The sequence below is a fragment of the Variovorax sp. DAIF25 genome (genome assembly GCF_050711835.1).
GTDB lineage: Bacteria > Pseudomonadota > Gammaproteobacteria > Burkholderiales > Burkholderiaceae_C > Variovorax.
Window position 1 is genome coordinate 6,795,327 of sequence record NZ_CP136636.1, and the last position, 56,923, is coordinate 6,852,249.

Consider the following 56,923-nt stretch of genomic DNA (forward strand, 5'->3'; position numbering starts at 1 on the left):
TGCCGGTGCCCGAGGCGCGCGTGGCCAGCACCGCGTGGTTGAAGTCGCCGATGTAGCGCTTGCGCACGACCAGGCTCGGCAGGTACTTGAGTGCGTCCTCGCTGTCGGTGGCGTTCACCGTCTCGACGATCTGCGCGTGCGTCGTGCCTTCGATGGTGGTCGGGATCTGCGCCGGCAGCGAGGTCGGCCGGCCGCTGGTGACGGTAATGGCGCCGAGCGCGCGCTCGGAGCCGGGGGCCGCGTCAGCCGCCGGCGCCGGCGCGGTTTGCGCCCAGGCGGGCGCGCCGAGCGAGGCGCTCAGCGGGAATGCCATGGCGATCGCCACGGCGCGGGAATGCTTGTTCACAGGGAGGCTGCTCCACGAAACGCTGGCCAAAAAGGACCGGAGACGCCCGTCGAACGGGCGCATCCAGCCATGGACTCGAGGGTTTCAGGAGCGCGAAGGCGGTCCGCGCGCGGGCAGCGGCGCCGCGGTGGCCGCGGCCAGGCGCGCGGCGGGAATCGGCTGGAGCACGCGCCCCAGCGGCAGGGGAAGGTCGAGGGCGGCGACCGGCGGCGCCGGCGGCGGCGCGCCGGTCAGCACGCACAGCGGGCAGTCCATGTGCGAGACGCCCATTTCCTGCACGCCGTCCTCGGTATGGACCACCGCCTTGACGGCGCCGGCGCTCGAGCAGACCAGCTCGATCGCCTGCGGATGCACCAGCGGCGAAGCGATCGCCGCGCCCAGCGAGAGCGCGAACCACAGCAGCACCCAGCGGCCGGCGAGGCCGAGGAAGCGGGTGTGGCGGCGCATCAGGTGCATGGCGGGCGCGATTATCGGCGCGTTTTGGACGCGGCGGGCTTGGAGGACGCCTTCGCGGCCGGCTTGGCCGTCGACTTGGCCGGTGCCTTGGCCGCCGGTTTGGCGCCCTTCGGCGCCGCCTTGCCGCCCTTGGCCGGCGCCGCCGCACGCGCGCCCCCCTTGCCCCGGACCGGCGCGGCCTTGGCCGAGCGGCCGCCGCGCGTGGCACGCGCCGAGCGTACGGGCGGTGCCGCCGCAGCTTCGGCCTCGGGTTCCTCGGCCGTTGCGGGCAGCGTGCCGCGCTCGCCCGGCAGCACCTCGGACACCGTGAAGCCCTGCGCCGCCAGCAAGGTCGGCAGGCCCTGCGCGCCGATCATGTGCAGCGCGCCCACGGCCGCGAACACCCGCTGCCCGCCCTCGTGCATGCGCGTGATGCCGGCCGCCAGGATCGGGTTGCGGTCGTCGAGCAGCCGCTTCATCAGCCGTTGCTCGGCCGGCGTGCGCATGCAGTCGCACCATTCGGGGAAGCGCGAGAGCCGCGCGAGGTCGCCGCGCGCCCAGGCGTCGGCCAGTTCCTTGAGCTGGGTGCGCAGCTGGCCCGACTCGAGCTCGTCGAGCGCCGAATCGATCTGCGCCGCCTCCTCCTCCTCGGAGCCGCCGGTCAGCATCTCGAGCTGGGCCGCCGGGTTCTCGAGCGCGAACACCGGCTTGTTGGCGTTGCGCGCCCACACGGCCAGCATCTCGTCGATGCCGAAGTCGGGATAGAGGCCGTCGGCCCGCCCGGCCAGGCCGGTCAGCGCCGTCACCTGCAGGATCGGCTGCAGCGCCGCGTTGGCGCCCGGCGTCACGCAGGCGATCTCGTTCTGCCGCGCCAGCCGCTGCGCTCGCTCGCCGCTGAGCAGCCGCGCGACCAGCGCCGGGTCGGCCGGCTGGGTCAGCGGCTTCATCGCGGCGGGATCGCGCACGTCGATCTCGAGCGCCAGCGCGTCGCTCTGGCCGAGCGCGCGCTGCACGGTCGGGCCGGGGCGCAGCCAGGGCGCGCGCCCGAGGTGGATGGTGCCGTACAGCCACGAGGTGCGGCCGTCCTTCTCGATGCGCCACAGCAGGCCGCGGTCGGCGCCGCTGCGCTGGTCGCTCGAACTGCGCGAACGCTCGAGGCTGCCGATGGCCGAGGGCGGGCAGGCCGCCTGCGCCGCCACGCCGGCCAGCGCGCAGCAGGCGCCGACCAGGGCCGGCAACGCGCCGCGCGCCCAGGAGAAGGGGAAACGGAAGGAAGAGAGGAAAGATGAGGAGACCAGGCGCATGCGCCGTGCCGACCGATCGGACGGCTTGTCGATTTCGCGCCTCGGTGCAACCAGTGCCCGGAGTATCCGCAAGGCTCGCTCCATGAAGAAAGAAAGTCCGGCATTACAACAGCACCGCTGCCCATAATCCGGAACATGCAGAGCATCTTCCATCTCGCCTTCCACGTGCGCGACCTCGACACCGCACGCCGCTTCTATGGCGAGGCCCTCGGCTGCACCGAAGGCCGCAGCACCGACACCTGGGTCGATTTCGACTTTTTCGGCCACCAGATCTCGCTGCACCTGGGCGAACCCTTCGCCACCACGCGCACCGGCCGCGTCGGCGATGCGATGGTGCCGATGCCGCACTTCGGCATCGTGCTGGCGCTGCCCGACTGGCAGGCACTGGCCGCGCGGCTCGAGGCCGCCGGCACCGACTTCGTGCTCAAGCCCCAGGTCCGCTTCGAAGGCCAGCCGGGCGAGCAGTGGACCATGTTCTTCTGCGACCCCTTCGGCAACCCGATCGAGGCCAAGGGCTTCCGCTCGCTCGACGCGCTTTACGACAAGTGACCCACGCTCCGGTCCGGCCGGTCGATGTTCCGCGGCTCGCGGCGCGGCTGGCCCTGGCCGCGACGCTGGCCCTGCCGCTGCTGTTGGGCGCCACCGCCGCGCGCGCGGCGCAGGACTGCGAGCTCAACGGCCAGCCGATCAACCCCGCCAACGGCGGCGAGACCGCGCGCAAGACCGGCGTGCTGCGCTGCAAGGACCGCGGCAGCGGCCAGCTGCTGCGCGAGGAGCAGATCCAGAACGGCGTCTTCATGGGCCTGGTGCGCGTCTACGAGAACGGACGGCTCGCGAAGGAGCACACGCTCAACGCCAAGGGCAACATGCACGGCTTGGCGCGCGAGTTCGCGCCCGGCGGCCAGGTGCTGCGCGAGGCCACCTACGACGACGGCCAGGAGCGCGGCCTGGTGCGCAGCTTCTATCCGGGCGGCAAGCTGCGCCGCGCCAGCTTCTATCCCGACCAGGGCGGCGACCGGGCCTCGGCCGAGTTCACCGAGCGCGGCCAGCTCTCGGCGCTGCGCTGCGGCAACGCGCCGATGCTGGCGCCCGCGGCCGACGACGCGCGGCTGTGCGGCTTCGGCGGCGCGCCCTCGCAGGTCGAGCTGTTCGACGCGCGCGGCATCCTGCGCTCGCGCCAGTCCTACCTGGCCGGCAAGCGCGTGCGCACGCAGGATTTCTACGACAACGGCAAGCCCTCGCAGCTCGACGAGATCAACGGCAACCAGCGCACCGAGCGCCAGTTCTCGTCCGAGGGCGTGAAGCGCCGCGAGACCGTCTCGCTGCTGGGGGCGGCGCGCTCGGCGATCCGCCTGCGCGACCAGGAGTTCTCGGAGCGCGGCACGCTGGTGCGCGACCAGCGCTGGAACAGCGCCGGCGAGCCGATCGGCGACGACAGCTACTACCTCAACGGCCAGCCGCACACCAAGTCGGTCTACAGCGGCGCGGGCAATGCACGCACGGTGCTGGTCACCGAGTTCCACGACAACGGCCAGCGCGCCGCGCTGGGCCGCTACCTCGTGGGCGGGCGCGGCGCGCGGCAGCTGCCGCAGGGCACGCACCAGCGCTTCGACGAGAAGGGCACGCTGGTCGCCGAATCGAGCTTCGACGCGCGCGGCCGCGTCACGCGCGAGCGCAGCTGGGACGAGAACGGCGAGCTGGTGCGCGACGACGAGGTGTTCGAGGACGGCTCGCGCAGGGCCTACGCGCGCTGAGAGCCGCCCTCCGGGGCGCTCAGTCGAGCTTGATGCCTGCCTGCTTGATGATCGGGCCCCAGCGATTCGACTCCGCGCGCGACAGCGCCGCGAACTGCGCGGGCGTGCCGGGCATGGCTTCCATGCCGAAGTCCTCGAAGCGCTTCTGCACCTGCGGATTGCCGAAGGCGCGGTTGAGGTCGCCGTTGAGCTTGTTCACCACCGCCGCGGGCAGGCCGGCCGGGCCGAGCACGCCCTGGAACGCGAACACCTCGGAATTCGCCACGCCCACCTCGGCCAGCGTCGGCACGTCGGGCAGCAGCTTGCTGCGCGCGCCCGAGCCGATGGCCAGCACGCGCACCTTGTTGGCCTTCATGATCGACAGGCCCGAGGCCAGGTCGAGGAACATGCACGGCACCTGGCCGCCCATCACGTCGGCCATGGCCGGCGCCGCGCCGCGGTAGGGGATGTGGGTGATGAAGCTGCCGGTGCGCACCTTGAACATCTCCATCGCCAGGTGGTGCGGCGAGCCGTTGCCCGGCGAGGCGTAGTTGACCTTGCCCGGGTTGGCCTTCACGTAGGCCAGGAACTCCTTGAAGGTCTTGGCCGGGAAGTCCGGGTGCACCACCAGCGCCAGCGGGAACTTGCCGATCGCGCCGATGTAGCTGAAGTCCTTCTCGGGGTTGAAGGGCAGCTTGCCGAACAGGTGCTCGTTGAAGGCCAGCACCGCGTTGTCGGCCGACAGCACGGTGTAGCCGTCGGGCTTGCTCTTGGCGACCATGTCGGCGCCGATGTTGGTCGAGGCGCCGGGGCGGTTGTCGATCACGATCTGCTGGCCCAGCGTCTGGCGCATGGCCTCGGCCAGCGCGCGCGCGATCACGTCGGTGCCGCCGCCCGCGGGATAGGGCACCACCCAGCGGATCAGTTGCGAGGGATAGTCCTGCGCGCGGGCGAAGGGCGCGGCGGCCACGGCGGCGCCCGAGGCGAGCGTGGCAAGGAGGGTACGGCGGTCCATGAGGGTCATCTCCAGGTTGTCATTCGGTTGCGGACAGCGATGGTACGGGCAGCGCATGCAGCGCGTCGGCCAGCGCGGCGCGGCAGCGCGCCTCGTCGCCGACCTGCTCGAACAGCAGCAGCGCGAGCCGCGCGAGGAACAGCGATTCGCGCTCGGCGCCGGCCTCGCTGATGGCGTTCGCGCAGTCGGCGTAGAGGCGGTCGCGGGCCTCGGGGGCCAGGGTGGGACGTGCGGTGGTCATGCGGCGAGGGTCTCCAGTTGCACGGCGGCGGCCGCGCGTTCGAGCGCGCGCGGCAACGCGCCCGCGCTCAGGCGGCGCCAGCGCGCGGCCACGTGGCCGTCGGGGCGCAGCAGGTAGACCGCGCCCTCGCGCGCGCCGAGGGCCTCGAACACCCGCGCGTCGGCATGGGCATCGGCGGGACCGTCGGCCGCGATCGTGCACAGCGCGAACGGCAGGGGTCCCTGTTGCGCCCGTGCGATGTCGTCGGCCGGCAGTTCGACGGCGGCGCCGTGCGCGGGCCGTAGCACCAGCAGCGTGAAGCGCGCGCCGATCCGGTCGGTGAGATGGCCCTGCGCGAGCTGCTGCTCGGGCATCGCCTCGCCGGGCAGCGGGCCCGCGGGCAGCGCGTCGCCGTCCGCGCTCGACAGCGGCGAATCATCGTAGCGCACCGCCTGCGTCTGGCGCGGATTGATCAGTTGCGCGATGCCGCGGTGCGCGCCCGACAGCGACAACGCCGCCTCGCGCAGCAGGTCGAAGCCGCGCGAGGGCGGCGACATGAACTCGGTGCTGCGCATCGCGTTCTCGGCATTGACGTGGAACGCGGCGATGCGCTCGGCCGAGTAGCTGTCGAGCAGCGCGGCATCCGACAGGCCGCGCGCCACGAAGGCCAGCTTCCAGGCCAGGTTGTCGGCATCGTCGAAGCCCGAGTTGAGGCCGCGCACGCCGAAGATCGGCATCGCATGCGCCGCGTTGCCCGCGAACAGCACGCGGCCGTGGCGGTAGCTCGCGAGCGTCATCGCGCCGGCGCGGTAGACCGAGGTCCAGACCGTCTTCCACGGCAGGTGGCCCTCGCCGATGGCGTCGAGGTGGCGCTGCACGAACTCGGCCACGGCCGGCGGCTGCAGCGCCTCCTCGGTGCTCTGGCCGGCGCGCAGCTGGTAGTCGATGCGCCAGATGTCGTCGGGCTGCCGGTGCATCAGCACGGTCGAGCCCGGGTTCCACGGCGGGTCGAACCAGGCGCGGCGCTCGGTCGGGTGGCCGCTCTTGAGCTCGATGTCGATGATCACGTAGCGGCCTTCGTAGCCCGTGCCCTCGAGCGCCAAGCCCAGCGCCTTGCGCACGAAGCTCTGGCCGCCGTCGCAGGCCGCGAGCCACTGGCCGCGCAGCTGGTACTCGCCCTGCGCGTTGCGTGCCTCGAGCAGCACGCCCGCGTCGTCCTGCGAAAGGCCGGTGAGCTCGGTGCCCCAGCGGATGTCGATCAGCCCCGGCGCCGCGGCGTTGCGACGCTCGATCTCCTCGAGCAGATAGTGCTCGGCGTAGTACTGCTCGAGGTTGATCATCGGCGGCAGCTTCTGCCGCGCATCGTGCGGCATCTCGAAGCGGAACACCTCCTCGGTCTTGTAGAAGCTGCGCCCGCCGGTCCACGGCAGGCCCTTGGCCAGGAAGGCCGGCAGCGCGCCCAGGCGCGCCATGATCTCCAGGCTGCGGCGCGAGATGCAGGCCGCGCGGCTGCCGACGCAGACCGTGTCGTCGGCCTCGAGGATCACGCTGCGCACGCCATGGTTGGCGAGCCCCAGCGCGAGCGCCATGCCGACCGGGCCACCGCCCGCGATCACCACCGGATGGCTGCCGCCCGCCACGGCCTCGAAGCCGTCGGCCGCAAGCGCCGGCAGGCGCACCGGGTAGCGCGTGTAGTCGAAGGCGCCGACCGAGGGCGGCAGGCCGGCCGCTGCCGGCGGCAGCGGTCCGCCGGCGGCGTCGCCAGGGCGCGCGGCCGGCGCAACAGGCACGGGGTTCGAGAGAGCAACGGGGCGGTTCATGCCCGGGATTGTCCCGACGCGCCCGGCGCCGCATTGTCATAACTTCGTACGAAGTGTTTACCCGAATCCCCCGCCCTCTCCCCGCCCCATGAAACGCTGGCGCCTTCCCGCCGCGCCCGAGGCCACGCTGTCGGCCAGCGTGGTCGGCGACGTGCTCGCCGGCGTCGGCACGCCGCACCTCGCGGCCAGCTACCTCGCCGCGATGCAGCGCGTGATGCCCGTCACCTTCTGCACCGTGTTCGCGGTCGGCGCCAGCGGGCGCATCGAGACCGTGTCGGCCGCCAGCAGCTACGGCAGCACGGCCGAGCGCACGGCCGAGCGCTACGTCGCGCAGCGCTTCGACCTGCTCGATCCCAACATGGCCTGGCTGGCCGCGCGCAAGCTGCCGCGGCGCGCGCAGCTGTGGCTGGGCCACCAGCTCGGCGACGAGGTGGCCGATCCGGCCTACCGCGCCGCCTGCTATGGCGACGTCGGCATCCGCGAGCGCGCCTCGGTGCTGTTGCTGCTGCCCACGGGCCAGCGCGTGGCCGTGAGCTTCTACCGCAGCCTGGCGCAGCCCGAATTCGGCGCCGCCGACTTCGCCGTCATCGAACGCCACGCCACCTTGCTGGCCGATGCCACCACCGCCCACGGCCGCAGCGCCGTGGCCGCGCGCGAGGCCACGGCACCGGCGCTGGCTTCGCGGCTGCTCACGCTGAGCCTGCGCGAGCGCGAGGTCATCGGCCACCTGATGGCCGGGCGCACCGCGAAGGAGGCGGCGCGCGAGATCGGCGTCGAGCTCACGACCGTGCGCACCCACCAGTACCGGGCGTTCCGGCGGCTGGGGATACGGTCGCAGAGGGAATTGCTGCGCGGCTGGCCCGCGGCGCAGTGAGCGGGGCTCAGTCCTCGGAGGCCTGCGCCTCGGCCGCGTCGTCGGGCACCGCCACCGGCGCGGGCTTCGCGGCCTCGTCCGCCGCCGCCTTCGCGCGCCCGCCCGGCGCCACGATCTCCTGGTCGATCGCGCCGAACATCGAGCGGCCGTCGAGCCCCTTCATCTCGATGCGGATGGTGTCGCCGTAGCGCATGAACTCGGTCGAGGGCGCGCCGTCCTGGATGGTCTCGATGCAGCGCTTCTCGGCGATGCACGAATAGCCGCGCGGCCATTCCATGCGGCCGTTCTTTTCCACGCCCTTGTTGCTCACGGTGCCGCTGCCGACGATGCTGCCGGCGCGCACGTTGCGCGTCTTGGCGACGTGGGCGATGAGCTGGCCGAAGTGGAAGGTCATCTCGGGACCGGCCTCGCACAGGCCGACCTTGCGGCCGTTCCAGTTGCTCTGCAGCGCGAGGTGCACGCGGCCGCCGGCCCAGGCCTCGCCGAGCTCGTCGAGGGTCACGGCCACGGGGCTGAAGGCGGTGGCGGGCTTGCTCTGGAAGAAGCCGAAGCCCTTGGCGAGCTCGGCCGGGATCAGGTTGCGCAGGCTGACGTCGTTGGCCAGCATCACGAGGCGGATGCCGTCGAGCGCCTGCTCGGGCGTGGCGCCCATCTTCACGTCGCCGGTGACGACCGCGATCTCGGCCTCGAAATCGATGCCCATGGCCTCGCTGGGCACGACCACGTCGTCGGTCGGGCCGATGAAGTCGTCGCTGCCGCCCTGGTACATCAGCGGGTCCTGGTAGAAGCTCTCGGGCACCTCGGCATTGCGCGCCTTGCGCACCAGCTCGACGTGGTTGAGGTAGGCCGAGCCGTCGGCCCACTGGTAGGCGCGCGGCAGCGGCGCCATGCACTGGGCGGGATCGAAGGGAAAGGCGTGGCGCGCGCGGCCGGCGTTGAGCGCGGCGTACAGGTCCTGCAGCTGCGGCGCCATGAAACCCCAGTCGTCGAGCACCTGCTGCAGGCGATGGGCGATGCCGGTGGCGTAGTGGGCGAGCGTGAGGTCGCGCGACACGACGACGAGCTGGCCGTCGCGGGAGCCGTCCTTGAGGGTGGCGAGTTTCATGGTGCGGTGCTGGGAAAAAGGCGACGGGGCGCCGCGCCGGGCCGCGCGCCGCTCCCCTAAACTGGTTGGACGGGCGGCAGTGTACCGAGGTGGCTTCGATGAACCTCGGCGGCGACGCCCACTCCACCTTCCATGTCGACGACCGTCGCCCCGCCGTCCTCCGCCCTGGCGCCCTCCCCGGCGCCCTGGCGGCCTTCGTGGCGGGCGCTGGCGCTGCTGGTCCTGCTGGTGGCGCTCGCGCACATGGCGCTGCTGGGCCTCGCGCCGGCCGGGCTCGGGGCCGAGCCGGTGTCGCCGATCACCAAGTTCAGCACGCGCACGATCGTGATCGCGCCGCCGGTGGCCGAAACGCCCGCGGCGGCGCCACCACCGGCCGCGACGGCCCCGCCCGCGGCGACCAAGCCGCTGCGGCCGCGCGCGGTGCATGCGCCGCGGCCCAAGCCCGATCCGGTCCCCGCGGCGGCCGCGCCCTCGCCCGACCCCGCGCCCGAGGCCACGGCGCCCAAGGATCCCGAATCGCCCGATCTGGTGGCGCAGGCTGCTCCCGATTCAGGAGCGGCACCCACGCCCGAACCGCCCGCCAGCGCGGCCGCCGCCCCATCGGCCACGCCGGCCAGCGCCCCCGCCGCCGGCACCGGCGAAGCGACCACCACGATGGCCGGCACTCAGTCGCTGCGGATTCCGGGCTCGGTCACGCTGGATTTCGAGGCCACGGGCCAGATCGGTGCCTCGCCGCAGCGCGGCGTGTTCGGCGAGCTGGTGTGGCTGCACGACGGCACCCGCTACGACGGCCGGCTCACGCTCAAGGCCGTCTTCTTCACCTTGCTGAATTGGCGCAGCACCGGCCAGATCGGCCTGTCGGGCCTGGAGCCCGAGCGCTATTCCGAGAGCCGCAAGGCCGAGGTGGCCTCGCATTTCGCGCGCGACCGCGGCGAGGTGGTGTTCAGCAACAACGCGCCGCCCGTGCCGCTCCAGCCCGGCGCCCAGGACCGCATGAGCGTCATGATGCAGCTCGGCGGCCTGCTGGCGGCCAGCCCCGAGCGCTACCCGGCCGGCACCCGGATCGCGATCCAGACCGTGGGCGCGCGCGACGCCGATGTCTGGGTGTTCGTGGTCGGCGACGAGGAGAAGCTGAGCCTGCCGGCCGGCGAGTACCTGGCACGCAAGCTCACGCGCGATCCGCGCAAGCCTTTCGACCGCAAAGTCGAACTCTGGCTGGCCCCGGCCTACGGCTACCTGCCGGTGCGGATCCGCCAGACCGAGCCGAACGGCGACTTCGCCGACGCCCAATTGCGCAAACCCCTACCCGCCGCACCGGCCGGTTGATGCGAAAAACCACGCATCCAAACGTTTTAATGGCAACACGACAACCCATCTTGAAACTGGCGCGTTGATTGCTATGTAACCCTCATGAACGCCCTCGACATCCTCACAGGCCCCGCCATGAACATGCTTTACGACTCGGATTCCTTCGTCGTCGTGCACGTGCAGCCGAACGAAGGCGAAGTTCCGGCCGAACCCAACGTGCCGGTGCTCGAGCGCCACGGTTTCGAGATCGTCGACAAGCGCTCCGGCAAGGAGCTCTACCTCGACGGTTCCTGGGCCGAGCTGTTCCGCCAGCAGATCGCGGCCTGGCAGCTCAACACCCCGACCCAGGAAGAGGTCGAGGACACGCTCGAGGGCTACGCCGAGCTGGCGCAGACGCCGCTGCTGGTGCACTGAGCCGAGCCCGAGCCCCGTGCTACAAGAAACGAAGCGCCCCGCGGGGCGCTTTTTCTTTGGGGCGCGACGAACGGCCGCCGCCGGGCCGCCCCAAGGCGGCCGCGCCTCCCCCTCGGGGGGGTGGAGTTACAGGAGCGAAGCGAGTGAAAAGCCGGGGGCTAACGATAGATCCAGCGGAACATCGGCCCGACCAGCAGCAGCACCGCCACCAGCCGGCAGACCTGGAACGCCGTCACCACCGGCACGCCGAGCTGCAGCACCTTGGCCGTGATCGACATCTCGGCGATGCCGCCCGGCGAGGTGCCGAGGATCATGGTCGCCGGATGCAGCCCGGTGGCCCAGGCCAGCAGCCAGGCCACGCCGGCGCACACCACGAGCATGGCCAGCGTGCCGAGCGTCACCGAGCCGAGCCAGCGCGGCGCGGTGTGCAGGAACTCGCGGCTGAAGCGCACGCCCAGGCTGACGGCGATCACCAGCTGCGCGGCATTCGACATCCAGCCCGGCACCGCCGACAGCGACAGCCCGGCGACCGTGAAGCCCATCGCGACCAGCAACGCGCCCATGAACCAGGGGTTGGTGCGGCCCAGCGCGCGCATCGCCAAACCGCCCGCGCCGGTGGCCACGGCCAGCAGCGCGAGGCCGCCGGGGTTCACCTCGCGCGCGCTCGGCGGGCTGATCTCCAGGCCGTGCAGCCCGCTCCACTGCATCGCGAACGGGATCGTCACCGTCACGATCAGCACGCGCAGGCTGTGGGCCGCGGCCACCAGGTCGGTGCGCGCGCCCTGGGCCTCGGCCAGCAAGGTCATCTCCGAGGCGCCGCCGATCGCGCCCGCGAAGTAAGTCGTGGCTCTCATGGAACGCTCCGGCACTTGAGGCATGCGCTGTGCATGCAGGCCGTAGAGCCAGCGTCCGAAGCCCCAGCCCAGCAGCAGCGCCCAGGCGATCGCGAGCACGATCGCCCACCAGACGCTGGCCACCAGCGCGACCACGTGCGGCGTGAAGTACAGGCCCAGCGCGGTGCCGATGGTCCACTGCCCGGCATTGCGCAGCGGCACGTGGCTGGCCATGGGCGCGCCCGCGATCGAGGCCAGCGACACCGCCAGCAGCGGGCCGATCATCCAGGGCAGCGGGGTGTGGAGCGCGAGGCAGATCTGGGCCGCCACGAAGGCGAGCAGCAGCGTGGCCAGCACGCGGACCGGGAAGGAAAGGGACACGCGGAACGGACGGACAGGCGGTAGGGGCAAAGGACGGCAGCGCGCGCGGCGCCGTTGCGTAGTATGGCGCGATGTCTTTCGCGCACCGGCCCGTCTCCTCCCTCCTGCTTGCTCTTCTCGGCAGCACCCTCATCGCCGGCTGCGCGGGCTGGCCCGGCGGCGCCGAGGCGCCCGACGCCCCCATCGCACGCCGCGTCGAGGCCCTGCTGCCCACCGACGCCCTGCTGCTCGGCGAGCAGCACGACGCCCCCGAGCACCATGCGATCGAGCGCGAGACGGTCGAGGCGCTGGCCGCGCGCGGCCGGCTCGCCGCGCTGGCGCTCGAGATGGCCGAGGAAGGCAACGGCACCGCCCACCTGCCGGCCGCGGCCACCGAAGCCCAGGTGCGCACCGCGCTGAGCTGGAACGACAAGGCCTGGCCCTGGGCCGACTACGGTCCGGCCGTGATGGCCGCGGTGCGCGCCGGCGTGCCGGTGGTCGGCGCCAACCTGCCGCGCGCGCGCATGAAGGACGCGATGGCCGACGTCTCGCTCGACGTGCAGCTCAACGGCGAGGCCTACACCGCGCAGCAGGACGCCGTGCGCGAGGGCCACTGCAAGCTGCTGCCCGAATCGCAGATCGTGCCCATGACCCGGATCCAGGTCGGCCGCGACCGCGCCATGGCGCAGGCCATCGTCAAGGCGCGCCAGCCGGGCCGCACCGTGCTGCTGATCGCGGGCGCGGGCCACGTCGACCGCCAGCTCGGCGTGGCGCAGCACCTGCCGAACGAGGTCTCGTTCAAGGCCGTGCGCCTGCTCGCCGCGCCCGCCGGTGCCGACGCGGCATCGGCCGGCTACGACCGCACCTGGCGCACGCCGCCGCTGCCCGAGAAGGACTACTGCGCGGAACTCCGCAAGTCGATGGGCCCGGCGAAGAAGTCCTGAGCGACCCGGACGTGCGAAGGCCGCGGCAGGACAGGCGTCCGGCCGCGGCCTTCGTCTTTCTTCATGCGGCGGGCCCGCCGGCCCGCGCCCGCCTCAGCGCGACAGGATCGACGAGGTCGCCGAGTTGCCGGTGGCCGAGGCCGTGACCTGGTTGCCCGTGGTGCGCAAGGTGCTGCTGCCCACCGGTCCCACCACGCCGACGCCGAAGTTCACCGTCGTCACCGTGGCCGACACCGCGCCGCTGTTGACCTGGTAGTTGCCGACCGCCGCGCTCGCCGTGCCGGTGTTCAGCGCGGTCTGCGTCACGCGGTTGGTCGCGCTGTTGCCGAAGGCCTGCGCGCTCAGCGTGTTGCCGTAGACACCGACGCTGCCGTTGAGCGTGCCCGGGCCGGTCGCGTTGAGCGCCACCTGGTAGCTGGTGTTCGTGCTGGACGCGTTCACCGGCCCGCTGTTGGTCTGGCTGTTGAGCACGCCCACGCTGGCGCCGAGGTTGAGCGCCAGCGGCGAGGCCACGAAGCCCACGCTGCCGCTCGGGGCCGCGCCGCCGTAGCTGCCGCCCGCGCTCGAGTCGACCAGGTTGGTGGCCGCGTTGCCGCGCGCCAGCGCCGAGGTGGTGTTGCCGTTGAGGGCCACGCTGCCCGCGTTGAGCGGATCGGTGCCCGCGATCGTCACGCCCGCGGCCGTGACGGCCGACGAGGTCACCACCGCGCTGCTGGTCTGCGCGTTCGACACGCCCACGCTCGCGCCCTGCGTCGCGTCGCCCGCCACCGTGGCGGTGTTGATCGCGCGGTTCGCCGAGGCCTCGGCCAGCGTGCTGTTGTTCGAGATCGTCACCGCGCCGTTGAACAGCCCCGCCGTGTTCGGCACCAGCCGGTCGTCGTTGTAGATCGCGGTGCTGGCGCTGCTGGTGACCGAGGTCGATGCGGCCTGGCGGTTCGCCACCAGGTGGTCGCCCGTGGCCGCCTGCCCGCCCGCCGCCGTTTCCGACAGCGTCACGGCACCCGTGGTCGCCGCCGGCTGCAGGTTGGCGGCCTTCACGTCGAGCGTGTTGGTCGCGTCGTTCATCACGCCCAGCGCCGTGTTGGTGTTGCCCGAGATCCGCACCGACGAGCCCGAGGATGCCGCCGGCGCGAACAGCTCGGAGTTCGAGCTGGCCGCGACCGCCGCCTGGCCGACCTGCGTCGACTGGACCACCGCGCGCGCATCGACGTTGGCGCCCGAGAGCGTCATGCCGTTGACCGTGGTGTTCGAGGCGGCGCGCGCGCTCTGCCGGTTGTCGGACACGCTCAGCGTCGCGCCCTGCACCGCGGCGGTACCGGTGGTGTCGATGCCGATGCTGCCGGTGGCGATCGCGCCCACCGGGCCGGCGCCCACCTGCACGTTGACCAGCGCATGGTCGGCGCTCGCGAGCACCGCCGAGCCCGCGGCCGCGGTCCCCGCGGAGCCCGCCAGGCCGGTGGCGATGGCGCCACCCTTCACCTCGATGCTGTTGGTCGAGGCATTGCCGGTGGCGGCCGCGCCGGTGGTGTTGCCCTCGAGCGTGGCGCTGCTGTCGATCAGCGCGGTGGTGCCGTTCAGGGTCAGCCGGGTCGTGTTGTTGGCGACCCCGCCCACGGCGGCGCTGCTGGCCTGCGAGTTCAGCAGGCCGGTGGTGGCGCCCTGCGACGCACCGCCCGTGAGCGACACCGCATTGCCCGCGCGGTTGCCCGCGGCCTCGGCCAGCGTCTGGTTGCCCGACATCGCGACCGCGCTGTCGACCACGCCCGGGCCGCCCGGCACGGCGCGGTCGTCGTTGTAGATCGCGCTGTCGGCGGTCGCGCTGGCCGAGGTGGCGGCCGACTGGCGGTTCATCAGCGCATGGATGGCGGCCGTGCCCCCGTCGCCCGGCCCCGCGGCCTGCAGCACCAGGGTGGGCAGGATCGCGCTCGCCGTGGTGTCGGCCGCGACGGCGATGCGGCTGGTCGCGTCGTTGACCACGGCCAGCGCGCTGTTGGCGTTGCCCGAGATCGTCACCGACGCGCTCGACACCGAGGCCGGCGCGAAGGCCTGCACGAAGGAACGCGCCTCCACCGCCGCCAGGCTGGCCTGGCCCGACTGCAGCGCCGAGGTGGCCGAGACGCTGCCGGCCGCCAGCGCGATGTCGTTGCTGGCGCTGTTGGCCACCGCCTTCGCGCTCTGGGCGTTGTTCGACACGCTGAGCGTGCTGCCGTTGACCCCCGTGCCAGGCGCGGTGTCGATGCCGAAGGCACCAGCCGCCTTGGACGAGATCGTCGCGGTGCTCAGCATCAGCTGCGCGTTCGACAGCGCATGGTCGCCGAGCGCGCCGGTCAGCACCGCGGCGTTGGCCGCCGCGGCCACCGGCAGCACGCCGCCCGTGTCGATGGTGTTGCCCTTCACGTCGATGCCGTTGACGGCGGTGTTGCCGGTGGCGGCGCCGCGCACCGCGTTGCCGTCCACCGAGAGCTGCGAGTCGACGATGCCCTTGCCGCTGACCGCGAGCTGCACCCCGGCCTGGTCGGTCAGCGCGCCGCCCTCGAGTCCGAGCTCGGAGGTGGTCTTGGCGGTGGTGACCTGCAGGTTCTGCACCGCCGTGGTGGTGGCGATGCCGGCCGCACCGAGCCGCACGCCGTTGACCGCGCTGTTGCTGGTCGCGGCGGCCGCGGTGGTGTTGTTGTCGGCATCGATCTTCGAATTGCCGACGCCGAAGGCGATCTGCGTCAGCACCTCGGGCCCGCCGCTGCGCGTGGCCGCCACCGTGCCCTGGCCCGACTGCGCGTTCTGCACGCTGAACGAGGCATCGGTGGTCGCGACCCCGCCGGTGACGGTGGCGCCCGAGAGCACGAGGCCCGCCGTGTCGATCGAGGTGGCCGTCACGTCCACCGTGTTGCCGGTGGCGCGGCTGCCGTAGGCCAGGGCCTGGGTGGTGTTGCCGCTGCTCGAGACCGAGGCGTCCTGCAGGCCGCCGCCGACCACCGTGCGCACCACGTTGCCGCCGACCGTGTTGGCCTCGACCTTGGTGTTGGCACCGGCCACCGACTGCACGTTGGTCACGTTGGCCACCGAGGCGAAGTCGCTCGAAGCGATCTGGTTGGCCGCGAGCTTCAGGCCGTTGGCCGCGTCGTTGCCGTAGCTCGCGGCGACGAAGGCGTTGCGGTCGTTGCCGAGGCTGGCCGACGCCACGTCGCCGCTCACCGAGGCCGCGAACGAATTCACGCCGCTGGCCGTGGTGCCCACCGTCGACTGGATCGACTGGCTGCCGAGGATGGCGTAGGAGGCATTGACCGCCGGCTGCGTGGCCAGGCTGTTGTCGAAGGGCAGGTTGTTGCCGAGGTTGGCCGTGATGGTCGAGGCGACGTCCGTGGACGGGTTCACCGTGACGTTGCCGGCCTGCACGCCCAGCGTGCTGGTGGCCGAGTTGCCGTAGGCGATCGCGCGCTGCAGGTTGTCGCTGACCGCGGCCGAGCCGCCCGAGAGATTGCCGAACACGGCGACGCGGGCCTCGGGCACGCTGAGCACCGCGCCGACCGAGGAGGTGGCATCGTTCATCTGCACGCTGGCAATGCCGGCGCCGGTGCCGACCGCATTGCCCTTGATCGACAGGTCGCTGGTGGCGCCGCTGCCGACCGCCACCGCCTCCTGGCGATTGCCGGTGAGCGACAGCGCGCTGTCGGCCACCGTGGCCGGTCCGTTCGCGACCAGCCAGACCTTGGAGCCGCCGTTGATCGCCGTGACCAGGCTGCCGTTGTAGTTGCCCTGCAGGTTGGTCAGCGTGACGGCGCCGGTGGCCGACACGCGGCCGTCGGCGCTGGTGCCGCCACCGAGCGCCACCGCATCGCTGCCGAGCGCGACGGTGTTGGCGTCGAGTGCCAGGCCCTGGTTGATCTGGTTGCCGCGCGCCGCGACCGCCGCGCTGTTGTTCGCCACGGTCACGGTGCTGGCATTCGTCTGGCCGGTGGCATCGCCGGTCTGCACCGCGATGACGGTGCCGTTGGCGACGGCCGACACCGTCGACTCGGTGTTGGCCTGCTGGTTCGAGATGCCCGCCGTGGCCGTGAAGCTGGCCGCGGTGGTGCCGGGCAGGATCGCGCTCGAGGCGATGTTGCCGGTGGCCGCGGCGCTCACGCTGTTGTCCTTGAGCGTGACGCTGCCGCCGTCGATGGACTGCACGCCCGCGAGCACCTGGCCGTTGATGGTCTGTGCCAGCACGCTGGAGCGCAGGTTGCCCTGGCTGTTGAGCACGGCCAGGTCGGCATCGAGGGTGGTGGTGACGGCGGTGCCGCCATGCACGCTGGCGTTGACCGGCGTGAGGGGCGGGGTCGCGGCGACCACCGACACGCCGTTCATCACGATGCGGTTGCCCGCGCTGCCGGCGGTGGCCGAGAGCGCCTCGTTGCCGGTGGCGGCGCTGGAGATGGTGTTGCCCTGCACCGAGAGCGAGCCGCGCAGTTCGTTGACCTGGCCCGCCGGCGCGCCGGTGACCAGCGCCTGCACGGTCGAGTTGGTGTTGTCGGCCGCATGCGTGACCGCCGCGAGGATGCCGTTGCCGTTGGCCTGCAGGTTCGACACCACCGCCGAGCCCGCGAAGCTCGGCGCCGCGCCGGACTGGATCTCGGCCGCGCTGCTCGCGCTGTTGCCCCGCAGCGTGGCCGACAGCGTGTTGCGGTCGAGCGTGGCGCCCGCGACCACGATGTTGCCCGGCAGCGTCGAGGTCAGCGCCAGGTCGATCCTGTTGTTGGCCAGGCCCGCGCCCGAGGCCGGGCCGGTGCCCAGCTGCAGCGAGGTCACGACGATGTTGCCCTGCGCGTCGAACAGCGGCGTGCCGCCCGGGTAGGTCAGCGCCGCGCCGCCGGTGATGCCGACGGCGCCGGCCATCGCGCCGCCGGTCACCAGCGAGCTGCCCTTGTTGATCACGGTCGAGGCCGAGATCGTGTTGTCGGTGGCGGCCGCGCTGCCGCTCGTGAAGTTGTTGAGCTCGACCGCGAGCCTGCTGTTGGCGACGCCGGCGGCGATCGATCCGCTGTTGGTGGCCACGCCCAGCGAGGCCGCGTTGTCGACCGGCGTGGAGGCCGGGCTGCCCGAGGCGGGCTGGATCGCGTTCGCGAAGTCGTTGCCGGCGGCGCTGGCGCCGATCAGGTTGCCGGTGGTGCTGGCCGCGATCGGGTTCGGATTGGCCGGCGTGCCGCTGACCGTGGTGCCGCCGACGGCGCCCGTGATCCCCGCCGTCACGCCGTTGGTGTTGGAGGGCTGCGAGTTCGCCGTCGACGCCCCCGACACCGAGCCGTTGAGCGTGTTGCTCACGGTGGTGTCGGCCGCCTGCGCGGCGCCGGCGGCGAGCAGCGCGACCGCGACCGCGGAACCGATGCGGCTGAGACTGGTGGCGGGCCTGCGGGCGCCCCGATTGCGGATCTTGCGAGCTTTCATGGCGTGACTCCTGGTGTGAAGACGTTGTGGACGAAAGGGACGGACGAACGCAGGGGAACCGGGCCGCCCTCGCAGGCGCGCACGGTTCGCGGGAACGGGGGTGTCAGCTGCCGCGGCCGGGAGCGGCGGCGGGATCGGGGCTGGCGGCGGCCGCGGGGCCGCTCGCGCTGACGGTCTCGGCCGCCTGGGGCACGGCGGCGGTGTCGGCGGCGCCGGCCGGGGCGACCGCGCTGTCGCCCGTCGGTGCCGGCGCGGGCGCGACGGAGGCGCTGGGCGTGGGCGCGATCGTGGCGGCGCCCTGCGGCGCGGCGGGCGCCGGCCCGTTGCCCACCACTGGCGCGCCGATGCGCAGCTTCGCGATCTCCTGCAGCCCGGGGCCGTCGCGGTGGATCGAGGTGTCGGCCGCGTCGGGCCGCCACAGCACCGTGATCGCGCCCGGCGGAATGCCGCGGTTGGCCAGCGCCGAGGTCACGGCGGCGATGCGCTGGTCGATCAGCTCGTCGCGCTTGCGCGCATCCCAGTTCTCGGTGTCGCGCGCCACCAGCACGATGTCGGTGGCGCCCTTCTTCGCGGCGCCCGCGACCTGGTCGATCTGCGCCAGCGCGCTGCCGCCGAGCGTGGTGGCGCCGAAGTCGAAGGCCACCTGCAGCGCCGCGCCGGTCAGCCGCGCGCCGCCCGTGCCCGCGGCATTGACGGCCACGCCCGGGCTCGCCTGCACCACCGGCGGCGCCGCACCGCCGGCCGCGCCGGCCTCGGCCGGGTTCTGCACCTTGCGCAGCTGCTCGGCCGGCACCAGCGGGATCTGCTCGCCGCCGCCGGGGCGCAGGGTCATGCAGGGCCGGTGGTCGACCTGCGTGACCGCGGCCATCAGCCGCACCACGCCCTCCTCGAGCGCGGCGCGCACGCCCATCTGCACCGGCTCCTGGCCCTTGGCGCCGATGTCGACGTCGTAGAGCCGGCTGCCGAAGAAGCGGAACACGTTGAGCCCGACCTCGTAGCCGTTGAACTGCTTGGTGAGGCTCACCGTGCGCACCACCATCAGCGAGCGCGTGTCGACGATGCGCAGGTCCACGCCGACCGACTGGGTGAAGGTGCGCGCCTTCACGCCGACCTGGTTCACCGCCACCTCGGCACCGCCCGAGTTGATGTTGTAGTTGAGCTCGGTGATGCCGCCGACGATGAAGTAGTCGGACTTGTTGATCGTGCCGCCGAAGTACGGCAGCCACGGCACCACCTGCGCGCCGCCGCCCGGCCCGCCGCCGAGCTGGTGCGTGCGGCCGTCGCCGAGCTGGCGCCGGTCGGCGTAGGCCAGCTCGCGCTCGGCGATCACCGGGTCGAAGCGCTCGGCGATGCGCACCGCGCCGCCGAGCTTGCCGAGCGCCGAATAGACCATCAGCGCGCCGCCCTGCGTGATCGCGTTGCCCTCGTTGATGCTGTACTTGCCGGTGTAGTCCTTCACGTCGCCCACGCCGATCACCACCTCGGGCCGGCGCGTGGCCGCGATGTGGTCGGCGAAGCAGGCCAGCACCGGCTCCATCGGCGTGACGTTGTCGCGCACCGAGGGGCCGAGCACCACCGGCGCCTCGTTGGGTGCGAAGCGCTGCTGCGGCGCCGAGGTGCAGCCGGCCAGCACCAGCGCGCCGGCCAGCGGCGCCGCGAGAAAGACCGCCCGGCGGGCGTGGGGCGAGATGCTGTGCATGGCGCCCCCGTTCAGTTGAGCACGCCGAAGGCGCAGGCGGCGCTGCCGTTCACCCCCGCCGTCTGCGCGCCGGTGTTGCCCTGGGCCGAGTTCAGCGCCTGCCAGGCTGCGCCCTGCACCTGCGTGCTGGTGCCGCCGACGACCGCCGAGCCCACCGTGCCCGCGTTGGCCTGGTTGGTGCCCACCACCGCGGCGCCGAGCGTGCCGACCGCGCTGTTGCTGTCGTTGCCCGTGGCGCCCGAGCGCGCACCGGCATTCGCGGGCGAGTTGGCGACCGTGCTGTTGTTGCCGTCGTTGCCGGTCGAGGTCGCCGAGACGTTGCAGTTGTACTGGCGCCCGACCGTGGTGTTGTAGACCGGCGCCGCGTAGTAGCCGCTCTTCTGCTTGCGGATCATGTCCTGCACCGCGGCCTGGTTGACCTTGTCGGTGCTGGTCTGGAACTGCCAGGCGGCGTTCTCGCCGACGTTGTTGGCCTGCGCGCGCGGCGCCGCCACCAGGAGCAGCGCCACCACCAGGGCCACGTGCACCGTGGCGGCCCAGGGCGCACCACGGCGACGATCGGAGCACCGGGATACGGCGGCACGGGATGCACGAGGCATGGCAGCTCCTTTCAGGAGGAAGAGCACTTAAACGAAAAGTGCTACTTCTTTGTAAAGAGGATGCTATGGATCGGGCAGGTGGGCTGGCTATTCCGGAAACCAGTAGTACCTATGAGTACAAACCAGCGGTGATTACTGGATGGCCGGACAGTGCGGCCGCCCCGATCCTGTGCGCAGCACAAGGGGCCGACCGGGGCTCGCGCCCCCGTGGCGGGGGCGCGTCCGCGGCCCGTTGCGGGCCGCGGTGGGGCCTGCGATCAGGCGTGCGCCTTGATCGCGTCCGCCAGCGTGTTCACCAGCGTGTCGATGTGCGACTTCTCGACGATGTACGGCGGCGCGATCACCAGCACGTCGCCCGCGGGGCGCACCAGGGCGCCCTTGTGGAAGCAGTCGAGGAAGATGTCGTAGGCCCGCTTGCCGGGCGCGCCCGCGATCGGCGCCAGTTCGACCGCCGCGGCCAGGCCGAGGCTGCGGATGCCGATCACGTTGGGCAGGCCCTTGAAGGTGCTGTGGAAGGCGTCGCCCAGCAGCTTGCCCATCTCGCCGGCGCGCGGGAACAGGCTTTCCTTCTCGAACAGTTCGAGCGTGGCGATCGCCGCCGCGCAGGCCACCGGGTGGCCCGAGTAGGTGTAGCCGTGGAAGAACTCGACCACGTGCTCGGGCGCGTCGGTCTTCATCATCGCGTCGTAGAGCTTGTCGCGGCAGATCACGCCGCCCAGCGGGATCACGCCGTTGGTCACGCACTTGGCGAAGTTCAGCATGTCGGGCACCACGCCGAAGTAGTCCGACGCGAAGTTGGTGCCCATGCGGCCGAAGCCGGTGATGACCTCGTCGAAGATCAGCAGGATGCCGTGCTTGTCGCAGATCTCGCGCAGGCGCTTAAGGTAGCCCTGCGGCGGCAGGTACCAGCCGGCCGAACCGGCCACCGGCTCGACGATGATCGCGGCCACGTTGCTCGGGTCGTGCAGCGGCAGGATGCGGGTCTCGAGCTCGACCAGCGGGTCCTCGGCCCACACCGGTTCCTGGTTGTGGATGTAGGCGTTGTTGACCGGGTCGTGGATGAAGCGCATGTGGTCCACGCGCGGCAGGAAGGCCGAGCCGAACACCTTGCGGTTGCCCGGGATGCCGCCCACCGACATGCCGCCGAAGCCCACGCCGTGGTAGCCGCGCTCGCGGCCGATGAAGACGTTGCGGTGGCCCTCGCCGCGCGCGCGGTGGTAGGCCAGCGCCACCTTCATCGAGGTGTCGGCGGCCTCGCTGCCGGAATTGCAGAACAGCACCTTGTTGAGGTCGCCGGGGGCCAGCGCGGCGATCATCTCGGCCGCGCGGAAGGCCTTGTCGTTGCTGATCTGGAAGGCGGTGGCGTAGTCGAGCGTGTCGAGCTGCTGCTTGATCGCCTCGTTGATCGGCTTGCGGTTGTGGCCCGCGCCCACGCACCACAGCGACGAGATGCCGTCGATCACCTTGCGGCCGTCGTGGGTGGTGAACTCCATCCCGTCGGCCGCCACGAAGACCCGCGGGTCCTTCTTGAAATGGCGGTTCGGGGTGAAGGGCAACCACTGGTTGTCCATGTTGAAGTCCTGGTAGGCCATGCGCGTGCTCCTGTGTGTCTCGTCGGAATGTGGAAGGTCCCGCCGCCGAACGGCCGGCACCCCGGGAAAAGGGACGCGGCGGACGGGGAGAACGGCATTCTGGCACCCCTGCGACAATCACGCCCCTGACCATGACCACCACCCCTGCCTACATCCTCACCCTCTCCTGCCCCGACCGTACGGGCATCGTGCATGCCGTCTCGGGCTTCCTGCTGGAGCGCGGCGGCAACATCGAAGAGGCCGCCCAGTACAACGACCACGACACGGGCCTGTTCTTCATGCGCGTGCGCTTCGCCTGCGCCGAGCACGGCGAGGCCGCGCTGCGCGAGCAGCTCGCCGCCTTCGCCCAGGGCTTCGGCATGACCTTGCAATTGCAGGCCGCCGCCCAGCCGATGAAGACGGTGATCCTGGTCAGCAAGGAAGGCCACTGCCTCAACGACCTGCTGTTCCGCTGGAAGAGCGGCCTGCTGGCCATCGACGTGCGCGCGATCGTCTCGAACCACCGCGACTTCTACCAGCTGGCGGCGAGCTACAACGTGCCCTTCCACCACATCCCGGTGACGGCCGCGACCAAGGCGCAGGCCGAGGCGAAGCAGCTCGAGATCATCGAGGCCGAGGGCGCCGAGCTCGTGGTGCTGGCGCGCTACATGCAGATCCTCAGCAACGGCCTGTGCCAGAGCCTGGCCGGCCGCGCGATCAACATCCACCACTCGTTCCTGCCGAGCTTCAAGGGCGCCAAGCCCTACTACCAGGCGCACGACCGCGGCGTGAAGCTGATCGGCGCCACCGCCCACTACGTGACGGCCGACCTCGACGAGGGCCCGATCATCGAGCAGGACGTGGCGCGCGCCGACCACACCGACACCGTCGAGGACCTCACGGCCCGCGGCCGCGACACCGAGAGCCAGGTGCTGGCGCGCGCGGTGAAGTGGCACAGCGAGCACCGCGTGCTGCTCAACGGGCACCGCACCGTCGTGTTCCGCTGAGCGAGCGCTCGCACAGCCTCTCGAAAAAAAGCCCCCGGCGCGGCCAGTGCAGGCCATGCCGGGGGCTTTTTTCATTCAGGCCGCGCGCGTCAGTTGCGGTTCGGGTTGTTCGGGCGGCGGTCGTAGCGGTTGGGCACGCCGTCGCCGTCGCGGTCCCAGCGGCCGGCGCTGTAGGCCCAGCGGCCACCTTCCTGGCGCCATTCGGGCGCGCGGTAGGCATAGCCCGGGCGGGCCCGCACCCAGACGCCGTTGGTCCAGACATGGCGGCCGCCGCGCCACTCGTAGTGGCCCGGTGCCCAGACATAGCCGCGGCGCGGCGGCGGCACCCGCTCGTAGCGCGGCGGCGGAGGCGGCACCTGGATCATGACCACCGGCTGCGCCTGGGCGGCCGTCGGCAGCGTGAGCGCGCCCACCGAGAACAGCGAGGTGGCGGCGACGGAAAAAGCGATGGCTGCGAGTCTTTTCATGGCAAGGCTCCATGAGTTGTTGGAGGAGCCTTCATGCTGCCGGTGCCTTGTGAAGCGCCTGTAAGCGCCGCGCGAAATCTTGTGTAGAGCTGTGTCGCCGCGCCCGGCGCGCCGCCTGCAGGCGGTGGCCGACGCGCGTAGGCCTATTCCCGCAATTCCTGCAGATCGACCGCGCCGGCCATCGCCGCGAGGCCCGCGGCATTGGGATGCAGGTGGTCGCCGCTGTCGTAGGCCGGCAGCAGTGCCAGCGGCTGCGCCGGGTTGCGCACCGCGGCGTCGAAATCGACCACCGCGTCCACGTCCTGCCGGCCGCGGATCCAGCGGTTGACCGCACCACGCAGCGCCTCGGTGTGCTCGTTCCAGTACGACGAGCCGCCGAACGGCGGGATCGTGCCCAGCAGCACCTTCAGGCCCTTCTCGCGCGCCTGCCGCACCAGCTGCTGCAGCCCGGCCTGCAACTGTTCGGGCGTCGGGATCTCGCTCGCCGGCACCACCTGCCCGGGCGCGCCGATGAAGGCGGTGCGGCCGATGTCGTTGGTGCCCATCAGCACGATCACGTGCGTGACGCCGCTCTGGCCCAGCACGTCGGCGCCGAAGCGCGCGAGGCCGCTCTGCCCCGCGCCGCCGTAGAGCAGCCGGTTGCCGCCGATGCCGACGTTGAGCACCGCCACCTCGCGCGCGGCGCCCGGGCCCGGGCTCTTGCGCAGCAGCGTGGCCAGTTGCTGCGGGTACGAATTGCCACCGCCGTCGCCGTCGAGCCCGCCCGCGGTGATCGAATCGCCGAAGGCCACCACCGTGCGGATGGCGCGCGCGGCCCAGACGTCCACGCCCGTCACGAAGGCATTGACCGGCACCCGCTGCGCATCGGGCAGGCGCGGCGCCGACACCGCGTTGCCGTTCGACATCCAGGTCGCGTTGCTCGGCTGCAGGTGCACCGTCGACAGCGGCGTGGAACGCTCGAAGTAGCTGCTGACCACCAGCGTCTGGCCGGCCTCGACCGCGAAGTCGATGCCGTCGCTCCAGGCATCGGCGCCCGGTGCGATCGTGATGCCCGGGCGGCCCTCGAAGCGCAAGGGCTGCAGCGAGGCCGGCGAGATCGCGCCGCCACCCGTGCCGCGCGCCACGCTCGCGGCGCCCACGGCCAGTGGCGCGGTGCCGAAGCGGTTGGAGAAGCGCACGCGCAGACGCGACCCGCCCACGCTGGGCTGCAGCTGCTGGCGCAGCGTGAGGCCGGGGAAGGCGCGGTCCTCGGGCGCCACCGGCGGCGGCGTGCCCAGCGGCGAGAGCTGGCGGAAATCCAGCGGCGCGGCGGCCCAGCTGCCGACCCACTGCTCACCGGCGATCGGGGCAGCGGGCGCACCCGAGGGGGTCGCGGCGTGCGCGACGGCGGCGAACAGCGCCAGGCACAGCATGCCCGTCGCCAGCCTGGCGCCGATCCCGGCGAATCGATATGAAACCAGCGTCATGCCCCTCGCGCAAAAGCGCCAAAGTGTACGGAGCCACCGTGTCACTTCGCGCGGCAGGGTCTGCCGCCTGGTTACCAGGTGTCTACGTAGGGCGCCGGCGCCTCGTGGGGACGCGTGGCCGAGGCCAGCCCGCGCACCAGCCAGTCGCGCGTCTGCGCGGGATCGATCACGGCGTCGATCTCCAGCGTCTGCGCCATGTGGATCGCCTCGCCGTTCTCGTACTGCTGCGCCACCAGCTGCTTGAACAGCGCATCGCGCTCGGCCCCTTCGGCCGCCGCGGCGAGCTCCTTGCGGAAGCCCAGCCGCACCGCGCCCTCGAGTCCCATCGCGCCGAACTCGCCCGTGGGCCAGGCCACGGTGAACACCGGCGCGTCGAAGCCGCCGGCCGTCATCGCCTGCGCGCCCAGGCCGTAGCCCTTGCGCAGCACCACCGCGAAGAAGGGCACGCGCAGGTGCGAGGCCACCATGAACATGCGGCAGACATGGCGCACTTGCGCCTGCGCCTCGATCTCGGGGCCGACCATGAAGCCCGGCGTGTCGCACAGCGAGACGATCGGCAGGCCGTGCGCATTGCACAGCTGCATGAAGCGCGCCGACTTGTCGGCCGCCTCCACGTCGATCGCGCCGCCCAGGTGGTGCGGGTTGTTGGCCATCAGGCCCACGGGCTTGCCCTCGATGCGCGCGAGCGCGGTCACGATGCCCGCGCCGAAGCCCGCGCGCAGCTCGAGCAGCGAGCCGGTGTCGGCCACGCCGCGCATCGCGGCGCGCACGTCGTACACGCGCAGCCGGTTCTCGGGCACCACGTGGCGCAAGGCGCGCGGGTCGGCGCACTGCCAGTCGGCGACCGGGCCCTGGAAGTACGACAGGTACTGCTTCGCGGCCGCGACCGCCGCGGCCTCGTCCTCCACCAGGATGTCGATCACGCCGTTGCGCGACTGCACGCTGCTCGGCCCGATCTGCTCGGGCGCGAAGCTGCCGAGGCCGCCGCCCTCGATCATCGCGGGGCCGCTCATGCCGATGTTGCTGCCCTTCGTCGCGATGATCACGTCGGCGCAGCCCAGCAAGGCCGCGTTCCCCGCGAAGCAGCGGCCATGCACGATGCCGACCACCGGCACCTTGCCCGAGAGCGCGGCGAACTGGCTGAAGGTGTGGTTGTTGAGGCCCGCGACGATCGGCATGTCCGTGTCGCCGGGCCGCCCGCCGCCGCCCTCGGCGAACAGCACCACCGGCAGCCGCAGCTGGTGCGCCACCGCGAGCAGCCGGTCGGTCTTGTGGTGGTTGCGCATGCCCTGCGTGCCGGCCAGCACCGTGTAGTCGTAGGCGAGCACGGCGCAGCGCGACTTCTCGGGGCCGAACTGCCTCGCGTTGATGCTGCCAATGCCGGTCACCATGCCGTCGGCCGGCGTGTTCGCGACCAGGTCCTCGAGCGTGCGGCGGCGCGTCTGCGCCGCGATGGCGAGCGCGCCGTACTCGATGAAGTTGCCGGGATCGGCCGCGCTGTCGCAGAGGTCGGCGATGTTCTCGCGCGCGGTGCGTCCGCCCTGCGCATGGCGCTTGTCGACGGCGGCCCGGCGGTTCTCGTCGAGCGTGAACGCATGGCGGTCGATGACCTTCCTCAGGTCGGGCCGGATCGCATCGAGGTCGTGCGCGGCGCGCGCCTCGGTGTCCACGGCCTGCGCGTCGACCGCCTCCAGCCGCAGCAGCGACTGGCCCTCGACCAGGTAGTCGCCGGGCTCGGCCAGCAGTGCCACCACGCGGCCCGCGGTGGGCGCGTGCAGCAGGTGTTCCATCTTCATGGCCTCGAGCACGCCGAGCTGCGCGCCCGCGGGCAGCACGTCGCCGACCGCGACCTCGAACTGCACCAGCTTCGCGGGCATCGGGGCCTTGACCGTGAGGCCATCGTCGGCTTCATCGATCGTGGAGGCCGCGGCTTGCGCGACGACTGGCGTTGTCTCCTTCGCGCGCTTCTCGAGCGACGCCGCGGCCGCCAGCAGATCGCCCAGGTGCGCCTCGACGAAGCGCGTGTGCACGGCCTGGGTCGCGAACTCGGGCCGCGCGGCGATCGCGCGCAGCAGCGGCAGGTTGGTGGCGATGCCCTCGATGCGGCACTCGTCGAGCGCACGCAGCGAGCGGCGCAGCGCATCGGCGAAGCGCGCCGAGGGCGCATGCACGATCAGCTTGGCCAGCAGCGTGTCGTAGTGCGGCGAGGGCGCGAGGCCCGCATAACCATGCGTGTCGACGCGCACGCCGGGCCCGGCGGGCAACTCGAAGCGCGCGAGCGTGCCACCCGAGGGCCGCGCCTGGCCCTGCGCATCGAGGGTCTCGGCATTGATGCGCCACTGCAGCGCGAAGCCGCGCTGCGCCGCGGTGCGGCCGGCCTCGATGCCGAGCGCGACCAGCGATTCGCCGGCCGCCACCGCGATCTGCAGCTGCACCAGGTCGAGCCCGGTCACGGCCTCGGTCACCGTGTGCTCGACCTGCAGCCGCGGATTGGCCTCGATGAAAACGTAGGGCAGCGTGGCCGAGGCCGCGTCGACCAGGAACTCGAAGGTGCCGAGCCCGCGATAGCCCACGGCCCGGGCCATGCGCAGCGCGGCCTGCGTGAGCTGCGCGCGCAGCGCCTCGGGCAGAGAGGGACTGGGCGCGATCTCCACCAGCTTCTGGAAGCGCCGCTGCAAGGTGCACTCGCGCTCGCCGAGGCTGGCCACGGCCTGGCCGTCGCCGAGCACCTGCACCTCGATGTGGCGCGCATCGCGCATCAGCCGCTCGACGTACACGCCCTCGATGCCGAAGGCCGCGCGCGCTTCCGACATGCAGCGCGCATGCGCCTCGGCCAGTTCGCCCGCCTCGTGCACCGCGCGCATGCCGCGCCCGCCGCCGCCGCCGATGGCCTTGACCATCACGCCCGCGCCCTGCGCCTGCTGCTCGGCGAAGAAGGCCTGCGCCTGCGCGAGCGTCACCGCGCCCGCGCTGCCGGGCATCACGGGCACCTCGCAGCGCGTGGCCAGTTCGCGCGCGCGCGCCTTGTCGCCGAACAGCGCGAGCTGCTCGGGCGTGGGCCCGATGAAGACCAGGCCCGCATCGGCGCAGGCCTGCGCGAAGTCGGCGCGCTCGCTGAGGAAGCCGTAGCCCGGATGCACCGCGTCGCAGCCCTTCGCCTTCGCGGCCGCGATCAGCGCGCCGATGTCGAGGTAGGCCTCGGGCCCGGTCGCGTCGAGCGCGAGCGCCACGTCGGCCAGCTGCACGTGGAGGGCCGAGCCGTCGTCGCGCGCATGCACGGCCACGCTGGCGATGCCGAGGTCGCGCAGGGCGCGCACCAGGCGCACGGCGATCTCGCCGCGGTTGGCAATCAGGACTTTGGAAAACACGCGGGGTCTTTCAGTTCTTGTCTTTGAGCAGCCGGCGCAGCACCTTGCCGGCGCCGGTGGTGGGCAATGCATCGATGAAGCTCACGGAGCGCGGCGCCTTGTAGCTCGCCATGTTCTCGCGCGACCAGGCGATCAGCGCCTCGGCCGCGATCCCGGCGCCGGGCTTGCGCACCACGAAGGCCTTGACCACCTCGCCCTTCTCGGGATCGGGCTGCGCGATCACGGCGGCCTGCGCCACCGCCGGATGCTTGATCAGGATGGTCTCGACCTCCTCGGGGAACACGCTGTAGCCCGAGACCTTGATCATCTCCTTGAAGCGGCCGATGAAGGTCAGGTAGCCATCGGCATCGAGCTTGCCCATGTCGCCCGTGTGCACCCAGCCATCGCGCAGCGTGGCGGCCGTGGCCTCGGGTTTGTTCCAGTAGCCCTTGAAGGAGCCCGGGCTGGTCAGCACGATCTCGCCGACCTCGCCGGTGGGCATGTCGGCTTGCGTTTCCGTGTCGACGATGCGGATCGTCACGCCCGGCACCGCCACGCCCTGCGTGCCCCAGCGCGGCGCATGGCGCGGCGTGTAGGTGTCGCAGGTGTGGGTTTCGCTCAGGCCGTAGGCGGCCTCGAAGGAGGTGCAGTTCGGCGCATGCGAACGCCACTGCGCGGCCAACGGCTCGGTGAAGGCGATGCCGAAGCTGGTGACCGGGTTCATGCGCAGGCTCGCGAGATCGAAGCCCGCGATGTCGGGCAGCTGCATGCAGGCCACGTTCATCGGCGCGATGCTGTACCACCAGCTCACCTCGTGGCGCGCGATCGCCTGCAGCGCCGCGCGAGGATCGAAGCGGTGCAGCAGCACCGAGGCCGCGCCCGTGAGCACCGGCACGTTGACGCCCATCAGCATGCCGGCGATGTGATACAGCGGCGCGATCGACAGCAGCACGTCGTCGGGCCCGACGCCATTGCAGTCGGCAGCGGCGCGGGTCTTGAACAGCGCGTTGCCGTAGCTGAGCATCGCGCCCTTGGGCAGGCCGGTGGTGCCAGAGGTGTAGGTCATCAGCGCGACGTCGTCCATGTCGATGGCCACCGGCCGCGGCCGCGCATCGGCGTTCATGACGGCGAGGAAGTCCTCGCAGCCCGCGGGCACCGTGCGTGGGGCGTTGCACTCTGCGGCGAGCTCGGCCGGCAGGTCGAGCGCGCGCGTCTCAGGCAGCAGGTCGGCGTAGTGCACGACGAACACATGCGCGAGCGCGCTTCCGGGCTTCACCTTCTCGACCACCGGCAGCAGCGGCGCGGCCGCGACGATCACGCGCGCCTTCAGGTCGTTGACCTGGTAGGCAAGCTCGTGCTCCTTGTTGAGCGGGCCGCTGGGGCAGACGATGGCGCCGATCTTCTGGATGCCGAAGTGCGCCACCAGGTACTGCGGGCAGTTGTTGAGGAACAGCACCACCGGCTCGCCCTTGACCACGCCCAGGGCCTGCAGCCGCGCGGCGAAGGCGTCGCTCGCGCGGTCGAGTTCGCGCCAGCTCATCGCATGGCCGTACCAGTGGCAGGCCGGATGCTCGCCGCGCTCGCGCGCATGGGCGCGCAGGTAGTCGTGCAGCGGTTGTTGCGCGCGCGGCGGGAGCGCGCGCAGCAAGGGTTCGTCGGTTGTCTCCATGGCGTCACTTTCTCAGGGTTATCGATAGCCGCTCGCGCCTGGCGGGCGCTTGCCATCGCCGGATGGTGCACGAACAATCCTACCCATGGGTATAACTTCCGCGACACGGCACAAACCCTCTGGGCGCAAGGCGCGCGCGGAGCAGGACGATCCCCCACGCGTGCCAGGCATGCAGGGCATGCACGAGGCGCATGCGACGGAGGCCGCGGCCCTCACGGCGCGCCCCGACCTGCCGCAGGGCACCGGCCGCCAGCGCACCGCCACGCAGGGCACCGACCTGCAGCGCGAGCGCATCCTGCAGGCCGCCACGCAGCTGTTCGCGGCGCAGGGCTACGCCAACACCACCATGGCGCAGATCGTGCGCGCGCTCGGTGTCACGAAGCCCTTCGTCTACTACTACTTCCGCGACAAGCAGGAGATCTTCGAGACCATCTCCTGGCGCCCCGCGGTCGACTGCTTCACCGCGCTCGACTTCGCGGCCGACGATCCGCGCCGCGCGAGCGAGAAGGTGCTCGAGGGCATCGAGCGGCTGATCCGCGCCACCGTGGCGCATCACCCGGCCGCCTTCTTCCCCTACCGCGAACCGCAGGTCTACCGGCCCGAGTACCTGGCCGCGCAGAAGAAGCTCGCGCACCACTTCTACGACCTGCTGTGCCCGCTGCTCGAACAGGCGCGGCACGACGGCGACCTCGATTTCGACGAGACCAAGATCACCGCGCTCGCGGCCTGCAGCCTGCCGGGCTTCCTCTACAGCTGGTACCGCCCGGGCGGACGGCTCTCGCCCGACGAAGTGGTGGCCGAGCTCACGAAGCTCGCGAGCCGCGTGATCGGGCTGCGCACCGGCCACTGACCACCCATCCCAGGAGACACACCATGAAGTTCCACCCGGCGCCCCTGGCGCGGATCGCGCTCGCCTGCCTGATCGCCACCGGTGCCGCCGGCACCGCGCAGGCCCAGCAGACCTACAAGCTCGCCTACATCGACCCGCTCTCGGGCCCCTTCTCCAACGTCGGCGAGCTGATGCTGATGCACACGCAGTACGCGATCGAGGAGATCAACGCCAGGGGCGGCGTGCTCGGCGGCACGAAGCTGCAGCTGCTGCAGTTCGACAGCAAGCTCTCGGCGCAGGAGAGCCAGAGCGCGCTGCAGGCCGCGATCGACCAGGGCGCCAAGGCCATCGTGACCGGCGGCTCGGGCTCCTCGGTGGTGACGGCGCTGGTGCAGGCGGTGGCGCGCTGGAACCAGCGCAATCCGGGCAAGGAGCTACTGGTGCTCAACCACTCGTCGATCGATCCCGAGATGACCGGCAAGGCCTGCAGCTTCTGGCATTTCCAGACCGAGGCCAACACGGCGATGAAGATGAAGGCGCTGGCCAACTACATCAAGAAGACGCCCGAGGTGAAGAAGGTCTACCTGCTGAACCAGGACTATGCGCACGGCAAGCAGTGGGCCAGCTACGGCCGCCAGCTCGTGGGCCTGGCGCGGCCCGACATCCAGTTCGTGGGCGAGGCGCTGCATCCGATCGGCCGGGTCAAGGACTTCTCGCCCTACATCGCCAACATCAAGCAGAGCGGCGCCGACTCGGTCATCACCGGCAACTGGGGGCAGGACATGACGCTGCTGCTCAAGGCCGCGGGCGATGCCGGCTACGACCTGCGCTACTTCAACCACAGCGCGGGCTCGGTGCCGGGCACGGTCACGGCGGTGTCGCAGGCGAAGCTGGGCCAACTGACCTGGGTCGCCGAATGGCATCCGGGCCAGGCCGGCACGCCGAAGGTCGATGCGCTGGCCAAGGCCTACAAGGCCAAGACCGGCAAGGACTTCCTCGCGCCGCGCATCGACATGACGCCGCGCCTGCTCGCGGCCGCGATCGAGAAGGCCGCGAGCACCGACACCGTGAAGGTGGCGCGCGCGCTCGAGGACCTGAGCTACGACTCGGTGGTCGGCCCGGTGCGCATGCGCGGCGAGGACCACCAGCTGCTGCTACCGCAGGTGGTCAACACCATCGCGCCGGTCGACGGCAAGGCCGTGAAGCTGGGTTGGGAAGGCACGAACTACGGCTTCCGCACCGACGCGGTCTACAGCGGCAACGAGCTCGCGCAAGGCACCGACTGCAAGATGGTCCGCCCTTGAACGCTCAGCCGATGCGCGCGATGGGCGTGCCCGCCACCACCGGCGCCGCGCCCGCGGCCAGCCGCGCGAGCCGGCCCGCGCGGTGGGCCACGACCTGCACTTCCATCTTCATCGCTTCCATCACCGCGATCGGGTCGCCCTGCGCGACCAGCGCGCCCTCGTCCACGGTCCACGCCTGAAGCGTGCCCGTGATGGGCGCGGCCACGGCGGCGGGGTCGGTGGCCTCCTCGGGTTGCGACGATGACGACGACGGTGCGGCCGGCGCATCGCCGATGCCGCGCAGCAGCGCCTGCGGCAGGCCCAGCGTCACGCGCCGGCCGTCGATCTCCACCGCCGTGCGCAGCAGCGCGGCATCGCGCACGGGCTCGGCGCGCACGGCCGCGGCCAGCGGCTGCGCGAAGTCGGTCTCGATCCAGCGCGTGTGGACCTTGAAACCGTCCTCGGCCACGAAGTCGGGCGCCTCGACCACGGCGCGGTGGAACGGCAGCACCGAGGCCACGCCCTCGATGCGGAACTCGCGCAGCGCGCGGCGCGCGCGCGCCATTGCCTGGGCGCGCGTGGCGCCGGTGACGACCAGCTTGGCCATCAGCGAATCGAAGCTGCCCGGCACGCTCGAGCCCGAGGCCACGCCGGTGTCGACGCGCACGCCGGGGCCCGACGGCGGCTCGAACAGGCGCACCGGCCCGGGCGTGGGCAGGAAGCCGCGGCCCGGGTCCTCGGCGTTGATGCGGAACTCGAAGGCATGGCCGCGCGGCGCGGGCGTCTCGCTGACCGACAGCGGCAGCCCGTCGGCGATGCGCAGCTGCTCGACCACGAGGTCGATGCCGGTCGTTTCCTCGGTCACCGGATGCTCGACCTGCAGCCGCGTGTTGACCTCGAGGAAGGAGATCGCGCCCGTGGGCCCGAGCAGGAACTCGACCGTGCCGGCGCCGACATAGCCGGCGCGCGCGCAGATGTCGTGCGCGGCGCGGTGGATGCGCTCGCGCTGCGCCTCGCTGAGGAAGGGCGCGGGCGCCTCCTCCACCAGCTTCTGGTTGCGCCGCTGCAGCGAGCAGTCGCGCGTGCCGAGCACCACCACGCGGCCGTGCGTGTCGGCGATCACCTGCGCCTCGACATGGCGCGGCCGGTCGAGGAACTGCTCGACGAAGCACTCGCCGCGGCCGAAGGCGGTGACGGCCTCGCGCACCGCCGATTCGTAGAGCTCGGCCACCTCGTCGAGCCGCCACGCGACCTTGAGGCCGCGGCCGCCGCCGCCGAAGGCCGCCTTGATCGCGATCGGCAGGCCGTGCGCCTCGGCGAAGGCCAGCACCTCCTGAGCGTCGCGCACCGGCGCCGGCGTGCCGGCCACCAGCGGCGCGCCGACCTCGAGCGCGATGCGGCGTGCCTGCACCTTGTCGCCCAGTGCCTCGATGGCCGAAGGCGGCGGGCCGATCCAGCACAGGCCGGCGTCGATCACGGCGCGCGCGAAGGCCGCGCTCTCCGAGAGGAAGCCGTAGCCCGGATGCACCGCGTCGGCGCCGCTGCGCGCGGCCGCAGCCAGCAGCTTGTCGATGGCCAGGTAGGTGTCGGCCGGGCGCGTGCCCTCGAGCGCATGGGCCTCGTCGGCCGCGCGCGTGTGCAGCGCGTCGAAATCGGCGTCGGCGTAGACGGCCACCGAGCGCACGCCGTAGTCGGCGCAGGCGCGCGCGATGCGCACGGCGATCTCGCCGCGGTTGGCGATCAGGACTTTCTTCATGGCGTGTCGGAGGAAGGAGCGGGAAGGCAGTGCGCATCGAAAGCACGCACCGGGTTGAAACGCAGGCGCGCGCCGACCGGGATCTGGCCGGCGCGATCGAGATGGTGGGTAGCGACGGCGCCGATCACCGGGTAGCCGCCGGTCAGCGGATGGTCGGCGAGGAACAGCACGGGCTGCCCGCTCGGCGGCACCTGGATCGCGCCGAGCGCGGTGCCTTCGCTGGGCAGCTCGGCGGTGTCGAGGCGCGCCAGCGGTGTCTCGCCCGCGAGCCGCAGGCCGACGCGGTTGGACTGCGGCGTGACGGTCCAGCGCTGGCTCGCGAGCAGCGCGACCGCCTCGGGCGTGAACCAGTCGGTGCGCGGGCCCAGCACCACGTCGAGCACCACGTCCTCGTGCAGCGTCGGCGGCGCGGGCGGCGCCGCATCGGGCAGGCCGACGATGGCACCGCGCGCCACCGGCCGCAGCGCCAGCCGGTCGCCGGCGGCGATCGGCCGCGGGCCGATGTGCGCCAGCGTGTCGGTGGCGACGCTGCCGAGCACGGGCGCCACCTCGAAGCCGCCGCGCACCGCGAGGTAGCTGCGCAGGCCCGCGCGCGGTTCGCCGACCGTGAGGCTGTCGCCATCGGCCAGCGCGATCGCCTCGCCCACGGGCACCGTCCAGCGCGCGCCGCTGGCGCCGCGCAATTGCAGCGGCACGTCGGCACCGGCGAAGGCCAGCACCGCATCGCCGCGGCAGCTGAAGCGGAAGCCCGCGCCGACGATCTCGATGCAGGCCGCGTCGCTGGCATTGCCCACGAGGCGGTTGGCCGCGCGCAGCGCGCCGCGGTCCATCGCGCCCGAGGCCGAGACGCCCTGGCCCGCGAGCCCGTGGCGGCCCAGGTCCTGGAACAGCGCCTGCAGGCCGGTGGCATGGATCTCGAGGGCGGGCCCTTCGTGCATGGCCGATGGCGCCGGGGCAGGAACGGGTGGCGCGATGGCTGGCGCGGCCTGCCCCGAGACATCGACGAAGCGCACCGTGTAGCCCGGCTGCAGCAGCGCGGGCTGCGCGCGGCCCAGGTCCCACATCGGCGTGGCGGTCACGCCGATGATCTGCCAGCCGCCGGGGCTGGCCTGCGGGTAGACGCCGCTGAAGCGCCCCGCGAGCGCGACCGCGCCGGCCGGGATGCGGGTGCGCGGCGTGGCGCGGCGCGGCACGTCGAGGCTCGGGTGGCCGCCGCTCAGGTAGGCGAAGCCCGGCGCGAAGCCGGTGAAGGCCACGGTGTAATCGTGGCCGGTGTGGCGGCGGATCACCTCCTCGCGCGCGAGGCCCAGGTGCCGCGCGACCTCGTCGAGGTCCTCGCCGTCGTAGTCGACCGGGATCTCGATGCGCCGGCCCGCGCGCTCGACCGTGCCGTCGAGGCGGCGCGCGCCGATGCGCCGCACGAGCGCCTCGTGCGTGACCGCGCCGGGGCGGAAGCGGACCAGGATCGTGCGCGCGGCCGGCACCAGCTCCTCGATGCCCTCGATCGGCTCGGCCTGCAGCGAGGCCAGCAGCGCGAGCGTCTGCGCGAGGTCGTCGAGCTCGACCAGCAACGCGTCGAGGTTGACCGGCAGGAAACGCATCATCGCGGCGCTCCCGCCGGCCCGTCGTCCTCGCGCGCGAAGGCCCGCACCGCGACGCCCGCATGCTCGAAGGCGGCGCGCACCTCGCGCGCCATCGCCACCGCGCCGGGGCTGTCGCCATGCACGCAGACCGAATCGGCCTGCAGGCGCAGCGTGCTGCCGTCGATGGCCTCGACCTCGCCGTGCGTGGCCAGCCGCAGCATGCGCTGCGCCACCGCCCGCGCGTCGTGCAGCACCGCGCCCGGCTCGCTGCGCGGCACCAGCGTGCCGTCGGCGCGGTAGGCGCGGTCCGCATAGGCCTCGGAGACGGTGCGCAGCCCGCTCGCGCGCGCCCAGCCGAGCAGCGGCGAACCGGCGAGGCCGACCAGCCAGAGCCGGTCGTCGATCGCGCGGATGGCGGCGATCACGTCGCGCGCCTGCCGCTCGTCGTGCGCGATGGCGTTGTAGAGCGCGCCGTGCGGCTTGACGTAGCGCACCGAGGTGCCCGCGGCGCGGGCCAGGCCCTGCAGCGCGCCGATCTGGTAGATCACGTCGGCCACGAGCTCGGCGCTGCCCATCGCCATCGCGCGGCGGCCGAAGCCCGCGAGGTCGGGATAGGACACATGGGCGCCGACCGCCACGTCATGGGCCTTGGCATGGCGCAGCGTCTCGAGGATGCCGGCCGCGTCGCCGGCGTGGAAGCCGCAGGCCACGTTGGCGCTGCTCACGATGCCGAGCATCGCCGCGTCGTCGCCCATGCGCCAGGCGCCGAAGCTCTCGCCCAGGTCGCTGTTGAGATCCAGCGCGCTCATTGGAATACCTTCGTGCTTCGCACTGCGGTGCGAGCTTGCTTGGGGCGGCCCGGCGCGGCGCTCACGCTGCGGTGCCCGACAGAAGGGCACGCCGGGCCGGGCGCGGGAGGGAGGGCTTCGGAAGGCGCATGAAGAACATGGGATCGACTCGAATCTGGCCGTTTTGTTGGAACGAAGTTTATTTGATTGTTGAACAATTCAATCAATCGGTTGAGCAATATGCATGCCGACTCACAGGGGCAAACCCTGATTTCATGCACCGGGCACCGCGGTGCGAGGAACGGAATCTGCTACAACCCCTCACCCCTGAAATCCCCCATCCGCATGACCTCCGCCGCTTCCGAACCGCTGACTCCCCCTGCCCAGGCCTTGAGCGAGCGCATGGCCGAAGCCTTGCGGCAGAAGATCACGCAGGGCGAGTTCATGCCCGGCGAACGCCTGTCCGAGCAGTCGCTGAGCGAGAGCCTCGGCATCTCGCGCAACACGCTGCGCGAGGTGTTCCGCATGCTCGCCAAGGACGGCCTCGTGAAGCACGCGCCGAACCGTGGCGTATTCGTGGTCATCCCGAGCATCGCGTCGATCATCGACATCTACCGCGTGCGCCGCCTGATCGAGTGCCAGGCGCTCGCGCAGGCCTACCCGCGCCATCCCGCGAAGAAGAAGATGCGCGAGGCGGTCGAGACCGCGAAGACCTGCCGCGACGGCGGCGACTGGCTCGGCGTAGGCACGGCGAACATGGCCTTCCACATGGCCGTGGTCGAACTCGCCGACAGCGAGCGGCTCAACCAGCTCTTCGGTTCGGTGCTGGCCGAACTGCGACTGGCCTTCGGCCTGCTGCGCGACGCCGAGTTCCTGCATGCGCCCTACGTCGAGATGAACACCAGCATCCTGGAGCTCGCGGAGGCCGGCGAATTCGCCCGCGCCGCCGCGGCGCTCAACGACTACCTGGTGCATTCCGAACGCATCGTGCTCGCGGTGTACGCGCGGCACATCAACGACTCGGGCTGGAGCGTCTAGGTCCGACGCGCGCCGCGCCACGAAGCGCGGCGCGGCTCTGTCGAGCTCAGCCCGGGAGGCGGATCTTGCAGTTCGGGTCCTCGTAGGGGCCCGATTGCTTGGTCCACTTGTCGGCGGGCATGTCGGGCTCGCAGACGGTCTTGCCCGTGCTGTTGTTCTTCCAGAGGTAGTACTCGCTGGGCTGCGCCATGGCGAGGCCGGCCAGCAGCAGCGAGGCGGCGGCGAGGGTGAGCTTGAGTTTCATGGTGATGCTTTCGTGTGTTCGTGAAGATAAGCGAATGCCGTGCCCCGTCACTTGAGGTTGTTGCCGATCACCACCAGCAGCTTCTTCGTCTGCGCGACGATCGCCGTGCGGTAGGCCTCGAAACGGGCGTCGGTCATGGCGTTGTCGTCGGGCACCCCGCCGGTGGCGGCGGTGAAGAAGTTCGTCATCACCGGCACGTGGATGTGGCCCGCCGGGATGTCGAGCTTGAAGGTATCGCGCAGCAGCGTGTTGCGGTAGGCGCTCTCGTTCGACAGGTAGTTGCCGCCGCCGCCGGACTGCGCGCAGGCGGTGGCCGGCGGGGCCTTCACCAGCGAGGGGTCGGGCATGGCGTTCATCACGCCGTTCGAAGCCACGGAGGTACCCGCCTCGTTGTCGCAGTCCGCGAAGTACGCGTAGTTGGTGTGCCAGGTCACGTCGAAGCCGTCGGCGCCCTCGCTCGTGGCACCCGGCGGACGCGCAACGCCGGCGCCCGTCTTGCCGGTCACCATCGCGGCGATCGGCAGCGACGAGGTGGTGAACTGCGGCGGTGCTTCCTTGAGCCAGGCGCTGATGGCGTCGTAGCCCAGCCAGCGGGACTGCGGGTTGGTGTCGCAGCCCGAGCCCGGCATCGAGATCGGCGCGGTGTTCGGCACGGTGATGGTGCCGATCGGCAGCACGTACTTCGGCAGCCTGTTGCCGACCGGGCAATAGATGATGCCGTCGTTGCCCGCCGAGGGACCGTGGTAGCGGGCGTTCCACTGCTCGAGGTTGAAGACGTTGGCGCTGCCCTGGCTCATGGTGATCGAGGCATCGACGCGCTTCGGCCCGGCCTTGAACCACGGACCCAGCGTGTCCTCCTGCATGCCCGCGTGGAACGGGTCGTAGCTCACCGGCAGCACGTAGCTCTCCACGTGCAGCACGCTGCCGTCGTCGAGCGTGATCTCGCGGCCGTCCATCTCGAGCGCGGTGGCGCCCGAGGGGTTGCCGTTGCGCAGGCCGGTGTTGGGCGTGCCCAGCGCGCCGAGCGTGAAGGTATCGAAGCCGCTCACGATCATGCGGCGGTACTTGCCGCCGCTCGGCGCATTGCCTTCGGGCAGTTCGATGTCGTACTGGCCGCGCGAGGCGCGCTCGAACTCCCACTGCAGCGAGGCCTTCTGCGCATCCGAGAGCGCGAACTCGGGTGCCCACTGGCGCAGCACCTTGGTCATCTGCACGCGGGCCCAGTACAGCATCCGGTCGTCGCTGTTGGGCAACTGGCTGCCCGCGGGCGAAGCACGACGCCCCTGCACCCGGTCGACGGCCGCGCGCCACAGGGCCGCGCCCTCCGACTTGACGAGCGTCACCGCGGCGTCGTAGCCGGCGACGCTGGTGCGGCCATCGCTGCCGCACAGCTTGGCCGAGAAGTTCGGCGCGAACTGGTCGAACCCCGTGTCCTTCACGATGCGGTCGGCCAGCGGCCGCTCGTCGATGCCCACCACCGAGGCGGTGCTGTAGGGCAGCGGCGTCGCGAGCCTGCGCTCTTCGTAGGCGAGCTTGGCACTGGCATCCCAGCTGCATTTGGCCATGGTGTTGGGGGGCGGATTGCCCGTGCCGGGCGGAACGATGGAGACGACGCTGTCCCCTCCTCCACCACCACCGCAGGCGGCAACCACTGCCGCGACGAGGACCGACATGGCCGAAAGCTTCATTCTTTGACGATTCAACATGCTTCGATTTCCTTGTGAGTTGTCGGAAGCCGCGGTGCAACGCGCACGCCGGCGGCTTCCCTGATCGCTTCTCGCTGGGGACGTCGTGGGTTTTTCGTTCGCAATCCCTCCGGTCTGGTCGCGCCGCTTCCTGCGGTCCTCGCGGACCGCGGGCGGCACTGGAAACAGACTCCCTGGGCCTCTGGTGTTGCTCGTTCTGGATCTCTAGGGGCGAGCGCACCCCTCCGCCTCATGGCGGTTGTTCGTCGATCGGTGGTGGCGCGGTGTGCGCGGGTGGGAGCGGCGCTACCGCTCCACGCCCATGAAGACGTCGGGCAGGATCGTCACGATGCTCGGGAACAAGGTGACCAGCGCGATGCACAGCACGAGACAGAAGAAGAACGGGATCGCCGCCTTGGCGATCACGTTGCTGTCCTTGCCCGTCATGTTCTGCAGCACGAAGAGGTTGAAGCCAACCGGTGGCGTGACCTCGGCGATCTCGACCAGCAGCACGACGAAGATGCCGAACCACACGAGGTCGAAGCCCGCTTTCTGGATCATCGGCAGCACCACCGCGCTGGTCAGCACGATCATCGAGATGCCGTCGAGCGCCGTGCCGAGCACGAGGTAGACGAGCACCAGCACGCTGATCAGCGCATAGGGCGACAGGTGCATGCCGTCGACCCATTCGGCCAGCTCGCGCGGGATGCCCGTGAAGGCCATGGTCTTGGTGAGGAAGGCCGCGCCCGCGAGGATGAACATGATCATGCAGCTGGTGCGCGTGGCGCCCATGATCCCGTCGCTGAAGTTCTTCCAGGTCAGGCTGCGGCCCCAGGCCGCGATCGCGAGCGAACCCAGCACGCCGAAGGCCGCGCATTCGGTGGCCGTGGCCCAGCCCGCGACCAGCACCCAGACGATGAACACGATCAGCAGCGCGCAGGGGATCAGGTTGCCCGAGAGCCGGATCTTCTCGATGAAGGTGGTCGGCGGATCGGCCGGCGGCACCTTGTCGGGATTGCGCAGGCTCCACCAGCCGATGTAGCCCGAGAACAGCAGCATCAGCAGGAAGCCCGGCAGGAAGCCGGCCAGGAAGATGCGGATGATCGAGACGTCGGCCGCGACCGCGTAGACCACCATGGTGATCGAGGGCGGGATCAGGATGCCGAGCGTGCCGGCCGTGGCGAGCGAGCCGATGGCGAGCTTCTCGTTGTAGCCGCGGCGCTTGAGCTCGGGCAGCGCGACCTTGGCGATGGTGGCGCAGGTCGCGGCCGAGGAGCCCGAGACCGAGCCGAACACGCCGCAGCCGAGGATGGTGGTGTGCATCAGCCGGCCCGGCACGTTGTTGAGCCAGGGCCGCAGGCCGTCGAACATCTGCTCGCTGAGCTTGGTGCGGAACAGGATCTCGCCCATCCAGATGAACAGCGGCAAGGCCGCGAGCTCCCAGCTCGCATTGCTTTCCCAGAAGGCCGAGAACAGGTTCTTGCCGGGCAGCGTGTTGGTGAAGAAGGCCTGGCCGATCCAGCCGACGATGGCCAGCGTCATCGCGATCCAGACGCCGCCCGCGAGCAGCACCACCATGATGACGAGCAGCAGCGCACCGATGAGGAGTGTTTCGATCATGGGAGGCTCAGACTTCGGAAGAAAAATCGCCGGCGGCGTGTCGTTCCTCGACCGCGCGCTGGTAGCTGGGTTTGTGGCCGCGCAGCACGCCGACCAGTTCGTCGACCATGGCGATCAGAAGCAGCCAGCAGCCGATGGCGAAGGTCGATTGCGGAATCCAGATCGGGATCACGACCAGGCCCGTGGCCATCTCGGCGAACTCGTAGCTCTCGTAAGTGAAGCTCGTGGCCCAGTAGGTGAGGTAGGCCACCGACACCGCCGCGATCAGCAGGCAGGTGACGTCGAGCGCGCGGCGCATCTTCTCGGGCACGGCCTCGAGCAGCAGCGTGACGCGCACGAAGTCGCCGTGGCGAAACGCATGGGCCATCGCGAAGAAAGCCGCAGCCGCGCACAGCCACGCCACCACGTCGTTGAGCCCGCTCACGTGCCAGTTCATCTGCCGGCCCACGCCGGCCACGATCATCAGCACGAAGATCAGGAACACGCAAAACGCACCGAGGGCGCCTGCACCGTCGTACAGGCGATCGAGGAAGCGGCGCACGATCAGTTCTTCTTGTAGGCGTCGACGATCGCGGCGCCGTCGGCACCGGCGGCCTTGAGCCAGTCGGCCTGCATGATGCCGCCGACCTGGCGCATGTCGGTGTCGAGCTTGGCCGAGGGCTGGTGGATCTTCATGCCGCGCTCGGCCAGCAGGCGCTTGTACTCGTCGTTCTTCTCGATCGCGACCTTCCAGCCGCGGGCTTCCGCATCGGCCGCGGCCTTGGTGACGGCGGCCTTGGTGGTGGCATCGAGCGCGTCGAAGGACTTGGCGTTGACGAGGATCGCGTTCTTCGGGATCCAGGCCTTGGTGTCGTAGAAGTTCTTCAGGCTCTCGTAGGTCTTGGTGTCGTAGCCGGTGGAGGCGGAGCTCATGTAGCTCTCGATCACGCCGGTGGCCATGGCCGCACTGAGCTCGGCCTGCTGGATCTGCACCGGCTGCGCGCCGATCAGTTCGGCGATCTTGGCGGTGGCGGGGCTGTAGGCACGCCACTTGATGCCGCGCAGGTCGGCCACCGAGGCGACTTCCTTCTTCGAGTAGATGCCCTGCGGCGCCCACGGCACCACGAACAGCACCTTGATGCCTTGCGCGGCGAGCAGCTTCTCCATCGCGGGCTTGGAAGCGTCGTAGAGCTTCTTCGCCTCGGGGTAGGTGGTGGCCAGGAAGGGCACGCCGTCGAGCGCGTAGATCGGGTTCTCGTTGGCGAAGTTGGCCAGCAGGATCTCGCCGGCCTGCGCCTGGCTGCTCTGCACCGCGCGCTTGATCTCGGGCGCCTTGAACAGCGAGGCGTTCGCATGCACGGTGATCTTGAGCTTGCCGCCGGTGGCGGCCTCCACGTCCTTGGCGAACAGGGCGATGTTCTCGGTGTGGTAGTTGTTGGCCGGGTAGGCCGTGGGCAGGTCCCACTTGGTCTGGGCCAGCGCGGAGGCAGCCAGGCAGGAGAGCGCGAGAGCGGCGAAGGATGGACGGAACATGAACGGGACTCCTCGAGAAAGTGACGTGACCGGTGATGGGCGGAAGGCGAAACGGCGGGTCCAGGCCAGTCCCCCGGCCTGCTCCCCACAATGCAAGGCCCATGCCAAATAAATGAACAACTTCGGCATCGGTTTCTGGCCTTTTGAATTTATTGTTGAACAATTCTCGTGCGTATGCCCAACAATGAGGCGTGATGAAAACCCGAATACGTGCGGGTTACTTGCCTCGCCATGCCGCGGCCGGCGCCAGCCTGCGCCCTGACATTTGCTAAGGGAAACCCCGTCCTGCCGCCGGGGGAGCCGCTTCGATACTCCAGTGGTCGTTCCCCCTCGGCGCGCCCCGCGGCCGTCTCCCGCAGAAGCACAACATCCAGACCATGGCAGGCAAGAACTCGCTCCACCCGATCCCCCATCCCGCCAAGAAGCCCTTCGTGGGCAACCTGCTGTCGATCGGCTCCGACTCCCCGGTGCTGGACATGTGGAAGATCGCCCAGGAGCTCGGCGGCATCTACTGGCTGGACATGCCGGGCATGCCGGTGATCGTGGTGTCGTCGCCCGCGCTGGTCGACGAACTCTGCGAGGAGGCGCGCTTCGACAAGAGCACGCGCGGCGCGCTGCGCCGGCTGCGCGCCGCCTCGCACGGCCTGTTCACCTCCGACACCCACGAGGAGACCTGGTCGAAGCCGCACAACATCCTCTTGGCCAACTTCAGCCAGCGAGCGATGCAGGCCTACCACCCCATGATGCTGGACATCGCGGGGCAGCTCGTGACCAAGTGGGAGCGGCTGAACTTCGACGAGGAGGTCGACGTGGTGCGCGACATGACCGCGCTCACGCTCGACACCATCGGCCTGTGCGGCTTCGGCTACCGCTTCAACTCCTTCTACCGCGAGGGCTTCCATCCCTTCGTCGACGCGATGGTGCGCACGCTCGAGACGGTGCAGAACCGGCGCGGCCTGCCGCTCGAGGAGCTGATGCTCAAGAAGGAGCTCGCGCAGCAGCGCAAGGACATCCGCTACATGCACAAGATGGTGGAGGACATCATCGAGGAGCGGCGCGCGAGCGGCGCCGACATCGCGACCAAGCCCGACCTGCTGAGCTACATGATCGCGGGCGTGGACAAGAAGAGCGGCGAGCAGCTCACCGACAAGATGATCCGCGACGAGTGCATCGAATTCCTCATCGCGGGCCACGAGACCACCAGCGGCCTGCTCTCGTTCGCCATCTACTTCCTGCTGAAGAACCCCGAGGCGCTGGCCAAGGCGCAGGCCGAGGTCGACAACGTGTTCGGGCCCGACACCTCGCTCAAGCCCACCTACGCGCAGGTCAACCGGCTGCAATACGTGATGCAGGTGCTCAAGGAGTCGCTGCGCATGTTCCCGACCGCGCCCGCGATCTCGATGCGCGCGAAGGAAGACACCCAGATCGGCGGCCAGTACACGATCAAGAAGAACAACATGGTCATCATGCATGCGCTGGCGCTGCATCGCGACCAGGGCATCTGGGGCGAGAACGCCGACCAGTTCGATCCCGACAACTTCAGCCGCGAGGCCGAGCGCGAGCGCCCGGTCAACGCCTTCAAGCCCTTCGGCAACGGCCAGCGCGCCTGCATCGGGCGCCAGTTCGCGCTGCAGGAGGCGGTGCTGACCTTGGGCATGATCCTGCAGCGCTTCACCCTGGTGGACCACACCGGCTACAAGCTCAAGATCAAGGAAGCGCTGACCATCAAGCCCGAGGGCTTCAGGATCAAGGCGCTGCTGCGCGACCCCGCGACGCGCCCGCGCGGCAACATCAACGACGCGGCGGCCGCGCCGGTGCAGCCCGTGCAGCCGGCGGCGCGCAAGCCGCAGGCCGCGCGCCACGGCACCTCGCTGCTGGTGCTGCAGGGCTCCAACCTCGGCACCGCCGAGGACCTGGCGCGCCAGCTCGCCGAGGCCGGCGAGGCGCGCGGCTTCTCGACCCAGCTGGCTTCGCTCGACGACTACGCCGAGCGGCTGCCGGCCAACGGCGCGGTGGCCATCGTCTGCGCCTCGTACAACGGCGTGGCGCCCGACAATGCGGCCGAGTTCCACCGCTGGCTCGACAAGGCCGACGACGCGCTCAACGGCGTGCGCTTCAGCGTGTTCGGCTGCGGCAACACCGACTGGGCCGCCACCTACCAGGCGGTGCCGCGGCGCATCGACGAGCGGCTCGAGGCGCTGGGCGCCACGCGCGTGCATCCGCGCGGCGAGGGCGATGCGCGCGAGGACATGGACGGCGCCTTCCAGGACTGGAGCGACGCGCTGTGGCCCGAGCTGGTGAAGGCCTTCGACATCAAGACCGGCGCCGACACGCCCGCGCAGAGCGAACCGCTCTACACGCTCGAGGAGCTGCCGCCGCCGCAGAACAACGCCATCGTCGACGCGCTGGGCGCGGTGGCGCTGCGCGTGATCGAGAACCGCGAGCTGCAGCACGCCGGCGGCGAGGCCGGCCGCTCCACGCGCCACGTCGAACTGATGCTGCCCGAGGGCCTGGTCTACCGCGCCGGCGACCACCTGAGCGTGGTGCCGCGCAACAGCCCGAAGCAGGTCGAGCGCGCGATGGCGCGCTTCGGCTTCGACCGCACGGCCCATGTGCGGCTGCATGCGATCGCGGGCCGCAAGCCGGCGCTGCCGGTCGAGCAGGTGATCGCGGTCGACCGCCTGCTGGGCGACTACGTCGAGCTGCAGGACGTGGCCACGCGCAAGCAGATCGCCACGCTCGCGGCCTACACCGAATGCCCGTTCACCAAGCCGAAGCTGGTGGCGCTGTCGGGCAGCGACGAGGCCTCGCAGGCGGCCTACAAGGCCGAGGTGCTGCACAAGCGCAAGTCGCTGCTCGACCTGCTCGAGGAGCACCGCGCCTGCCAGGTGCCGTTCGCCGTGTTCCTCGAGATGCTGTCGCCGCTGTCGCCGCGCTACTACTCGATCTCCTCCTCGCCCACGATGACGCCCGGCAAGTGCAGCGTGACGGTGGGCGTGGTCAGCGGCCCGGCCAAGTCGGGCCTCGGCACCTTCGAGGGCGTGTGCTCCAACTTCCTGGCGCGCGCCGAGGCCGGCGACACGGTGCACGGCGTGGTGCGCGAGACCACGGCCGAGGGCTTCCGCCTGCCCGAGGACGCGCAGCGCCCGCTGATCATGATCGGCCCCGGCACCGGGCTGGCGCCGTTCCGCGGCTTCCTGCAGGAGCGCGCGGCGCAGGCCGAGGCCGGCACCGCGCTCGGCGAAGCGCTGCTGTTCTTCGGCTGCCGCCATCCCGAGCAGGACTTCATCTACGCCGAGGAGCTCAAGGCCTGGTCGCACCGCGGCCTGATGAAGCTGCACACCGCCTTCTCGCGCGCGGGCGAGCGCAAGGTCTACGTGCAGGACCTGATCCGCGAACAGGCGGCGCAGGTGTGGGCGCTGCTCGAAGCCGGCGCCGTGGTCTACGTCTGCGGCGACGGCTCGCGCATGGAGCCCGACGTGCGGCGCGCGCTGTCCGACATCGCGCGTGAGCACGGCCAGGACAGCGCCGCCTGGATGGACCGGATGATCGCGGACCAGCGCTACGTGCTCGACGTCTGGGCCGGCAGCTGACGCGCCCGTCGCCGCGCGAAGAAAGTTGGAGCAATTGGACTAACTTTCCGCCGGTTCTGGTTTTTCACGCCTAGACCCTCCCGCCGAAGATCGGCCTCTCGCGAGATCCACGGGATCCGCGATCCGATCAACAACCGGGAGGCATGGCGAATGCTCAGGGCAGACGAACCGCTGCGCGCGGCGGTGATGGACGGCGATGCCGTCCGGGGAGCGGCGCTCGCGCAGCGCATGGCACGGCGCGGCTACGGCGCGATGCCGTTCCACGGCGCCACCGGCCTGCTCAAGGCGCTGCAGGGCGGCTGGCGCTTCGACCTGCTGTTGCTCCATCCCGAACATGAAACGGCCTGGGCCGACCTCTCGGCCGCCTGCCGGCTGCAGCGCATGCCGATGCTGCTGCTCGCCGAGGACTCGGCCTGGCGCACGCCGCCCGCCGTCGAGGCGCTGTGCCATGGCCACGGCCTGGTCGACTTCGCGCCGCTGCCGCTGGCCGACCACGAACTCGAATGGCGCCTGCGCGCCCTGCTGTCGCGCTCGCGCACGCCGGCGCGGCCGAGCGCCGAAGCGCAGGAACTGGTCTGCGGCGACTACCGCCTGCTCGCGCACGAGCGGCTGGTGCTGCGGCGCGGGCGCGAGGTGCGCCTGGATCCGCGCGAGTTCGACCTCGCGCTGATGCTGTTCCGCCACCTCGGCCAGTTGCTGACGCGCGAGTTCCTCTGGATCGCGCTGTGGAAGCGGCCGCCGCACGAGGGCGCCCGCGCGCTCAACATCGCCGCGGCCAGCGTGCGCAAGAAGCTGGCGCTGCAGGAGGATGGCGGGCTGGTGCTGCGCGCCGCCTACGGGCGCGGCTACATGCTGCAGGAAGTGCGCTCGCAGGCGGAGTTCGCCTGCGAGCCGGCCGGCTACGCCGAGGCCTGAAGGCTCCGGCGGCGGACCTCAGTTCTGGCGATCGGGATCGGGATAGACCAGCGGCCCCAGCAAGCCGCGGTTGAAGGGCTTCCAGCCGCCCTCGGGCTGCGACAGCCGGTCGGCCAGCGCATAGAGCACCGCGGGGTGCGCACCCAGGCCCAGGTGGCTCGCGATGACCTCGATGTTCTCGGACTTCGGCCCGGTCTTCTCGATGCTGCAGCGCCAGGCCACGACGCCGTCGGTGCGGCTGAAGATCGAGGTGGTGGGCACCGAGGGCGTGGGCTGCACGAACTTCATGCGGCGCGGGTCGTGCGAGCTCTGGCCGCTCACGCCTTCGTAGACGCGCCAGGCATTGGTGGCACGCGGGCTGCCCGAGAACGGACTGCCCAGCGTGACCACGCTGCGCACCACACCGGGATGGGCCGACGCCAGCAGCCGCGCATACACGCCGCCCAGGCTCCAGCCGACCAGGCTGACCTTCTGCCCGCTGTCGTCGTGCAGCTTGTGCAGCAGCTCGACCATGCCGTCCTCCACGCCTTCGCGCGGACCGAAGTTGCGGCCCAGGCCCCAGCCGTGCGCGTCGTAGCCGCGGCTCGCGAGGTAGCGGCGCAGCACCAGCGTGGAGGCATCGCCGGCCACCAGGCCCGGCAGCACCAGCACCGGATGGCCATCGCCGCGCGGCGTGAGCTGCAGCAGCGGCCACATGGCGAGGCCCGCGCCGGTTTCCCAGAGCGCGCGGCCTTCGGCCAGCAGCAGCAGGCGCGAAGGCGGCGAGATGTGTTCACGGGTGGCGGTGGTCATGAGCGGGTCCTTTCTTGCGTGTCTCTGCGCTTCTGTTGGTTCTTCGTTGCCAGTCTCGGGTTCCGCCGCGAGGCCCCCCGTCGGACGGTGTCGTCTGTTATCCGAGGTATTTCGCCCTCAGGTAATCGAGGTAAGCCCTCGATTCGCCCGAAACATAAGGAGAAACCAGGGTCAGCGTGTAAAAAGCCGCCAATCCCGGATCGGCCTGCGCCAGCGCGTCGCGGCCCGGCACCAGCCGTTCGAACGACAGCCAGCAGGTGGTGGTGAACACCATCTGCAGCGCCAGGATGCGCGCCTGCTCGGCGCTCGTTTCGATCACGCCCGAGGCCACCAGCCCTTCGCACAGCGACTGGGCCGCCAGCAGGTTCTGCGCGGTCAGGGCCTGCGCGCGCTGGCCCAGCACCGGGTACTCGCTCGCGAGGAAGGCCATGTCGCGGTAGATGAAGCGGTACTCGTTGATCGCCTCGAAGCGCAGGTGCAACGCGAGCCACAGGTCGTCGATGGCCGCGATGCCGGCCGAGGAGCCGTTGAGCGATTCGAGCCGCTGTTCGAAGCGCCGGAACAGCCACTCCACGATCAGCTGCTTGGCCTTGAAGTGGTAGTGCAGGTTGCCCGGGCTCATGCCGAGCTCGGCCGCGATCTTGTGGGTGGACACCGCCGCGAGCCCCTGCGCGTTGAACAGCGCGAGGCTGGTCAGCAGGATGCGGTCGCGCGTGGTGTTGGAGCCGGCCACTGGCGGTTCTGCGGGTCGTGCGGGAATCGATCAGCGCTTGCCGCCGCGCGCGGCCTGCTCGAGGCGGTCGAGCCGCTCGGCGAGCGCCGCGATCTGCGACTGCAGCGCCTGCACCTCCTCGGCCGTGGGCATGCCCAGGCGCTGCAGCGCGGTGGCCACGCGCTGGTCGAACACGTCCTCGAACTTGCGGATGCCGAAGCTGTCGAGGCCCGGGAAGCCGCGCGTCAGCACGGCCTTGGCGCCGCTCGCTTCCTCGCCGCCCTTGCCGCCGATGCCCAGCAGGCCCTCGATCACGTTGGTGACGCTGGCCTGCCGCTTGGCGACGTCGTTGCGCACGGTGTCGAGCGCCTTGAGGCCGGCGCGCAGCAGGCCTTCGCCGGAGGACGCGGGCTTGGTGCCCGTACCCGCCGTGCCTGCCTTGGCCTTGGCGGCGCTGCGCTTGCGCGGCGCCGCGGCCTTCTTCGTGGCGGTCCTGGCGCCGGCGGTCTTCTTCGCGGGCGTCGCCTTCTTCTTCAGTTCTGCGGGTTCATCGCGGCGGGTCGCCATGCATCGCTCCAGGGGAACTCGGTACCTCGGAAGGTACCGCAAAAGAAAAAGGCGCCCGAAGGCGCCTGCGGAACTCAGGCCGCCTTGCGGGCGGCAGCGCGGCGAACCGGCTTCTTGACCGCGGCGGCCTTGGCCTTCACGGTGCGCACGGGCTTGGCTTCCTCGCTGCCCGCGACGCGGACTTCGATCTGCCTGGCACCGGCGGCGATGCGGTCGGCGATCTGCACCGACACGGTCGCGAAGGGCTGGTTCACGGCCGACAGGGCGTTGATCACGGAGGTGGCGACCGGCGACTCGACCTGGGCCACGCGGTTGGCAACCGATTCGATGCCGCTGGTGGTGCCGGTGGCGACACGGTCCATCACCGAGACGATGCGGCCGGTGTCGATCTCGAGGCGGTTGGCCAGGAAGCCATTGACCTTGGCTTGCGCGCCGATCAGGTTGGCCTTGATCTTGTCGTTCACCAGCGGCAGCTCGCGCTGGCCAAGGAAGTCGCTGTAGCGCGAGGCGGCGCCGTCGAGCAGGCGCTGCACGCCGGTGCGGTAGGCACCGACCAGGGTCTTGCCGGCGTCGTTGTACTGGCCGATGACGTGGACGGCGGCGGAAGCGATGGAGGTTTGCGAGGTGGACATGGGTTGTTCCTGGAAGTTGATCGGTCGCGGGATTCGCGATGGGTTGATCTTCTTCCCAAGGGCCTAGGCCTGGAAAACTAGAAGCGTCGGAAAACTAGTCCAACTGCCCCAATTTTCCGGGCCCGGGCGATCCTCAAGCTGCAGCGGCCGCGGCGCGTGGCGCGCTCTTGCGCGCGGGGGCCTTTCGGGCGGGGGGCTTGGCGGCGGGCTTCGGGGCGGCCTTGGCGGGGGTCTTCGCAGCCGTCTTGATCGCTGCCTTCTTCGCGGGCGCCTTCCTGGCCACCGGTGCCGGCGTCTTCTTCGCCGCGGCCTTGCGCGCCGGGGCCTTCTTTGCGGCAGCCTTGGCCGCGGGCTCCGCGTCGGCGGGCGCCTCGACGACGGCCGCGGGCTTTGGCGCCGGCGCACCGGCCACCGACGGATGCTTCTGCGTCAGCTCCATCAGCAGCTTGTGCTCGGCCAGCAGGTAGTCGCCGATCTCGGTGATGTCGGGCACGGCGCGGCGGCAGGCGATCAGGCCGTAGTCCATGCGGCCGTTGTAGCTCTGCACCGTGACGTTGAGCGCGGTGCCGTGGCTCGCGATCGACACCGGGTAGTAGCAGGTGACCAGCGCGCCCGCGAAGTACATCGGGAACGGCGCGCCCGCCACGTTGGAGATCGCCACGTTGGCGGCCGGCGGCAGCATGTTGACCAGGCCCGAGCGGCCCACCATCGAGGCGATGCCCGACACCAGCCAGGGCGCGGCGAAGGTCGGGAAGTCGTCGAGGATCACGGCCTTGAAGCGGTTCATGGTCGACTTCGAGGAGGTCGACGAGGCATTGATGGCCTTGAGCCGCTGCAGTGGATCGGTGATGTCGGTGGCCAGGCTCACGAGGATCATGCTGGCCTGGTTGTTGGCCGTGTCGTCGCCGGCCTCGCGCAGGCTCACGGGCACGCCCGCCACCAGCGGCTTGGCCGGCAGCTCGTTGTTGTCGGCCAGGTAGTGGCGCAGCGCGCCGGCCACGGTGGCCATCACCACGTCGTTGAGCGACACGCCGAAGTGCTTGGCGATGTACTTGGTCTCGGCCAACGAGATGGTGCGGCCCGCGAAGGTGCGCTGGTTGGTGATCGAGACGTTGAGCGAGGTGCGCGGCGCGAAGAGATTGAACTTCTTCGGTGCCGTGGTCGTGAGCTTCTCGGCCGCCTTCTCGTCGGGCTTGGCCAGCCCGCTGATGGCGCGCACGATGGCTGGCGCCATCTTGAACAGCTTGACGTACTGCTGTGCCGTGTTGCGCAGCGCGGCGCTCGCGAGCTCTGCCATGCCGAGCTGGTAGCCGCTGCCGCGCGGGCGCGAGCGCGGCGGCTTCACCACGCGGCCCGTGGCCTCGAGGTCGAAGATGGCCTTGCCCACTTCCACGCCGGCCTGCCCGTCGATGCCCGCATGGTGCACCTTGGTGTAGAGCGCGACCTGGCCGCTCTTCAAGCCGTCGATGATATAGAACTCCCACATCGGCCGGCTGCGGTCGATCAGCGAGGAATGCAGCCGCGCGACGTACTGCTGCAGCTGGCGGTTGGTGCCGGGCCGCGGCAGCGAGATGTGGCGCACGTGGTAGTCGAGGTCGATGTCGTCGTCCTCCACCCACACCGGGTTCGTCATGTCGAAGGGCATCAGCGCGAGCTTGCGCGTGAACACGTCGGCCAGGTGGATGCGGCTGGCCATGAACTGCTTGGCGTCCTCGTAGAAGTCGCCCTTGTAGCCCTTGGGCAGGTCGAGCACGTTGAGCGAGCCCACGTGCATCGGCATCTCCGGTGTTTCCAGATGCAGGAAGGTGGCATCGAGACCGCTCAGGTGTTTCATGTGTTGTGTCTCCTAGGTCGTGGAATGCCGTCGCATTCGGCTTCGGCAGGATACCGTGCGGCCGCTGCGCCGGGGGGCCGCGCCTTTCAGTGTTTCCACCGGGGAGCGCACCCGGGTTTGCACCGAGCGATGTTCTGGGACCGGCCGCGGGTAATGCGAAAGTCCATGGATCGATGTCCGTCATGGTGCGTTCGTACACTGTGTCCATGACCTCTTCCCCCCGCCCGCAAGCGCAAGACCAAGACCCCTTCCTCTGGCTCGAGGACATCGACGGCACGCAGTCCCTCGACTGGGCCAAGGCCCGCAACGCCGAGACGGTGCAGCGCCATGCGCAGTCGGCGCGCTTCAAGCAGATCGAGCAGGGCCTGCTCGAGGTGCTCGACTCCGACGACCGCATCCCGATGGTCTACAAGGTCGACACCCTCTACTACAACTTCTGGCGCGACAAGGCCCATCCCAAGGGCCTGTGGCGCCGCACCACGCTTGAGGAATACCGCAAGCCGCAGCCGGCCTGGGAGACGGTGCTCGACCTCGACGCGCTGGCCGCGGCCGAGGGCGAGAACTGGGTCTGGCACGGTGCCGACTGGCTCTACCCCGGCTATGGCCGCTGCCTGCTGTCGCTCTCGCGCGGCGGCGCCGATGCCGACGTGGTGCGCGAGTTCGACCCGGTGCGCAAGGCCTTCGTCGAGGGTGGCTTCGCGCTGCCCGAGGCCAAGAACACGGTGGCCTGGAAGGACATCGACCACCTCTACGTGGCGACCGACTTCGGCCCGGGCTCGATGACCACCTCGAGCTATCCGCGCATCGTGAAGGAGTGGAAGCGCGGCACGCCGCTGGCCGAGGCCGTCACGGTCTACGAGGCCGACACCGAGGACCTCTCGGCCTCGGGCTGGCGCGATGCCACACCGGGCTTCGAGCGCGACTTCGTCTCGCGCGCCATCGACTTCTACGACAGCGAGACCTGGGTGCGCGCGGCCGACGGCACGCTCGCCAAGATCGAGGTGCCCGACGATGCGGTGACCGACATCACGCGCGAATGGCTGCTGATCGAGCCGCGCAGCGACTGGGAGGTGGGCGGCGCCAGCTACAAGGCCGGCTCGCTGCTGGCCGCGAACTTCGACGACTACATGGCCGGTGCGCGCGAACTCACGCTGTTGTTCGAGCCCACCGACACCAGCGCGCTCGACAGCCATTCATGGACGCGCCATCACCTGATCGTGAACGCGATGCACGACGTGGTGAACCGCATCGAGGTGCTCACGCCGCCGGCCGACGGCAAGGGCCCGTGGCAACGCGAGAGCCTGGGCGGCGCGCCCGCGCTGTCGACCATCGCGGCCGGTGCCATCGACGAGGACGAGAGCGACGACTACTTCCTCACCGTGAGCGGCTTCCTGCAGCCGACCACGCTCTACATCGGCACCCTGGGCCAGGGCGAGGCCGAGCCGCTCAAGCACAGCCCGGGCTTCTTCGATGCCTCGCGCTACACGGTCAGCCAGCACTTCGCGCGCTCGCGGGACGGCACGCGCGTGCCCTACTTCGAGATCGCGCCCAGGGACCTGGTAGCCAACGGCCGCAACCCGACCCTGCAGTACGCCTACGGAGGCTTCGAGATCTCGCTCACGCCCAGCTACAGCGGTGGCATCGGCCGCGCCTGGCTCGAGCAGGGCGGCGTGTACGTGGTGGCCAACATCCGCGGCGGCGGCGAGTACGGCCCGCGCTGGCACCAGGCTGCGCTGCAGCAGAACCGCCTGCGCAGCAGCGAGGACTTCGCCGCGGTATCGGAGGACCTGATCGCGCGCGGCATCACCTCGCCCGCACACCTGGGCGCCATGGGCGGCAGCAACGGCGGCCTGCTGATGGGCAACATGCTCACGCGCCATCCGGCGCTTTACGGCGCGATCGTGAGCGAGGTGGCGCTGCTCGACATGCGCCGCTACACGCAGCTGTCGGCCGGCGCCTCGTGGATCGCCGAGTACGGCGACCCCGAAGTGCCCGAGGAGTGGGAATGGATCCGCCACTTCTCCCCCTACGAGAACGCGAAACCCGACGCCAAGTACCCGCCCTCGCTGTTCACCACCTCGACGCGCGACGACCGCGTGGGCCCGGTGCATGCGCGCAAGATGCATGCGAAGCTGGCCGCGCAGGGCCACGACACGGCCTTCTACGAGAACCTCGAGGGCGGCCACAGCGCGGCCTCGGACAACAAGCAGTCCGCCTTCATGGACGCGCTGGGCTACGCCTACCTGTGGGACCACATCGGCTGAGCGGCGGCGCGCGTCAGCCGCTGTCGCGCAGCGGCTCGCCCAGGCCGTAGGGCCGTTCGTCGCGCCACGGGGGCAGGCGCCGCTCGCGGCGGTCCAGCCGCTCGCGCAGCTCGGCGCAGGTCATCGGCCGGCCCGTGCCGTAGCGGCCATCCCGGCAGGGATCGCTGCGCCAGCGTTCGGAGCGGCGCAACGCTTCCTCGCGGTCGAGCTGGCGCAACAGCTCGCCGCAGCTCATCGCGCGGCCCTGGCTGTAGCGGCCATCGTGGCAGGGGTCGTGGACGGGCGGCGGCGCGTCGAAACCCGACACCACCTCGGCCGCCGCGACCGACGCGAGCATCAGCGACAGCGCCAGGACGATCGCCTCCGGCAGCAGGGTGGTCTGGACATGAAGGACATGCATGCGGTGCTCCTTGGCAGATGACCCGCGACCGCGGGCCTGACGCCAGCATCGACCGCCAACATGGAGCCAGCATTGCGTCGCGCGGGGCGCGCGCACGCAACACTCGCGCAATCCAGCCTCCCTACAGTGCGGCACGCCGGAGCTCCGGCGCCGCCCTGAAAGGAACACGCGCGTGCGCATCCTGCTGCTGGAAGACGAACCCGAAATGGCCTCGGTGCTGCTCACCGCGCTGCACCGGCGCGGCATCCTGGTCGACCATGCCGCGACGCTGGCCGACGGCGCGCGCCATGTCGAGGCCACGCCCTACGACGCGCTGGTGCTCGACCGCCGGCTGCCCGACGGCGACGGCCTCGCGCTGGTGGCGCGGCTGCGCGCCGCCGGCGATCCGGTGCCGGTGCTGATGCTCACGGCACGCGATGCGCTCGACGAGCGCGTGCGCGGCCTCGACGCGGGCGCCGACGACTACCTGGGCAAGCCCTTCGCGGTCGAGGAACTGCTGGCGCGGCTGCGCGCGCTGCTGCGGCGCCCGGCCGAGACCCGGCAGGAGCTGCTGCAGGTCGCGCGGCTGTGCTTCGACCTCGCGCACCGCGAAGCCAGCGTGGCGGGGCACCGCATGGAGCTGCCGCGGCGCGAACTGCTGGCGCTGGAGCTGCTGATGCGCCGCAGCGGCCGCACCGTGCTGCGCGAGGCGCTGGAACGCGCGGTGTTCGGCTTCGACGTCGAGATCCAGTCGAACGCGCTGGACACCCACGTCTCGCGGCTGCGCAGGAAGCTCGCGGACACCGGCGCCGGCGTGGAGATCTGCGGCATCCGCGGCGTGGGCTACCTGCTGCGGGCCGCGCCATGAGCACAGCGACGAACGCAGCGCCCTCCTCGCCCTCCTCGCCCTCCTCGCTCAAGCGCCGCCTGGTCCGCCGGCTGGTGCTGCTGCAGGCGGCGATCCAGCTGCTGGTGATCGGCGCCCTGGTGGCCACCGGGCACCTGATCAACTTCAGCTCGCCCGAGAACACCGTCGAGATACTGCAGGAGGCGGTGATGCGCGGGGCCGATGGCCGCCTCGCGATGCGCGCGACGCCGCGGCTCGCCACGCTGCGCGAGGCGCAGCCGCCGCTGTGGTTCTCGGTGCGCGATCGCCAGGGCGGCCGGCTGGTCGAGGGCCGCATCCCGGACGAGTTCGCCGACATCGGCGCCACGCTCGACGGCGTGGGGCAGGCCCGGCTGGGCTGGAACATGGGCGATCCGCCGCGGCAGTCGGCGCGCATGCGCTGGGTCGACTCCGCCGCCGGCCCGGTGCAGATCCTCACCGGCGCCGACAGCCCGATCACCTGGCGCAACCTCGGCCTGTCGCTGCTGCTGGTGCTGCTCGAGGTGGTGCTGCCGATCCTGGCGATCACCGTGGCGGCCACGCTGCTGGCCAGCCACGTGGTGGTGCGGCGCACGCTCTCGGGTTTGCACGCCATCGTGGCGCGCGCCGGCCAGATCGATGCCGAGCAGCGCGGCGTGCGCCTGCCGCTGGCCGAGGTGCCGGCCGAAGTGGCGACGCTGGTGGGCGCCTTCAACGACGCCCTGCAACGGCTGGACGACGGCCATGCGCGGCAGGAGCGCTTCCTGGCCGACGCAGCGCACGAGCTGCGCACGCCGATCGCGATCCTCCACACGCGCATCGAGAACCTGACCGAGGGCGCCGAACGCACGCGGCTGCTGGCCGATGCCGCGCGGCTGTCGGTGCTGGCGGGACAGCTGCTCGACCTGCAGCGCATGAAGGCCCAGGGCACGGGACGCCAGCGCATCGACCTGGTGGCGATGGCGCGCGAGGTGGTGGCCGAGATGGCGCCGCTGGCGCTCGCCGCGGGCTACGAGGTCTCGTTCGAGCCGCTGGCCGCGCGCGTGGAGATCGAGGGCGACCGCGACGCGATCGCACGCGCGCTGGCCAACCTGGTGCGCAACGCGATCGAGCACGCGGGCGGCATGGGGGCCGTGACGGTGCGGGTGATGCCGCCGGGCGACATCGAGGTCATCGACGACGGCCCCGGCATCCCGGCCGCGCTGCGCGAACAGATCTTCAAGCCCTTCCACCGCGGGCATGCGACCGGGCCCGGCGCCGGGCTCGGCCTGAGCCTGGTGCAGGAGATCGCGCGCCTGCATGGCGGCGAGGTCACGGTGCACGATGCGCCGGGCGGCGGCGCGCTGTTCCGGCTGCGGCTGCGCCCCGGGCGAAGCGGCGAGGCGCCGGCATGAAGGCCGCGCGCCGCTGGCTGCCGTGGCTGCTGTGGCCGGCGCTCTACGCCGCGGGCCTGCTGGCCGCGGCGGCGGCCTTCGCGAGCGCGGCACCGCTGGCCTGGTTCAACGCGGCCTACCTCTCGCTCGCGCTGGCGATCGCGCTGCTCGAGCGCTGGCTGCCGCACGAGCCGCGCTGGCTCGCGGACGACGGCCAGACGCCCTGCGACCTGGCCCACACGCTGCTGACCAAAGGCACGGCCCAGGTCGTGGCCGCGCTCGCGGCGAGCCTGCCGCTGGCCGGCGCGATGGCACTGCGGCCCTCGGCGCATGACACGGCCTGGCCCGTGCACTGGCCGCTGGCCGCGCAGGTGGTGCTCGCGCTCGCGGTGGTGGAACTGGGCCTCTACATCGCGCACCGCGGCGCGCACGAATGGCCGCCGCTGTGGCGCTTCCATGCGCTGCACCACGGCGTGCGGCGGCTGTGGGTGGCGAACACCGGCCGCTTCCACGTGGTCGACAGCGCCTTCAAGGCCCTGCTCGGGCAACTGCCGCTGTACCTGCTGGGCGCGCCGCTCGCGGTGTTCCTGTGGGTGGGCGCGGTGACGGCCGTCACCGGCCTGCTGACCCACTGCAACATCGAGCTGCGCACCGGCTGGCTGGACCGCGTCTTCAGCACGCCGGCGCTGCACCGCTGGCACC

At 71.2% G+C, this 56,923-nt stretch carries 46 protein-coding genes (2 of these 46 only partly in view); 16 read left to right on the forward strand and 30 right to left on the reverse strand.

The annotated features are described in order from the left end of the window. The 3 genes from R0232_RS31460 to R0232_RS31470 all read right to left on the reverse strand — a co-directional run. Positions 1 to 313: the start of a TonB-dependent receptor gene (locus R0232_RS31460; RefSeq protein ID WP_431512943.1), read on the reverse strand. Its footprint begins 1,991 nt before the window's first position; 313 of the gene's 2,304 nt are visible here — the first part of the coding sequence; it begins with the start codon at positions 311 to 313; the stop codon falls past the left edge of the window. Between the two features lie 117 nt (positions 314 to 430). Further along, positions 431 to 802, reverse strand: coding sequence for a DUF2946 family protein (locus tag R0232_RS31465; RefSeq protein WP_431510578.1), 372 nt, complete (start codon positions 800 to 802; stop codon positions 431 to 433). Between the two features lie 11 nt (positions 803 to 813). Beyond that, complete coding sequence (locus R0232_RS31470; RefSeq protein WP_431510579.1) at positions 814 to 2,085, reverse strand: TraB/GumN family protein; 1,272 nt, start codon at positions 2,083 to 2,085, stop codon at positions 814 to 816. 135 nt (positions 2,086 to 2,220) lie between these two features. Here R0232_RS31470 and R0232_RS31475 point away from each other — a divergent pair, with 135 nt between their 5' ends. Continuing rightward, on the forward strand, positions 2,221 to 2,634 hold the full coding sequence (locus R0232_RS31475) for a VOC family protein (protein WP_093356034.1): 414 nt from the start codon (positions 2,221 to 2,223) through the stop codon (positions 2,632 to 2,634). Next, entirely contained in the window at positions 2,631 to 3,839 is a 1,209-nt protein-coding gene (locus tag R0232_RS31480; protein WP_431510580.1) for a toxin-antitoxin system YwqK family antitoxin, read from the forward strand. The genes R0232_RS31475 and R0232_RS31480 overlap by 4 nt, the downstream gene beginning before the upstream one ends. A 19-nt stretch (positions 3,840 to 3,858) precedes the next feature. Here the strand turns inward: R0232_RS31480 and R0232_RS31485 are convergent, their stop codons facing one another. Genes R0232_RS31485 through R0232_RS31495 form a run of 3 tightly spaced genes read right to left on the reverse strand, consistent with a single transcriptional unit; the run spans position 3,859 to position 6,873 of the window. Continuing rightward, on the reverse strand, positions 3,859 to 4,833 hold the full coding sequence (locus R0232_RS31485; RefSeq protein ID WP_431510581.1) for a Bug family tripartite tricarboxylate transporter substrate binding protein: 975 nt from the start codon (positions 4,831 to 4,833) through the stop codon (positions 3,859 to 3,861). A gap of 19 nt (positions 4,834 to 4,852) precedes the next feature. Then, a complete protein-coding gene (locus R0232_RS31490; RefSeq protein ID WP_296780290.1) occupies positions 4,853 to 5,074 on the reverse strand; it encodes a hypothetical protein in 222 nt (73 codons plus the stop codon). Then, entirely contained in the window at positions 5,071 to 6,873 is a 1,803-nt protein-coding gene (locus tag R0232_RS31495; RefSeq protein ID WP_431510582.1) for an FAD-dependent monooxygenase, read from the reverse strand. The genes R0232_RS31490 and R0232_RS31495 overlap by 4 nt, the downstream gene beginning before the upstream one ends. A gap of 88 nt (positions 6,874 to 6,961) precedes the next feature. Here R0232_RS31495 and R0232_RS31500 point away from each other — a divergent pair, with 88 nt between their 5' ends. Next, positions 6,962 to 7,747: a response regulator transcription factor gene (locus R0232_RS31500; protein ID WP_431510583.1), complete on the forward strand. Its 786-nt coding sequence runs from the start codon at positions 6,962 to 6,964 to the stop codon at positions 7,745 to 7,747. 7 nt (positions 7,748 to 7,754) lie between these two features. On the opposite strand, the gene R0232_RS31505 is transcribed toward R0232_RS31500, so the two are convergent. Next, entirely contained in the window at positions 7,755 to 8,852 is a 1,098-nt protein-coding gene (locus R0232_RS31505) for a fumarylacetoacetate hydrolase family protein (RefSeq protein ID WP_431510584.1), read from the reverse strand. A 132-nt stretch (positions 8,853 to 8,984) separates the two neighbouring features. Between R0232_RS31505 and R0232_RS31510 the strand changes: the two genes are divergently transcribed. Both R0232_RS31510 and R0232_RS31515 read left to right on the forward strand, forming a co-directional pair. Then, positions 8,985 to 10,178: a DUF3108 domain-containing protein gene (locus R0232_RS31510; RefSeq protein WP_431510585.1), complete on the forward strand. Its 1,194-nt coding sequence runs from the start codon at positions 8,985 to 8,987 to the stop codon at positions 10,176 to 10,178. Positions 10,179 to 10,295: 117 nt separating this feature from the next. Continuing rightward, a complete protein-coding gene (locus R0232_RS31515) occupies positions 10,296 to 10,574 on the forward strand; it encodes a BTH_I0359 family protein (protein WP_057597632.1) in 279 nt (92 codons plus the stop codon). Between the two features lie 158 nt (positions 10,575 to 10,732). Here the strand turns inward: R0232_RS31515 and R0232_RS31520 are convergent, their stop codons facing one another. Next, on the reverse strand, positions 10,733 to 11,788 hold the full coding sequence (locus R0232_RS31520; RefSeq protein ID WP_431510586.1) for an AbrB family transcriptional regulator: 1,056 nt from the start codon (positions 11,786 to 11,788) through the stop codon (positions 10,733 to 10,735). 71 nt (positions 11,789 to 11,859) lie between these two features. On the opposite strand from R0232_RS31520, the gene R0232_RS31525 reads away from it, so the two are divergent. Beyond that, complete coding sequence (locus R0232_RS31525; protein WP_431510587.1) at positions 11,860 to 12,711, forward strand: ChaN family lipoprotein; 852 nt, start codon at positions 11,860 to 11,862, stop codon at positions 12,709 to 12,711. A 93-nt stretch (positions 12,712 to 12,804) separates the two neighbouring features. Here R0232_RS31525 and R0232_RS31530 read toward each other — a convergent pair whose 3' ends face one another. From R0232_RS31530 to R0232_RS31545, 4 genes are all read right to left on the reverse strand, one after another. Beyond that, positions 12,805 to 18,132: a beta strand repeat-containing protein gene (locus R0232_RS31530; RefSeq protein ID WP_431510588.1), complete on the reverse strand. Its 5,328-nt coding sequence runs from the start codon at positions 18,130 to 18,132 to the stop codon at positions 12,805 to 12,807. A gap of 103 nt (positions 18,133 to 18,235) precedes the next feature. Beyond that, a complete protein-coding gene (locus R0232_RS31535) occupies positions 18,236 to 19,831 on the reverse strand; it encodes a CsgG/HfaB family protein (protein WP_431510589.1) in 1,596 nt (531 codons plus the stop codon). 11 nt (positions 19,832 to 19,842) lie between these two features. Next, positions 19,843 to 20,430 (reverse strand): hypothetical protein, encoded by a 588-nt coding sequence (locus R0232_RS31540; RefSeq protein ID WP_256223119.1) that lies wholly within the window; start codon positions 20,428 to 20,430, stop codon positions 19,843 to 19,845. Positions 20,431 to 20,687: 257 nt separating this feature from the next. Continuing rightward, positions 20,688 to 22,022, reverse strand: coding sequence for an aminotransferase class III-fold pyridoxal phosphate-dependent enzyme (locus R0232_RS31545; protein WP_296780320.1), 1,335 nt, complete (start codon positions 22,020 to 22,022; stop codon positions 20,688 to 20,690). Positions 22,023 to 22,153: 131 nt separating this feature from the next. On the opposite strand from R0232_RS31545, the gene purU reads away from it, so the two are divergent. After that, entirely contained in the window at positions 22,154 to 23,008 is an 855-nt protein-coding gene (gene purU / locus R0232_RS31550; protein WP_057594448.1) for a formyltetrahydrofolate deformylase, read from the forward strand. A gap of 89 nt (positions 23,009 to 23,097) precedes the next feature. On the opposite strand, the gene R0232_RS31555 is transcribed toward purU, so the two are convergent. The 4 genes from R0232_RS31555 to R0232_RS31570 all read right to left on the reverse strand — a co-directional run bounded on the left by R0232_RS31555 (position 23,098) and on the right by R0232_RS31570 (position 29,957). Further along, positions 23,098 to 23,475, reverse strand: coding sequence for a YXWGXW repeat-containing protein (locus tag R0232_RS31555; protein WP_208513612.1), 378 nt, complete (start codon positions 23,473 to 23,475; stop codon positions 23,098 to 23,100). 143 nt (positions 23,476 to 23,618) lie between these two features. After that, a complete protein-coding gene (locus R0232_RS31560; RefSeq protein WP_431510590.1) occupies positions 23,619 to 24,941 on the reverse strand; it encodes a GDSL-type esterase/lipase family protein in 1,323 nt (440 codons plus the stop codon). A gap of 71 nt (positions 24,942 to 25,012) precedes the next feature. Next, complete coding sequence (locus R0232_RS31565; RefSeq protein ID WP_431510591.1) at positions 25,013 to 28,309, reverse strand: carboxyl transferase domain-containing protein; 3,297 nt, start codon at positions 28,307 to 28,309, stop codon at positions 25,013 to 25,015. A gap of 10 nt (positions 28,310 to 28,319) precedes the next feature. Beyond that, the gene (locus R0232_RS31570; protein ID WP_431510592.1) at positions 28,320 to 29,957 is read right to left on the reverse strand and encodes an AMP-binding protein; all 1,638 of its coding nucleotides are present in this window, start codon (positions 29,955 to 29,957) and stop codon (positions 28,320 to 28,322) included. Between the two features lie 178 nt (positions 29,958 to 30,135). Here R0232_RS31570 and R0232_RS31575 point away from each other — a divergent pair, with 178 nt between their 5' ends. Together R0232_RS31575 and R0232_RS31580 are read left to right on the forward strand one after the other, a co-directional pair. Then, the gene (locus tag R0232_RS31575) at positions 30,136 to 30,807 is read left to right on the forward strand and encodes a TetR/AcrR family transcriptional regulator (RefSeq protein WP_431512944.1); all 672 of its coding nucleotides are present in this window, start codon (positions 30,136 to 30,138) and stop codon (positions 30,805 to 30,807) included. Positions 30,808 to 30,830: 23 nt separating this feature from the next. After that, positions 30,831 to 32,090 (forward strand): branched-chain amino acid ABC transporter substrate-binding protein, encoded by a 1,260-nt coding sequence (locus tag R0232_RS31580; RefSeq protein ID WP_431510593.1) that lies wholly within the window; start codon positions 30,831 to 30,833, stop codon positions 32,088 to 32,090. Positions 32,091 to 32,094: 4 nt separating this feature from the next. Here the strand turns inward: R0232_RS31580 and R0232_RS31585 are convergent, their stop codons facing one another. From R0232_RS31585 to R0232_RS31595, 3 genes are read right to left on the reverse strand one after another with little or no spacing between them, the layout of a single operon-like run. Continuing rightward, positions 32,095 to 33,825 (reverse strand): acetyl/propionyl/methylcrotonyl-CoA carboxylase subunit alpha, encoded by a 1,731-nt coding sequence (locus tag R0232_RS31585; RefSeq protein ID WP_431510594.1) that lies wholly within the window; start codon positions 33,823 to 33,825, stop codon positions 32,095 to 32,097. Next, entirely contained in the window at positions 33,822 to 35,426 is a 1,605-nt protein-coding gene (locus tag R0232_RS31590) for a 5-oxoprolinase/urea amidolyase family protein (RefSeq protein WP_431512945.1), read from the reverse strand. The genes R0232_RS31585 and R0232_RS31590 overlap by 4 nt, the downstream gene beginning before the upstream one ends. Next, on the reverse strand, positions 35,426 to 36,217 hold the full coding sequence (locus R0232_RS31595; RefSeq protein WP_431510595.1) for a LamB/YcsF family protein: 792 nt from the start codon (positions 36,215 to 36,217) through the stop codon (positions 35,426 to 35,428). The genes R0232_RS31590 and R0232_RS31595 overlap by 1 nt, the downstream gene beginning before the upstream one ends. A gap of 324 nt (positions 36,218 to 36,541) precedes the next feature. On the opposite strand from R0232_RS31595, the gene R0232_RS31600 reads away from it, so the two are divergent. After that, on the forward strand, positions 36,542 to 37,234 hold the full coding sequence (locus R0232_RS31600) for a GntR family transcriptional regulator (protein ID WP_208513607.1): 693 nt from the start codon (positions 36,542 to 36,544) through the stop codon (positions 37,232 to 37,234). Positions 37,235 to 37,280: 46 nt separating this feature from the next. Here R0232_RS31600 and R0232_RS31605 read toward each other — a convergent pair whose 3' ends face one another. The 5 genes from R0232_RS31605 to R0232_RS31625 all read right to left on the reverse strand — a co-directional run bounded on the left by R0232_RS31605 (position 37,281) and on the right by R0232_RS31625 (position 42,295). Then, the gene (locus tag R0232_RS31605; protein WP_057594440.1) at positions 37,281 to 37,478 is read right to left on the reverse strand and encodes a hypothetical protein; all 198 of its coding nucleotides are present in this window, start codon (positions 37,476 to 37,478) and stop codon (positions 37,281 to 37,283) included. 47 nt (positions 37,479 to 37,525) lie between these two features. Beyond that, positions 37,526 to 39,151 (reverse strand): hypothetical protein, encoded by a 1,626-nt coding sequence (locus R0232_RS31610; RefSeq protein ID WP_431510596.1) that lies wholly within the window; start codon positions 39,149 to 39,151, stop codon positions 37,526 to 37,528. A gap of 318 nt (positions 39,152 to 39,469) precedes the next feature. Beyond that, positions 39,470 to 40,783: a TRAP transporter large permease gene (locus R0232_RS31615; protein ID WP_208513605.1), complete on the reverse strand. Its 1,314-nt coding sequence runs from the start codon at positions 40,781 to 40,783 to the stop codon at positions 39,470 to 39,472. A gap of 7 nt (positions 40,784 to 40,790) precedes the next feature. Further along, entirely contained in the window at positions 40,791 to 41,324 is a 534-nt protein-coding gene (locus R0232_RS31620) for a TRAP transporter small permease (RefSeq protein ID WP_398498545.1), read from the reverse strand. Positions 41,325 to 41,326: 2 nt separating this feature from the next. After that, entirely contained in the window at positions 41,327 to 42,295 is a 969-nt protein-coding gene (locus R0232_RS31625; RefSeq protein ID WP_208511590.1) for a TRAP transporter substrate-binding protein, read from the reverse strand. A gap of 377 nt (positions 42,296 to 42,672) precedes the next feature. Here R0232_RS31625 and R0232_RS31630 point away from each other — a divergent pair, with 377 nt between their 5' ends. Together R0232_RS31630 and R0232_RS31635 are read left to right on the forward strand one after the other, a co-directional pair. Then, positions 42,673 to 45,888, forward strand: coding sequence for a bifunctional cytochrome P450/NADPH--P450 reductase (locus R0232_RS31630; protein ID WP_431510597.1), 3,216 nt, complete (start codon positions 42,673 to 42,675; stop codon positions 45,886 to 45,888). A 150-nt stretch (positions 45,889 to 46,038) separates the two neighbouring features. Further along, positions 46,039 to 46,803: a winged helix-turn-helix domain-containing protein gene (locus R0232_RS31635; RefSeq protein ID WP_431510598.1), complete on the forward strand. Its 765-nt coding sequence runs from the start codon at positions 46,039 to 46,041 to the stop codon at positions 46,801 to 46,803. 18 nt (positions 46,804 to 46,821) lie between these two features. On the opposite strand, the gene R0232_RS31640 is transcribed toward R0232_RS31635, so the two are convergent. The 5 genes from R0232_RS31640 to R0232_RS31660 all read right to left on the reverse strand — a co-directional run bounded on the left by R0232_RS31640 (position 46,822) and on the right by R0232_RS31660 (position 51,340). Then, on the reverse strand, positions 46,822 to 47,595 hold the full coding sequence (locus R0232_RS31640; RefSeq protein WP_057594030.1) for an esterase/lipase family protein: 774 nt from the start codon (positions 47,593 to 47,595) through the stop codon (positions 46,822 to 46,824). Positions 47,596 to 47,692: 97 nt separating this feature from the next. Beyond that, a complete protein-coding gene (locus R0232_RS31645) occupies positions 47,693 to 48,328 on the reverse strand; it encodes a TetR/AcrR family transcriptional regulator (RefSeq protein WP_057594029.1) in 636 nt (211 codons plus the stop codon). A 30-nt stretch (positions 48,329 to 48,358) separates the two neighbouring features. Beyond that, positions 48,359 to 48,874, reverse strand: a complete 516-nt coding sequence (locus tag R0232_RS31650; protein WP_431510599.1) for a phasin family protein — start codon at positions 48,872 to 48,874, stop codon at positions 48,359 to 48,361. A 74-nt stretch (positions 48,875 to 48,948) separates the two neighbouring features. Beyond that, a complete protein-coding gene (locus R0232_RS31655; protein ID WP_057594027.1) occupies positions 48,949 to 49,506 on the reverse strand; it encodes a hypothetical protein in 558 nt (185 codons plus the stop codon). Between the two features lie 133 nt (positions 49,507 to 49,639). Beyond that, positions 49,640 to 51,340 carry a WS/DGAT/MGAT family O-acyltransferase gene (locus R0232_RS31660; RefSeq protein WP_431510600.1) on the reverse strand — a complete coding sequence of 567 codons (1,701 nt, stop codon included), beginning with the start codon at positions 51,338 to 51,340 and terminating at the stop codon, positions 49,640 to 49,642. A gap of 206 nt (positions 51,341 to 51,546) precedes the next feature. On the opposite strand from R0232_RS31660, the gene R0232_RS31665 reads away from it, so the two are divergent. Continuing rightward, on the forward strand, positions 51,547 to 53,604 hold the full coding sequence (locus R0232_RS31665) for a prolyl oligopeptidase family serine peptidase (protein WP_431510601.1): 2,058 nt from the start codon (positions 51,547 to 51,549) through the stop codon (positions 53,602 to 53,604). Positions 53,605 to 53,617: 13 nt separating this feature from the next. Here the strand turns inward: R0232_RS31665 and R0232_RS31670 are convergent, their stop codons facing one another. Then, a complete protein-coding gene (locus tag R0232_RS31670; RefSeq protein WP_431510602.1) occupies positions 53,618 to 54,004 on the reverse strand; it encodes a hypothetical protein in 387 nt (128 codons plus the stop codon). A 172-nt stretch (positions 54,005 to 54,176) separates the two neighbouring features. On the opposite strand from R0232_RS31670, the gene R0232_RS31675 reads away from it, so the two are divergent. The 3 genes in view from R0232_RS31675 to R0232_RS31685 are tightly spaced (each overlapping or abutting the next) and all read left to right on the forward strand, a layout consistent with a single transcriptional unit that may run on beyond the window. Then, complete coding sequence (locus tag R0232_RS31675) at positions 54,177 to 54,851, forward strand: response regulator transcription factor (protein ID WP_431510603.1); 675 nt, start codon at positions 54,177 to 54,179, stop codon at positions 54,849 to 54,851. After that, on the forward strand, positions 54,848 to 56,242 hold the full coding sequence (locus R0232_RS31680) for a sensor histidine kinase (RefSeq protein ID WP_431510604.1): 1,395 nt from the start codon (positions 54,848 to 54,850) through the stop codon (positions 56,240 to 56,242). The genes R0232_RS31675 and R0232_RS31680 overlap by 4 nt, the downstream gene beginning before the upstream one ends. Continuing rightward, positions 56,239 to 56,923 carry the 5' portion of a sterol desaturase family protein gene (locus tag R0232_RS31685; protein WP_431510605.1) on the forward strand. Its footprint extends 266 nt past the window's final position, so only the first 685 of its 951 coding nucleotides appear in the window; the start codon lies at positions 56,239 to 56,241; its stop codon lies beyond the right edge, outside the window. The genes R0232_RS31680 and R0232_RS31685 overlap by 4 nt, the downstream gene beginning before the upstream one ends.

Coding starts and splice junctions, on each gene's coding strand:
- R0232_RS31465 (WP_431510578.1), bottom strand. CDS start 802: ATGCACCTGATGCGCCGCCACACCCGCTTCCTCGGCCTCGCCGGCCGC.
- R0232_RS31470 (WP_431510579.1), bottom strand. CDS start 2,085: ATGCGCCTGGTCTCCTCATCTTTCCTCTCTTCCTTCCGTTTCCCCTTC.
- R0232_RS31475 (WP_093356034.1), top strand. CDS start 2,221: ATGCAGAGCATCTTCCATCTCGCCTTCCACGTGCGCGACCTCGACACC.
- R0232_RS31485 (WP_431510581.1), bottom strand. CDS start 4,833: ATGGACCGCCGTACCCTCCTTGCCACGCTCGCCTCGGGCGCCGCCGTG.
- R0232_RS31490 (WP_296780290.1), bottom strand. CDS start 5,074: ATGACCACCGCACGTCCCACCCTGGCCCCCGAGGCCCGCGACCGCCTC.
- R0232_RS31495 (WP_431510582.1), bottom strand. CDS start 6,873: ATGAACCGCCCCGTTGCTCTCTCGAACCCCGTGCCTGTTGCGCCGGCC.
- R0232_RS31500 (WP_431510583.1), top strand. CDS start 6,962: ATGAAACGCTGGCGCCTTCCCGCCGCGCCCGAGGCCACGCTGTCGGCC.
- R0232_RS31505 (WP_431510584.1), bottom strand. CDS start 8,852: ATGAAACTCGCCACCCTCAAGGACGGCTCCCGCGACGGCCAGCTCGTC.
- R0232_RS31510 (WP_431510585.1), top strand. CDS start 8,985: ATGTCGACGACCGTCGCCCCGCCGTCCTCCGCCCTGGCGCCCTCCCCG.
- R0232_RS31515 (WP_057597632.1), top strand. CDS start 10,296: ATGAACATGCTTTACGACTCGGATTCCTTCGTCGTCGTGCACGTGCAG.
- R0232_RS31525 (WP_431510587.1), top strand. CDS start 11,860: ATGTCTTTCGCGCACCGGCCCGTCTCCTCCCTCCTGCTTGCTCTTCTC.
- R0232_RS31530 (WP_431510588.1), bottom strand. CDS start 18,132: ATGAAAGCTCGCAAGATCCGCAATCGGGGCGCCCGCAGGCCCGCCACC.
- R0232_RS31535 (WP_431510589.1), bottom strand. CDS start 19,831: ATGCACAGCATCTCGCCCCACGCCCGCCGGGCGGTCTTTCTCGCGGCG.
- R0232_RS31540 (WP_256223119.1), bottom strand. CDS start 20,430: ATGCCTCGTGCATCCCGTGCCGCCGTATCCCGGTGCTCCGATCGTCGC.
- R0232_RS31545 (WP_296780320.1), bottom strand. CDS start 22,022: ATGGCCTACCAGGACTTCAACATGGACAACCAGTGGTTGCCCTTCACC.
- purU (WP_057594448.1), top strand. CDS start 22,154: ATGACCACCACCCCTGCCTACATCCTCACCCTCTCCTGCCCCGACCGT.
- R0232_RS31555 (WP_208513612.1), bottom strand. CDS start 23,475: ATGAAAAGACTCGCAGCCATCGCTTTTTCCGTCGCCGCCACCTCGCTG.
- R0232_RS31560 (WP_431510590.1), bottom strand. CDS start 24,941: ATGACGCTGGTTTCATATCGATTCGCCGGGATCGGCGCCAGGCTGGCG.
- R0232_RS31570 (WP_431510592.1), bottom strand. CDS start 29,957: ATGGAGACAACCGACGAACCCTTGCTGCGCGCGCTCCCGCCGCGCGCG.
- R0232_RS31575 (WP_431512944.1), top strand. CDS start 30,136: ATGCACGAGGCGCATGCGACGGAGGCCGCGGCCCTCACGGCGCGCCCC.
- R0232_RS31580 (WP_431510593.1), top strand. CDS start 30,831: ATGAAGTTCCACCCGGCGCCCCTGGCGCGGATCGCGCTCGCCTGCCTG.
- R0232_RS31585 (WP_431510594.1), bottom strand. CDS start 33,825: ATGAAGAAAGTCCTGATCGCCAACCGCGGCGAGATCGCCGTGCGCATC.
- R0232_RS31590 (WP_431512945.1), bottom strand. CDS start 35,426: ATGCGTTTCCTGCCGGTCAACCTCGACGCGTTGCTGGTCGAGCTCGAC.
- R0232_RS31595 (WP_431510595.1), bottom strand. CDS start 36,217: ATGAGCGCGCTGGATCTCAACAGCGACCTGGGCGAGAGCTTCGGCGCC.
- R0232_RS31600 (WP_208513607.1), top strand. CDS start 36,542: ATGACCTCCGCCGCTTCCGAACCGCTGACTCCCCCTGCCCAGGCCTTG.
- R0232_RS31605 (WP_057594440.1), bottom strand. CDS start 37,478: ATGAAACTCAAGCTCACCCTCGCCGCCGCCTCGCTGCTGCTGGCCGGC.
- R0232_RS31610 (WP_431510596.1), bottom strand. CDS start 39,151: ATGTCGGTCCTCGTCGCGGCAGTGGTTGCCGCCTGCGGTGGTGGTGGA.
- R0232_RS31615 (WP_208513605.1), bottom strand. CDS start 40,783: ATGATCGAAACACTCCTCATCGGTGCGCTGCTGCTCGTCATCATGGTG.
- R0232_RS31625 (WP_208511590.1), bottom strand. CDS start 42,295: ATGTTCCGTCCATCCTTCGCCGCTCTCGCGCTCTCCTGCCTGGCTGCC.
- R0232_RS31630 (WP_431510597.1), top strand. CDS start 42,673: ATGGCAGGCAAGAACTCGCTCCACCCGATCCCCCATCCCGCCAAGAAG.
- R0232_RS31635 (WP_431510598.1), top strand. CDS start 46,039: ATGCTCAGGGCAGACGAACCGCTGCGCGCGGCGGTGATGGACGGCGAT.
- R0232_RS31640 (WP_057594030.1), bottom strand. CDS start 47,595: ATGACCACCGCCACCCGTGAACACATCTCGCCGCCTTCGCGCCTGCTG.
- R0232_RS31650 (WP_431510599.1), bottom strand. CDS start 48,874: ATGGCGACCCGCCGCGATGAACCCGCAGAACTGAAGAAGAAGGCGACG.
- R0232_RS31655 (WP_057594027.1), bottom strand. CDS start 49,506: ATGTCCACCTCGCAAACCTCCATCGCTTCCGCCGCCGTCCACGTCATC.
- R0232_RS31660 (WP_431510600.1), bottom strand. CDS start 51,340: ATGAAACACCTGAGCGGTCTCGATGCCACCTTCCTGCATCTGGAAACA.
- R0232_RS31665 (WP_431510601.1), top strand. CDS start 51,547: ATGACCTCTTCCCCCCGCCCGCAAGCGCAAGACCAAGACCCCTTCCTC.
- R0232_RS31670 (WP_431510602.1), bottom strand. CDS start 54,004: ATGCATGTCCTTCATGTCCAGACCACCCTGCTGCCGGAGGCGATCGTC.
- R0232_RS31680 (WP_431510604.1), top strand. CDS start 54,848: ATGAGCACAGCGACGAACGCAGCGCCCTCCTCGCCCTCCTCGCCCTCC.